Consider the following 57,671-nt stretch of genomic DNA (forward strand, 5'->3'; position numbering starts at 1 on the left):
GAAGAATTATTTAAAATTTTAAAGGATAGGGAATGCAGATACCTATTTTTTCTCCTTATTAGGAAATATGGTTGTGATGATATAGGAATGCTGCAAAAAGACTTCCCTTCCGTAAATAAAAACAATATAGGATTAAATTTCAGAAAAGCAGAAGAAAAACTTTTACTTAATAGAAAAATAAGAGATATGTATTTTGAAGCGGAAGACATTATCGAAAGGGTAAAATAATATTTTTTCGACAAAAAAAACAAAAAACAGTAGCATCTTAAAAAAAAGTATGCTAATATATTAAATATGTTTTAGAACATAATATCCCACTCTAACTTATGAGGTAATTTTTATTATACAATTCAATTAATACTTTGTCAATATGCAATTGTTATATTTTCAATATAAATTTTTATACTATTATAGAAAACGGGGGTGAACTCTGCTTAATATAGCAGGAAACTTATGAGTACAAAATATATATTTGTTACTGGAGGAGTAGTATCCTCATTAGGAAAAGGAATAACAGCGGCTTCACTAGGAAGGCTTTTAAAAAATAGAGGACTGAAGGTATCGATTCAAAAGTTTGATCCATATATAAATATAGATCCAGGAACTATGAGTCCATATCAACATGGTGAAGTTTTTGTAACAGATGACGGAGCAGAAACTGACTTAGATTTAGGTCATTATGAAAGATTTATAGATGAAAATTTGAGTAAAAACAGTAATGTTACTACAGGAAAGGTATACTGGTCTGTAATAACAAAAGAAAGAAAAGGAGATTACTTAGGTGGCACCGTTCAAGTAATTCCTCACATTACTAATGAAATCAAATCAAGAGTTTACAGAGTAGCCAAAGAAAGAGATGTTGATATAGTTATAACTGAAATAGGTGGGACAATTGGTGATATAGAATCCCTGCCATTTTTAGAATCTATAAGACAGATAAAGTATGAAGTTGGTAGAGAGAATGTATGCTTTATACATGTAACTCTTGTGCCTTATCTAGGAAAATCAGGAGAGCTTAAAACAAAGCCTACTCAACATTCAGTAAAAGAGCTAAGAGGTATAGGAATTCAACCAGATATAATAGTATGCCGTTCCGAGAAATCTATTCCAGATGATTTAAAAGAGAAAATAGGATTATTTTGTAATGTAGATGGAAATTCTGTAATTCAAAACTTGGATGCAGAAAACCTATATGAAGTTCCATTGATGCTTCATAAAGAAGGATTGGACACTCTGGTTTGCGAAAAGTTAAGTTTACCATGCAAAGAAATAGATAATACTGAATGGTCTAACATGGTAAATAACATAAAAAGCTTATCAAGAAGTGTAACTATTGCACTTGTAGGGAAATACGTTGAATTACATGATGCATATATATCAGTAGTAGAATCGTTAAATCATGGTGGTTATGCAAATGATGCCAACATAAATATAAAATGGATAAACGCTGTAGACATTACTAAAGAAAACGCAGCTGAATATCTGAAGGATGTAGATGGAATTTTAGTTCCAGGTGGATTTGGAGATAGAGGGGTAGAAGGAAAAATTGAAGCTATAAAGTGGGCGAGACAAAACAAGGTTCCTTTTCTTGGAATATGTCTAGGAATGCAGTGTGTAGTAATAGAATTTGCAAGAAATGTATTAGGATATTCCGATGCTCATAGCTCAGAAATACTACCAGACACAGAACATCCAGTAATTGACTTAATGCCTGATCAAAAAGATGTAGATGAAAAAGGCGGTACTATGAGATTAGGTTTATATCCATGTAAGCTCAGAAAAGATACAAATGCCTTTGCAGCTTATGGTGAAGAGATTATATATGAAAGACATAGACATAGATATGAGTTCAATAATGAATATAGAAAAGCATTAACTGAATCTGGACTTATTTTATCAGGAACTAGTCCAGATTCTAGGTTAGTAGAAATAGTTGAGTTAAAAGACCATCCATGGTTTGTGGCAGTTCAATTTCATCCTGAGTTAAAATCAAGACCAAATAGACCACATCCGTTATTTAGAGATTTTATAAAAGCATCCTTAAATAAGGAAGATTAGGATTTTAGTTATTCTGGTATATATGAATTATTATAATAATTCATATATACCAGAATTTATTTTGTCGAAAAAAATAATTTTATAATGTATTAAATGAAGAGATTTATGAAGGATTTTAATAATATTTATAGAATTATAAATATATTAAGTTTAATTCTATAGGAGGGGTGAATAATATGTTGTTTAATACTGATATAAGTATTGCTCTTAAAAATTTTCAAGGATTCTACGACCTAGAGACATTTTCTATCTTCGAAACAAATAAAATTAGTGAAAATTTCACCTCTTTAGAAATAAAAAACTGTAATAAGATAATTTCCTTTAAAGTTAGATGTCCTCATTGTGGAAAATATCATAATTATAAATACAGTATAAATGAATTTATAAAAAAAGAACTAATAGTTGGAGGATGTGAAATTCTAGGATTACCTTTGTTTTATATCGGAGATTATAATAAGGTGAATAAAAGGATCAGTAAATACAATAGTATAAATAGGCAATTGTATGCTATGATATAATTTCTAAGGACAAAAGAATGCTTTTGTCCTTTTATTTTGCGATTAATTAATAAAAATAATGATATTTGATAAAATAGAAATATATTGATATAATCTTGAAATAATACTTAAAGAAAAAAATATTATAAAAATGTGGATTAAAATATGAAAAAGGGTTATAATTTATTTTACAGTATAGCCTTTCAAATAAAAAATTCTTGCTTAGGGTGAAGTTTTTCATCAGTAGTCTAATAATTTCATTTTAAAGCATAGAAGTCTGTTAAGCATACCTAAGTGTTTGGTATCGTTACGGATAATAAATGGAAAAAATCTTTTGATTATTCCCAAGAGGTTAAATATAATTATGAAAACTAAATAATGCGAGGTGTTATTTTTTGATAAACAAAGATATGGATAACTTGACCGTTGCTGAGTTAAAAGAAATAGCTAAGAACTTAGGTTTAAAAAATATATCTAAATATAAAAAGACTCAGCTAATTGAAGAGATAAAAAAAGTTTCTCCAGTTTCAATAGAAAAAGATGGAGTCATACTTAGGGAAAAAATAAGTCCTAAGAGTGAAGCTGTACATAGTGAAAAAGAAGAAACTGTTGAAAATGTAAGGGTTGAAGAAAAGAAATCCGAAGAAGAAAAAGTTCAAAATGAAAAAAATGAGGATGGAAAAGTATCTGAAGAGGAAAAAGAGAAAAGCTTAAAGAAATGATAAATGATTCGGATACAGCTATAGGAGTGCTTGAAATAATAGAGAGCAATAACTATGGATTCTTAAGAGGAAAAAATTACTTAACAGGACCAGAAGATATATATGTATCTCCATCTCAAATAAGAAGGTTTAATTTAAAAACAGGAGATGAAGTAAGAGGTAAAGTAAGAACACCAAAAGAAGGTGAAAAATTTAAAGCACTTCTCTATGTAGAAAGAGTAAATGGAGAAAATCCAGAAAGAGCAATAGGTAGAAAACCATTTGAGAAGCTTACCCCTATATATCCAGAACAAAGATTAAGGCTCGAAACTATACAGTCAGATTTATCTACCAGACTTATGGATATAATATCACCTATAGGTAAAGGTCAAAGAGGGATTATAGTCGCACCTCCTAAAGCCGGTAAAACTACTCTTCTAAAAAAAATAGCTCAAAGTATATCTCAAAATCACCCAGAAACAAAACTTATAGTTGTTTTAATAGATGAAAGACCAGAAGAAGTTACAGATATGCAGAGATCAATCAAAGGTGAGGTAATATACTCAACTTTTGATGAAGAACCTGAACACCACACTAAGGTTGCTTACATGGTGCTTGAAAGAGCAAAAAGAATGGTAGAGCAGGGACAGGATGTAGTTATACTTTTAGATAGTATTACTAGACTTTCTAGAGCGTATAATCTAACTATTACCCCGACAGGAAGAACTCTTTCAGGAGGACTTGATCCAGGAGCACTAATAATGCCGAAGAAATTTTTGGAGCTGCGAGAAATATAGAAGAAGGAGGAAGCCTTACTATACTTGCTACAGCTCTTGTGGAAACTGGAAGCAGAATGGATGATATGATATTTGAGGAGTTTAAGGGTACTGGAAACATGGAAGTGCACTTAGACAGAAGACTTCAAGAAAGAAGAATATTCCCTGCTATAGATGTTTATAAGTCAGGTACTAGAAGAGATGATCTGTTATTTAAGAACCAAGTAGAAAAAGAAGCGGCATTTAATATAAGAAGAGTATTGTATGATGAAAATAATACTCAGAATATTACTGAACAGCTAATAAGTATGCTATCGAAGACTAAAAATAACGATGAATTTGTTAATTTCGTTATTAAAAAAGACATTAGGAAAAATGGAGAAAAATAACAAAACCTGTCCTTTGATATCAAAGGACAGGTTTTATAATAAGCTTTAGAATGAATAAAAAAATATTTAAACTTATTTATTATTCTGATTTTAAGTTGAACTTCTTCATGAACTTATCTACTCTACCACCAACGTCAATTAGCTTCTGTTTTCCTGTGTAGAATGGATGGCATTTAGAGCATATTTCCACTTTTAGTTCTTTTTCTGTAGAACCTGTTGTAAAAGTGTTTCCACATGCACACTTAACTACCGCATCATGATGGTATTCTGGATGTATGCCTTGTTTCATGTTTTTCACCTCTTTCGAATTTAAGGATATACTTCAATTTTAACTACTGTATTATAACATAACGGTCAAGTTAAAGTCAATAAATAAGGTTAATAAAAACAAGCCTTTAATATATGTACAAGGTTTGATAAAATGTATTTGTTCAGTTGATTTATAATTCAGATAGTGAGGTAGTAAGAATGAGTAAGTTATATTTTAGATATGGAGCTATGAACTGTGGAAAGTCAACAAACTTATTACAGGTTGCACACAATTATGAAGAGAGAGAAATGAAGGTTGTTGTTGTAAAGCCTAGAACAGATACAAAAGGTGGGAACAAAATACTTTCAAGATTGGGAGTAACAAGGGAAGTTGATATGCTTATAGATCAAAGCCAAAATATTTATGAAGAAACAAAAAAATGGATAGAAAAAAATGGACAGATAGATTGTATACTAGCGGATGAATCTCAATTTTTTAAAGCAGAACAAATAGATCAGTTATTTAAAATAGCTGTAGTTATGGATATACCAACAATTTGCTATGGACTTAGAACTGATTTTCAAATGAATGGATTCGAGGGCAGTCAAAGATTACTATTGTTAGCACACAGTTTAGAAGAATTGAAAACTATTTGCAAGTGTGGTAAAAAGGCATTGTTAAATGGAAGAAAGGTAAACGGAGAGTTTATCTTTGAAGGAAAACAGATTGCTATAGATAAAGAAGATAATATTGAATATGAATCACTTTGCCCAAAGTGTTACTTTGAGTTTAGAGAAACATATAAAATAAGAAAAAATAGAGAAAATAATGAGGTGGATTAATGGGGAGAGATACTTCAGTTGGGGGTCAAGCTGTAATTGAAGGTGTAATGATGAGAGGGGCCAGCGGAGTTGCCACTGCTGTTAGAAAGGCTGATGGCGAGATTGTTGTAGATAGGAAGGAAAGTATACCATATTCTAAAAGAAACAAACTTTTAGGTCTTCCTATTATTAGAGGTTTTGTTTCTCTAATAGAGTCACTAGTTATAGGTATTAATACGTTAAACTATTCCGCATCGTTTTTTGAAGATGAGGATGGTGAACCTTCAAAATTTGATAAATGGTTTGAAAAAGTGTTTAAAGATAAAAGTGAGGATGTATTAATGGTAATTGCCGTTATCATATCTTTAGGAATAGCTACAATGTTGTTTTTTATATTCCCTACATTTGCTGCAAATGTATTTAAGAGAATAGGAATTCACAATACTGTAGGATTAAATATAATAGAGGGAATTATTAGAGTGGCAATATTTTTACTATACATTTTACTTATAGGAAAGATGGAGGATATAAATAGAGTTTTCCAATATCATGGAGCAGAGCATAAAACTATATTTTGTTATGAAAATGAAGTAGAACTTACTGCAGAAAATGCACAGAAGTTTGAGAGGTTTCATCCTCGATGTGGTACAAATTTTTTGTTTTTGGTTATGATAGTAAGTATAATACTATTTTCTTTAACTGGCTGGAGCTCTTTATGGCAGAGAATATTATATAGAATATTGCTTTTACCTATAGTATCTGGATTGACTTATGAACTCATAAAATGGATGGGAAAAAGTAATAGTGCTGTATCGAAAATTACTGCTTATCCTGGATTAATGCTTCAGAAGCTTACCACAAGAGAGCCAGATTATGATCAAATTAAGGTTGCAATAACAGCTCTTAAATATGCAGAGGGAATTGAAGAAAATAAGTCAGAGGATACTAGTAATACCTTATATTAGAATGGAGCAGTTTTAATGAAAAATTATAAATCAAAAATTGGAGAGCTTTTAAAAGAAGGATATCAAATTTTAAAAGAAGAAGGAATTGAGAGCTACGCTTTAGATTGTGATCTTTTATTAGGAAAGGTAGTGGAAAAGGATAGACTTTTCTTACTACTCAACAGAGATTACGAATTAAATCATAAGGAAATAGAGGAATTTTACAGATTGCTAACACTTAGAAAAAATAAAATGCCTGTAAAGTATATGCTTGGTGAGTGCGAATTTATGGGATTATCTTTTTATATAAGAGAAGGCGTACTGATTCCTAGACCAGATACAGAGACTCTAATAGAGTGCGCAATGGAGGGAATTAAAAAAAATAAATTTAAGGATATTTGCGATGTATGCTGTGGAAGTGGAATAATAGGGATTACAATTGCAAAGCTATTAAAGGATGTAAATGTTAAATCTTCTGATATTTCACATACTGCCTATGAGGTAACTAGCGAAAACATTAAAAGGCTGGGCGTAGGTGAAAGGGTGCAAGTTATAAAAAGCGACTTGCTAGGAAAGTTTATAGAAGGTAAAGAAAGATTCGATATGGTAATCTCAAACCCTCCATATATTAGAAAGAATGTCATAGGAACATTAATGGAGGATGTTAAAAATTTCGAACCTTATGAAGCGTTATGCGGAGGAGAAGATGGGCTAGATTTTTATAGAGAAATAACCTCTCAAAGCTTAAAGGTGTTAAAGAATGGAGGAGCGTTATTATTTGAAATAGGATATGACCAAAAAGATTCTGTAAGCGATATATTAAGGACTAACGGATTTACTGAAGTGGAGTGCATAAAAGATCTTGCTGGCAAAGATAGAGTTATAAAAGGAAAAATCGAAATTTGTTGCTAGTGTTAAAAGAATTGTGATATAATTATTTATTGTGAAAATATTTATACGGAGTGAGAAAAAGTATGTTAGAAAGACTTAACTTTATAGAAAATAAATACGAAGAACTATCTATAAAAATAAGTGATCCAACAGTTATGGCGGATCAAAAAGAATGGCGAAAATTATGTAAAGAGCATGCAGATTTAGAGACAGTTGTTATGAAATATAGAGAATATAAAAAAGCTCAAGAGGATATAGAGTCTGCTAAAGAAATGTTGCAAGAGGAATCAGACAAAGAGCTAAGGGAGATGGCTCAGGAAGAGATAAGAGAGCTTACAGGTGTTATAGAAGAAAAACACCAAGAGTTAAAAGTATTACTTCTACCTAAAGATCCTAATGATGATAAAGATGTATTTGTTGAAATAAGAGCAGGTGCTGGTGGAGAAGAAGCAGCTTTATTTGCAGCGAATTTAACAAGGATGTATACAAGATATGCTGAGCGTAAAGGCTGGAAGGTTGAAACAATAAGCATTAATGCAACTGACATAGGTGGATTTAAAGAAATTGTATTTATGCTAAAGGGAGCTGGAGCCTATAGCAGATTAAAATACGAAAGTGGAGCGCATAGAGTTCAAAGAGTTCCAGACACTGAATCAAGTGGAAGAATCCACACGTCTACTGCTACTGTTGCGGTATTACCAGAAGTTGACGACGTTGAAATTGAAATTAATGCAAATGATATAAGAATAGACGTGTTTAGAGCATCAGGACATGGAGGACAGTGTGTTAATACTACAGACTCTGCAGTAAGAATAACTCACTTGCCAAGTGGAATAGTAGTATCTTGTCAAGATGAAAAATCACAGCTTAAAAACAAGGAAAAAGCTATGAAAGTTCTTAAATCCAGACTATTTGAAAAAGCGGAAGCAGAAAGATCGGCGAGTATAGCTGAAGATAGAAAGAGTCAGGTAGGAACAGGAGACAGAAGTGAAAGAATAAGGACATATAACTATCCTCAGGGAAGAGTTACAGATCATAGAATAGGATTAACTCTATACAAATTAGATGCATATCTTGATGGAGATATAGACGAAGTTCTAGATGCTTTAATAACTGCTGAACAGGCGGAAAAAATGAAAGCCATTGGAAGTAACGACTAATTATTTAATTCAAGAAAAGAGGGTAAGGAATGAATATAGATAAAGCTATTAGAAAGCAAAAAAAATCTTATAAAAGATTTCTGCTATCTATGAGCTTTAATCTTTTTTGTTTTACCTATTGCTTTGTTTTTATCTAAAAAGCTAAGTCTATTTTACATATCATATTTAGTAATTATAGAAGTGCTTATATTTATAGCTGTAATTATAAGGATTGACAAGGAGACATTGAGATTTGCTTGTGTTGGGAGTAAATTAAAAATATCACTTGGAATAAGAAAGAAAGCTATAAATATAAATTGTGAAAAAGTTTCATTAGTTCATGTTGAGAAAATTCCATCTGATGAAGATGATATAAGTGAATTTAAAATAATTCTTCTAGCAACATCAAAGTTTAGAAGTGAAAGAATGATTCCCGTGAACTTAAATTTTTTAAAAAATCATTCATATGTAGCTTATCAATATAATAGGCTAAAAATTCTATACCCAGAGGAGAGCTATTACTATACTATAATAAAAAGGGGTAAACTTAATAAGTATCCTCTACTGGATATTATATATAAAAACTGTGTCTATTCACATTTTACAGAAGAGTGCATTGAAAAAATAAAATTTTATCGAGAAAATTCTCAATATTACAGGAATAAATAACTCTAAAAATCCATTCCTAAAGTTTTGGAATATATACATTACTATATAAATACATATGATATAGAAGTAATTTAAAATAAAGGTGATGTTTTGAGTGAAAATATGATTCGTATTGTATTAATTGGTAGTGTAGTATCTTTAATAGGTACAATGACTGGAGCCTTACTAGGAGTGATAGTAAAAAGACCTTCTAATAGGTTTCTAGGAGGAATAATTGGTTTTGCAGGAGGGCTGATGTTAGCAGTAGTAGTATTTGACCTGATTCCGGAGGCTCTTACAAAATGGAATTTCGTTGGCACTTTAGTTTTTTGTATCTTAGGAATTATAATTATAGCCATAATAGATAACAAGATAAATATAGGTAGTATGGACAAGCATGTAAAGGTTGCTTTTATGGCAGCACTAGGACTTATGATTCACAATTTTCCAGAAGGAATAATAATGGGGTGTGGTTTTGCTGCTGGAGGTACTTTAGGAATAAAAATGAGCATAATAATAGCAATTCACGATATTCCTGAAGGCATAGCAGTATCAGCGCCACTAATTGCTTCTAGAGTTAGAATATCTAGGATATTATTCTATACTTTTATAACAGCTTTTCCTACCGCCATTGGCACATGGATTGGAGCGTACATAGCAAATATATCGGTAAATGTTCTTGGTGCATGTCTGGCCTTTGCATCTGGAATAATGTTATATGTGGTCTGTGGTGAAATGATACCTGAGTCATCAAAACTTTGGGATGGAGTAACAAGTACTATTGGGGTTCTAAGCGGAATTATGATAGGACTTTTTATGGTAAGAGTGTTATAGTGTTAATTTTAGACTGTGGAGAGTTTTATTTGATCTACAGTCTTTTTATGTTTTTAGGATTAGTAGGTAAACTTGAAATATTGTTTATATTAAACTATAATTAACAATTAAAATATAGTATTCACTTATACAAATATAGTATATTGTATTTAACACTTTCGTAATTAACATGTTGTATATTTGATTAATTTAGTATATTGTATATTAGAAAATAATTTATTAATTTAAAAGTACTAGTAAAATGTGTTCTATAGGTTAAAATAAGTTATTAGAATAAAACGTTGCTATAAGCATTGTAACATTGAGATATAGGAGGAATAATGTAATGGGACAATTTGTAATAGAAGAAGCTAAAAGATGCCTTCAGTGTAAGAAACCTATGTGTAAAGAAGGATGTCCAGTCAATACTCCAGTTAATGAAGTTATAAAGTTATTTTTAGAGGGAAATATTAATGAAGCAGGAGAAAAGCTTTTTAACAATAATCCGCTTTCTGTAGTGTGCTCGCTTGTTTGTCCTCATGAGAAACAATGTGAAGGCCATTGTGTAATGGGAAAAAAGAATAGTCCTGTTAAAATAAGTTCAATAGAAAATTATATATCGGATTATTATTTAAACTCTATAACTCCAGAGGTAGTAAAAGATACTAATAAAAAAGTAGCCATAATAGGATCTGGACCGGCTGGAATTACTATAGCAATTATTCTAGCCTCTAAGGGCTATGATATAACCATATTTGAAGCGCATGATAAAATAGGTGGAGTTTTACGATATGGTATTCCAGAGTTTAGATTACCTAAAGATATTTTGGAAAAGTTAAAAGATAAATTAATAAACATGGGAATAAAAATAAGACCTAACACTTTAATTGGGTCAGTTATAACAATTGATGATCTCTTTAGAGATGGCTATAAAGCTATATTTATAGGAACAGGAGTATGGAAGTCAAGTGCTCTTGGACTAAAAGGAGAGAGCTTAGGACATGTTCATTATGCAATAGATTATTTAAAAAATCCTAATGTATATGACTTAGGGAAAAGGGTATGTATAATAGGAGCTGGCAATGTGGCAATGGACGTTGCCAGAACTGCATTAAGAAATGGATCAAGAGAAGTTTATGTAATGTGTAGAAGGGGACCTGAAAATATTCAAGCTGAGAGGGCTGAAGTTGAATATGCAAAAATTGATGGAGTTAAATTTGAATTTTATAAATCCCCTGTAGAGATAGTTGAAGAAGGCATTAAATATGTGAATAATAAAGTAGTAAAAGATGAAGAAGGTAAGGAAAAGGTAGTTCCGATAGAGGGAACAGAAGAGATATTTAAAGCTGATTCTGTTATCATAGCTGTAGGTCAAGGACCTAGAGCAAATATAGTATCGAGTACAAAGGGAATAGAGCTAAAGGATAAAGGCTTAGTTGCCACCGATGAATTTGGAAGAACTACAAGAGAGGGTGTTTTTGCATCTGGAGATGTAGTAACAGGAGCTAAAACAGTAGTTAAGGCTGTAGAATTGTCAAAAATGGTGGCACAAGCAATTGATGAGTATGTTACTGAAAAATATAAGTAAAAGGTTTATAAAGTTGTTTAATATAATTTAGCAATAAGGTGGTATAAAACAAAATGGATACAAAAATAATTATGCTTGATGAGAGTAATCTTGACAAAAACATCATACAAGAGGCTGGAAAGGTCTTAAGAGAAGGGGGATTAGTAGTGTTTCCTACAGAAACTGTCTATGGACTTGGCGCTAACGCGTTAGATCCGGAGGCAGTGAAAAAAATATTTGAAGCTAAAGGGAGGCCGCAGGACAACCCTCTAATAGTTCATATAGCAGATACTGAAGAGATAAGGCCTTTAGTTTCAGAAATCCCAGAAATGGCTAAAAGGTTTATGGAAAAATTTTGGCCAGGTCCTATGACAATAATATTACCTAAATCTTCAATTATACCAGACGAGACAAGTGCAGCATTACCATGCGTAGGAATTAGGATGCCTTCTAATAACGTTGCTAGAGAACTTATAAGGGCAGCTGGAGTTCCAATTGCCGCACCTTCTGCTAATATTTCAGGAAGACCTAGTCCTACAGATGTGCAAAGGTGTATAGAAGATTTAAGAGGAAAGGTAGACTACATTATTGGTGGGAATATGTGTGATATTGGTCTTGAATCTACAGTAATTGATTGCACTACTGAACCAACCTGTGTTTTAAGACCAGGAGGAATAACTTTAGAGATGCTAAGAGAAGTGGATAAAGATACATATATAGATCCAGCAATAATGAAGAAACCAGAAAAAGATTTTAGACCTAAAGCTCCAGGAATGAAATATAGGCACTATGCTCCTAAGGCTCCTGTAAAAATTGTTCAAGGAGATTTGAAAAAAACTATTGAAAAAATCAATGAAATAGTGCAAAATTATATAGATGAAAATAAAGTTGTTGGAATAATGGCTACAGACGAAACAGCAGAGTACTATGAAAAAGGTATAGTAATATCTCTAGGAAGTAGAGATAACATGATAAGTGTGTCACAAAGTTTATTTGAAACACTTAGAATGTTTGATGATAAAGAAGTTGATATAATTATTGCTGAAGCCTTTGAAGAAAATGGTGTAGGTGTGGCTGTTATGAATAGACTTAAAAAATCTGCTGGATTTGATATCATTAAAGTGTAATTCTATGTTTTAGGAGGTTAGTTATGAAAAATATACTATTTGTTTGTACAGGAAATACTTGTAGAAGTTGTATGGCAGAAGCTATTTTTAATAAGAAGTGTGATATAGACAATCTTACAGCTATTTCTGCTGGTATAGCTGTATTAAGCAATAGTAAAACCTCAAAAAACTCTACAATTGTTACGAAGGAGAATACTGGAATAAATTTAAGTGATAGAAACTCAGTTCAGCTTACTAAGAACATGTTAGAAAATTCAGAACTTGTTTTAACTATGACAACATATATAAGAGATATTTTAGGTGCTAAATTTCCGGAATTTAAGCATAAAATCTATACATTAAATGAGTATATTTCTATGGAGAATGATATAGTTGACCCATTTGGTGGTGACGTAGAAATCTATAGAAATACCTATAGGCAATTAGAAAACAGTATTGTATTGCTATTGAACAAATTGAAAGAAGATATAGGCATTGTATAATGCTATTATCTTCTTTTGTAGTCTGATAATTTATAATTTATTAAAATAAATTATTTAATTATAGTAACACTATATCTTGGAGGTGTTTTAACATGAAGATTGCATTAGGAAGCGATCATGCGGGATTACCGCTAAAGAATGAAATAATAAAACATTTAGAGGCAAAAGGAATAGAAATTAAGGATTTTGGTACATACACTGAACAATCCTGTGACTATCCTGAGTTTGCATTAAAAGTCGCTGAAGAAGTAGCGGGGAAAAAATATGAACTTGGAATATTAGTTTGTGGCACTGGCATAGGGATAAGCATAGCTGCCAATAAAGTTCCAGGAGTGAGAGTTGCACTATGTGGTGATACTTTTAGCGCTCATGCTTGTAGAGAGCACAATGATGCTAATATACTTGCATTAGGTCAGAGGGTTGTGGGACCAGGACTTGCGCTTGACATAGTAGACACATTCATAAAAACTGAATTTGAAGGTGGTAGACACCAAAGAAGAATAGATGGAATTTCTGAAATTGAAAAAAAGTATAGTAAATAATATCTAATAATTTTTTAAAATTAAGTATAAGTCAGAAATTTAGAGTAAAAATTATTCTTAATTTCTGTGTATTATATAGGAGGAATAAAATAAATGAGTAAAGTAACACAAATAGCACATCCATTAATATTACATAAGCTATCTCTAATAAGAGATAAAAATACAGGTTCAAAGGATTTTAGGGAACTTGTTGAAGAAGTAGCTATGCTTATGGCATATGAAGTAACTCGTGATTTACAGCTTGAAGTAGTAGAAATAGAAACTCCAGTATGTAAGGCAAAGTGTAAAATGCTTGCAGGAAAGAAAGTAGCTATAGTTCCAATACTTAGAGCAGGCCTTGGTATGGTTGGAGGCATGACAAAACTTATACCAGCAGCAAAAGTTGGACATATAGGACTATATAGAGACGAAGAAACATTAAAGCCAGTAGAGTATTTCTGTAAGCTCCCACAAGATATAGAAGAGAGAGATGTAATCGTTACGGATCCTATGCTTGCAACAGGTGGCTCAGCAGTAGATGCTATTACTCTTTTAAAACAAAAGGGTGCTAAAAATATAAGATTAATGTGTCTTATAGCTGCTCCAGAAGGAATAAAAGCCGTTATGGACGCTCACCCAGATATAGATATATATATTGCATCTATAGATGAAAAATTAAATGAAAAAGGATATATTGTGCCTGGTCTTGGAGATGCAGGAGACAGATTATACGGAACTAAATAATCTATATAATAAAAAGCAGTGAATTATGTCACTGCTTTTTATTATATAGATTATCAAGTCATAAAGTTAACTGGATAATATTAAGTTTTACATATATAATGTTTAATGAGTGCTTTTAATTACATCATTTTTATTATAGAATAAAAGAAGATTAATAACAGCAACTATCGGAGGAAGTTATGAATAGAATTGATAAAAATAACTATTATTTAGATATATGTGAGACTGTATTAGAAAGAGGAACATGCTTGAGGCGTAACTTTGCAGCTATAATAGTGAAAAATGATGAGATTATGTCAACAGGATATTCAGGAGCACCTAGAGGAAGAAAAAACTGCTGTGATTTAGGGTACTGTAGAAGAGAGGAATTAAATGTACCAAGAGGTACACGTTATGAGTTGTGTAGATCCGTTCATGCAGAGCAAAATGCTATTATATCTGCTAGAAGACAAGATATGATAGGCTCAACTATGTATCTAGTTGGCAGAGAATGTAGTTCTGGAGAATATGTACATAATGCTTCTCCTTGTTCACTGTGTAAGAGATTTATAATTAATTCAGGAATTGAAAAAGTTATAATACGTGATACTAAGAAAGTTTATAGAGAAATAAATGTAGATGAATGGATTGAAAATGATGATTCTCTAGAAGGTGATGGATGTTATTAAGTAGCGGCAATAACACTGTGTTTGTTCGGTCTAGCTGAGCGGTGCTTAATATAAATAAGGAAGGTTAACTTATGAATAAATTATATGTTTTAGCATTGGTTTCAATAATAATTTCTGCTATTTTTACACCAATTATAAAAAAAATTGCAGTAAAAATAAAAGTTATAGATATTCCAAAAGACGACAGAAGAATACATAAAAAACCTATACCGCTTCTAGGTGGTTTAGCAATATATATTTCTTTTGTGTTAACTTTGGTGTTAAAAACAGGAGCATTGTCTAAATCGGAAATAGGAATACTAATAGGTGCCACGATTATAGCATTAGGTGGGTTTTTAGATGATAAATTTGAAATAAGACCATGGCAAAAGCTTTTATTTCAAATAGCGGCAGCCTTAGCGCTAACTTCTTATGGCGTTAGAATAGTTTTGATAACAAATCCAATAAGTAGCGCAGAACTTTATATTAATATAGGAATACTATCAATTCCACTTACTATAGTTTGGGTGGTAGGTATTACTAATGCTTTAAATTTAATAGATGGCTTGGATGGCTTAGCAGCAGGAGTTGCTTTTATTTCTACAGTCACCATTTTTATTATAACTTTCTTAAATGGAAAAGTTGAAGCACAAGTATTAGAAGCGCAAGTATTAACTGTAATATTAGCAGGGTCTATATTGGGCTTCTTACCTTATAATTTCAATCCGGCCTCTATATTTTTGGGGGATACAGGAGCGCAATTATTGGGCTTTTTATTAGCGGCGATATCCATAGAAGGTGCCATAAAGTCTGCAACAGCCTTTGCAATTGCTGTGCCTATTCTTGCGCTAGGAATACCAATATACGATACACTTTTTGCTATGATTAGAAGAAAGATAAATGGGAAGCCTATAATGCAGGCAGATAAAGGACATCTTCATCATAGATTATTAGACATGGGACTTAATCAAAGGCAGGCAGTTATAATTATGTATCTAATAAGCGCTGTACTAGGTAGCTTTGCTATAATAGCAATGCAAATAAGTAGTCAAAGGTCCTATTTCCTCCTTGCTCTTGTCATGGTGGTTCTAGTAATAGTAGCTTGGAAATTTGGTTTTTTTGAACATAGAGAATAACTTGTATCTAGGCAGCAGTAATAAAGAACAGTTGCCTTGAGGCTAAAACGGAGGTATATTTATGGAAAAAGTTAAGGTTATTACGATATTTGGAACAAGGCCTGAAGCAATAAAAATGGCGCCTTTGGTCAAGGAAATGGAGAAAAATCCAAATATAGAAAATAAGGTTTGTGTAACAGCACAACACAGGCAGATGTTGGATCAGGTATTAGATTTATTTAATATTACTCCTGACTTTGACTTGAACATTATGCAAAGTAAGCAAACTCTTACAGGTATAACTACAAGAGTACTAGAGGGACTTGAGGATATATTTGAAAAGGAGAACCCTAATTTAGTTCTTGTACATGGAGACACTACAACAACTTTTGCCGGTGCTTTAGCAGCATTTTACCAAAAAATAAAAGTTGGACATGTGGAAGCAGGGCTTAGAACTTTTGATAAGTATTTTCCATTTCCTGAAGAGATGAATAGAAAACTTACAGGTTCAATGGCAGATTTGCATTTTGCACCAACAGCAGGTTCAAAAAGCAATCTTTTAAGAGAAGGAATTGACGAAAAAGATATATTTGTTACTGGAAATACAGTTATTGATGCTATGGAATTTACAGTAGATGATAGTTATGTATTTAATAATGACGAACTTAATGACATAGAATACGATAAAAAGAAAGTAATAATGGTTACAGCACATAGAAGAGAAAATTGGGGAGATGGAATCGAAAATATATGTAATGCTTTAAAAAGAATTGTTGAAGAGAACAGTGATGTAGAGATAGTATATTTAGTTCATCTAAATCCAGTAGTTAAAGATGTCGTTTATAGAATTCTAGGCGGAATACCAAGGGTACACCTATTACCACCATTAGATACAAAGGAAACTCATAACCTAATGAATAAATGTTTTATGGTTATGACAGACTCTGGTGGACTTCAGGAAGAGGCGCCGCATTTAGGAAAGCCAGTGCTGGTTTTAAGAGATGTTACTGAAAGGCCAGAGGCTGTAAAGGCAGGTACTGTTAAGCTTGTTGGAACGGATATCACAACCATACTAAATACAGCTAATGAACTAATAAGAAATTCAGCTGAATATGATAAAATGAGTAGAGCTATAAATCCTTATGGTGATGGTAAGGCTTCAGAAAGAATTGTGCATGCAATATTAGACTATTTTGGTATTCAAAAAATGAAATATGAGGAATTTAGCTAGAAAGTAATTTCTAGCTATTCTTTTTTTAAAATTGCAATTTTGTGACACATTATTGCAATTTTATGACATTTCAATTCTGGTTTTATGGTATATTAATCCAAATAAATAGGGTATTGTTGTAGTTTTGTCATATATTATTGCAATTTTATAATATATTATAAAGAAAAAAATATATTAAGTATAAAAATTCTAATTGAAACATAATTAAAAAGGAGTTATTATATTAAATAAGTATAAAATTTTCTCTTAAATGACCTATAAATTTACAATGTAAATAATAAATAACACAAAAAAATGTAAAAAGAGTAGCCTAATTAAAGAAAAAGCGACTTTATTTATTAAAATTTATGAAAAAATATCATTTATAATGCATGTATATACAAATAATATGTCAAAAAAATTATATTATTTAGACAATTGCAATATTAAATAAATAAAGAATTTAAAGCTCTTGGGCTTAATGTTGAGAATTTTCGATATTTTTTGAAAAATGCATTGATAATCGTAGATATTTGTTAATTGAAGTAAATTAAATAAAATTAAAGTAATGAAGATAAAATGGAATTATATTGTTAAAAAATCGACTATTAAGGCTAAATATTAAGATTATAGAGAGAATGCAGGATTTTATTTATATTTCCTGAGATTATATAATAGATTATCATGTAAATATTCTGGAGGAATTGAAAGTGCAAAATGACCTTCAATATATGTTCAGAAAAGTTATACTTTTTGACATAATATTAACCTTAATTTTGGGCGGTACAACCTATTATTTTTTTAAGGATTATGTATTTATAGTTCTTTTGGGCTTAGGCTTAGCTGTCATAAGTTTTGTTTTAAATGGAATAATAACTGAGTACATACTTTTAAAAAAGACTGGTAAGTATAAAGCAGTTGCGATTATATCTTATATAATAAAAATAGTTACGATTTCTGGTATAGCAGTAGTATTATTCAAACAAAATAAACTTAATGTGATTGCCTATATGTTGGGATATAGTTCTCATTTTATATCCTTAACATTATATGGAATAGATTTAAAAAATCAATAATTTATTAATAATTTTTTATGAAAGGGAGTGATTATTTGGAAAAGTTCGAACCTTTGTTTTATCTGAATTTATTAGGATATAAATTCGGTGTCACTGAAAGTTTATTATTTCAGTGGATATTAATAGTCATAATTAGTATAATAGCTATAATTTCCACTAGGAACTTAAATAAAGTTCCAAATAGAAAACAAAGTGTTGTAGAAATTGTCGTGGAAACATTTAATTCACTTGTCAGAGAAAACATGGGTGAAGGATATTCAGCTTTTGTTCCATACATAGGAACCCTAGCAATTTTTCTTTTATCTATGAATTTACTAGGTTTGTTTGGACTCAAGCCTCCTACACTTGATTTTAGTGTAGTTGCAGGTTTAGCACTAATATCATTTGTAGTTGTTCAAGTGAATGCCATCAAAAAAATAGGTTTAGGGCATTATTTCGGAGGTTACTTCAAACCATTCGCAGCATTGCTTCCATTAAACCTTGTAGAAAGATTTATGCTTCCTATATCACTTACACTGAGACTTTTTGGTAACATGACAGCAGCATTTGTTGTTATGGAAATGGTTTATGGAGCATTAGGACACCTAGGATGGGTAGCACAACTTGGTATACCAGTACCTCTTCATGCATATTTTGATGTGTTTGATGGTACAATTCAAATGGTTATATTCATGATGTTAACAATGGTTAACATAAAGATTATAGCAGATCACTAATTTATAGTTATCAATTAATTTAATATAACATAATTTAAACAATTTTTAAGGAGGAAGAAAAATGGGTAATATTGATCCAAAAGCATTTATATCAGGAATGGCAGCTATAGGTGCAGGATTAGCTGCAATAGGTTGTTTAGGTGGAGGAATTGGAACAGGTAATGCTGCTGGAAAGGCAGTTGAAGGTGTTTCAAGACAACCAGAAGCAAGTGGAAAAATAATTAGTACAATGGTTATAGGTGCTGCATTCTCAGAAGCAACATCTATCTATGCGTTACTAGTTGCACTATTATTAATATTTAAATCATAATAATGAATAGTGCTCAGGGCACTATTTAAATCTATGCCTGAAGGGAGGCTTTTATAATAGTATGGAGATACATATTCCTCAACTTATTGCTACTATAATAAATTTTGCAATACTATTTTTTATCCTAAGGCATTTTCTATTTAACAAAGTTAATGACACTATCAATAGCAGACAAAATGAGATAGTTACTAAGATAAACAAAACTGAAGAAGACATGAAAAAAGCCGAAGAATTAAAAATAGAAAATGAAACTAACTTAAAACAAGCTAGAGAACAGGGTAAGACTATAGTAGAAGAATATAAAATAAAAGCCGAAAAAGTTTCCTCAGAATTACTAAATGAAGCTCGTGAAGAAGCTGAAACTATAATTGAGAGAGCAAGAACGGAAGCAGGTAGAGAAAAAGAAAAAGCTGCTGACGAGATAAAGGGTCAGGTTGTAGACTTAGCTGTTTTAATATCTTCAAAAGCTTTAGAACAATCTATTGATGAAGAACAACACAGGAGACTTATAAAGGATTTTATAGCTAAGGTAGGTATCTAACTATGCATGAATATTTAGATAGGAGATACGCTCTTGCGCTTTACAAAGTTGCAGAGGAAAAAGGAAAAGTAGAGCAGTATTTAGAAGAATTAAAAAATATTGTAGTTCTTATGAATAATGATGAAGACTTCATGAAGCTCATCAGACATCCTCAGGTTAGTACTTCGAGCAAAAAGAAACTATTTACTGATATATTTAAAAGTAAAATAGATGAAGATTTACTATCTTTTTTACTTGTATTAATAGATAAAGGCAGAATCTTAGAGCTTGAAGGCAAACTTAGGGAAATGGAGAAAATAAATCTTGAGAGAAATAATACTGTTATAGCTAAGGTTAAAACAGTTGTTTCATTACAAGATGATGAGAAGAATAGTCTAATCGAAAAACTTGAAAAAAAATTCGATAAGAAGATTTTACTGGAAGAAGAGTTAGATCCAAATATACTTGGAGGCGTCTATGTTCAAGTTAACAATGAAGTAATAGATGGAACAGTAAAATCCAAGATTGATGAAATGAAAAAATTAATGCTTAAGAGAGAATAGAGGTGAGCCTATGAACATAAAACCTGAAGAAATAACTTCAATTATTAAACAAGAAATTCAAAAATATGAAAAGAAAATCGAGACAGTTGATTCAGGTACAATAATTCAAGTAGGTGATGGTATAGCCAGAGTTTATGGTCTTAGTGAATGTATGGCAGGAGAACTTTTAGAGTTCCCAAATGATGTTTATGGTATGGCTCTAAACCTTGAACAGGACAACGTTGGTTGCGTTCTTTTGGGTTCTGAAAAAGGTATAAAAGAAGGAGATATAGTTAAGAGAACTGGAAAAGTTGTTGAAGTACCAGTTGGAGATGCCATTATTGGTAGGGTTGTAAACGCATTAGGACAGCCTATAGATGGTAAAGGACCAATAAAGACAACAGCAACAAGACCAGTTGAACTTATAGCTCCTGGAGTTATAACAAGACAGTCTGTTAAACAGCCATTACAAACAGGTTTAAAAGCTATAGACTCAATGATACCAATTGGAAAAGGTCAAAGAGAACTTATAATAGGAGACAGACAGACAGGTAAAACTGCAATAGCTACAGATACAATAATAAACCAAAAAGGTAAAGACGTTATATGTATATATGTTGCTATAGGACAAAAACAGTCAACTGTTGCGCATATAGTTAATAACCTTACAGAAATGGGCGCTATGGACTATACAATAGTTGTATCAGCTACAGCATCAGAATCAGCTCCATTGCAATATCTTTCACCATATGCTGGTTGTACAATGGGTGAACATTTCATGGGCCAAGGAAAAGATGTACTTATAGTATATGATGATTTGTCTAAGCACGCTGTTGCTTATAGAACAATGTCATTATTGCTTCGTAGACCACCAGGAAGAGAAGCATATCCTGGAGACGTATTCTATGTACACTCAAGACTTCTTGAAAGGGCAGCAAAGCTTTCAGATAAGCTTGGTGGAGGATCGCTTACAGCGCTTCCTATAATAGAAACTCTTGCAGGAGACGTTACAGCATATATACCAACTAACGTTATTTCTATAACAGATGGACAGATATTCCTTGAGTCTGAGTTATTCTACGCAGGACAAAGACCAGCTGTTAATGCTGGTATATCCGTATCCAGAGTTGGTGGTAACGCTCAAATAAAAGCTATGAAACAGGTTGCAGGATCATTAAGACTTGACCTTGCACAATATAGAGAACTTGCTGCTTTTGCTCAGTTTGGTTCAGACCTTGATAAAGAATCAAAGAGAAGACTTGAAAAAGGTAAAAGGCTTACAGAAATATTAAAACAACCACAATACAAGCCTGTACCGGTAGAAAAGCAAATAATGATTCTTTACGCAGGTGTTAAAGAACACTTAATGGATGTTCCTGTTGATAAAATCGGTGAATTTGAAAAAGGCTTCATAGAATATATGGATACACACTATAAAGAAATAGGTCAGGAAATAGTAGATAAGAAAGTTCTATCTGATGACTTAAGCAAAAGACTTAGTGATGCTATAGAAGAATATAAAAAAATATTTTTAGCAGAGGTATAATTTTTCCTTTGCGGGAGGTGAAGTATGGCAGGGGCAGGACTTGTTGCAATTAAGAGAAGAATTAAATCAATAACCAGTACCCAAAAAATAACAAAAGCCATGGGACTTATTGCCACCTCTAAACTCAGAAAGGTTAGAAATAAACTTGAGTTAAATGATAAATACTCTCAATCCTTCAGTGCCGTTATCAGTCAATTCGTAAATGGTGCTGAGGAAAACAGTATTTATATACATGGTAATAAAGGTAGAAAAAAGCTTTACATTACACTAAATTCAGACACAGGACTTTGTGGCGGATTTAATGCCAATGTTGTAAATAAAGCAGCAGAAATAATAGCAAAAGATAAAGAAAACTCTTTATTACTTTCAGTAGGTCAAAAGGGAAGAATGTACTTTAATAGATTGAACTTTAAAACTACCGCAGAGTATGTTGATATACCGGATGTTCCTACACTACAAGAGGCAAGTGCTATTACATATAAAGTGTTAGATATGTATCGCAGTTCTGAAGTTGGAGAGGTTTATGTAATATATACAAAGTTTCATTCTACTGTAAAACAGGTGGTTACTGTAGAGAAAATACTTCCTTTAGAAAGTAAAGATTCAGAAGTAAAAAAACGTTTTGTTAAGTTTGAACCATCTATTGATGAAATGATAGATGAAGTAATAGTTATGCAATTAAAACAACAAATATTAAACTTTATGCTTCATTCAAAGGCAAGTGAGCAAGGTTCAAGAATGACTGCAATGGATGGAGCAACAAAGAATGCTAATGAGTTATTAGATGCACTTAACCTTAAATACAATAGAGAAAGACAAAGTGCTATAACTCAAGAAATATCCGAAATAGTCGGAGGAGCAGAGGCTCAAAAGTAAGGAGGGACACTACTAATGCCAAACGTAGGCAAAGTTGTTCAGGTTATAGGACCTGTAGTAGATATAAAGTTTAGCACAGAAAACCTTCCTAACATATATAACTCCATAGAGATAAATGTAGGCGATAAAAAACTTATAGCAGAAGTAGCTCAGCATGTTGGAGACGATATCGTTAGAACAATATCTATGGAAGCAACAGATGGTTTAAAAAGAGATATGGATGCTGTTGATACAGGATCACCTATATCTGTACCAGTTGGAGAACCAGTTTTAGGAAGACTTTTCAACTTATTAGGACAGCCAATTGATGAAGCTGGAGAAGTTGTTGCGGATAAATTTTATCCTATTCACAGACCAGCACCAAGCTTTGAAGATCAATCTGTAGAACCAGAAATGTTTGAAACTGGTATTAAGGTTATAGATCTTCTTGCACCATACCAAAGAGGTGGAAAAATAGGACTATTTGGTGGTGCAGGAGTTGGTAAAACAGTTCTTATTCAGGAATTAATAAATAACATAGCAAAACAACACGGTGGTCTATCAGTATTCACAGGTGTTGGAGAAAGAACAAGAGAAGGTAATGACCTTTATTATGAAATGAAGGAATCTGGAGTTATCGACAAAACTGCATTGGTATTTGGTCAGATGAATGAGCCGCCAGGAGCTAGAATGAGAGTTGCTCTAACAGGTCTTACTATGGCTGAATATTTCAGAGATCAAGGTCAGGATGTGCTTCTATTTATAGATAACATATTCAGATTTACACAAGCTGGTTCAGAGGTTTCAGCGCTACTTGGAAGAATACCAAGTGCCGTTGGATATCAGCCAACGCTTGCAACTGAAATGGGTGCTCTTCAAGAAAGAATAACTTCAACAAAGCAAGGTTCTATTACATCCGTTCAGGCTGTATATGTACCTGCCGATGACTTAACTGACCCAGCACCAGCAACTACATTCTCTCACCTTGATGCTACAACAGTTCTTTCAAGAGCTATATCAGAGCTTGGAATATATCCTGCAGTTGACCCACTAGAGTCAACTTCAAGAATTCTTGATCCAAGAATAGTTGGAGATGAACATTATGCTGTAGCTTCGGATGTTAAGCATATACTTCAAAGATATAGAGAATTACAAGATATAATAGCAATCCTTGGTGTAGATGAACTTTCAGAAACAGATAGATTAGTAGTTATAAGAGCTAGAAGAATTCAAAGATTCTTATCACAACCATTTACTGTTGCTGAACAGTTTACAGGAATGAAGGGTGCATATGTTCCTATAAAAGAAACTGTAAGAGGATTTAGAGAAATACTTGATGGTAAATACGATAATTTACCAGAAGCAGCATTCTTATTTGCAGGAACTACAGAAGAAGTAGCAGAAAAAGCAAAGGCTATGATGGAAAGTTAATATTTAATTATAAAGTTAGACAGTATATACTGTCTAACTTTATGTATATCTGTAGTAGGGGAGGAACTGCCCGAATTGAAGCCTGTGGAGAACAATACAGTTTTGGTTTATGTGCAAGTTCTTAGAAACAGGAAGCTCCGATTTTGGAGTTGTTCACATTACTTGTGAGAAGGAGATTAATATGGCAGATGCTTTAAAGTTAAATATCCTTACTCCTGAAAAGGAATTTTATACTGGCGAAGTTATAGAAATAATAACAGACAGCACTCAAGGTCGCGTAGGAATACTTGCTGATCACATGCCTTTAGTAACAACATTGAGACCAGGTGTTACAGAAATTACTGAAAAAGGTGGAAAGCAAATTAAAGTATTTACTTCAACTGGAATTATGGAAGTAAAAGATAATGAAGTTAGAATTCTATGTGATGTATGCGAATGGCCTGAGGAAATTGACTTTAGAAGAGCTGAAGAAGCTAGAAAAAGAGCAGAAGAAAGATTAAAAAATAAAAACCACGATAATCTCGATATAAGAAGAGCTGAGTTAGCTTTATCAAGAGCTCTTGCTAGATTAAAGTTACACTAGGATAACTACTTAAACAACACGAAACTAATGTTTCGTGTTGTTTTTTTGCCTTAAAGTATTTTTAATTTTGCACATTTTTTAATAGAATTCTATATATTGATAATATATTAAAATAAGACAAACTTTAGGTATGGTTTTAATGATTTTGTAGACCATAGATAAATTTACTTTGTTTTATGTAAAAATTGTTAATAATTAAATGTAATTGAATAACCCTCTAGTTAGTTGTACATAATTTAGGTATAACACAAAAGGGGGGTGCGCTCTATAGGTCTTATCCTAAGAGTAAATATGATGAGAAAGAAGATTATTTTAATAATCATACTTATAATAGTAGGAGTTATATTTTCTTCTGTTGATTTTCCAATGGCAAGCAAAAATACTGATCTATTTGAAGAGGCTTTAATAAAGGTCAACGGCCAAACTGTAGAGTATGGTATAACTTCAAATTTTACAACAGAGGAAAATGGTGAGGAAATCTCAAATTATATATTGCGGAGCCTAAACTTCTATGACGGATGGAATAAAAGCATATTGAAAAACGGAAAGGTTTACTGTGTAGAATTTGAAAAAAATGATGTAAGTGGGTACATAGAAACTACTGCATATGAAAATCATAATTTTGTAACAGTAAATATTATAAAAAAAGATAGTAAAAATGATTTAGAGGATTTAAAAAATAAAATTTACAACTGTCTTAAGGATAAGCAAATTCATGCCAAATATTTTCAGTATTTAAAAGCAAAAATTCCTAGTGATAACATAGCAGATGCAAATAAAGAAATATTAATGCTTTTAAAAAAATATAGGGCATCTAACATCAATACTATTGAATTAGGAAATGGATATAGTACAACAGCATATACAAGAAATTATGATTCTACACAAAGTGATGGCAAACCAATAGATTTTAATTATGCTGTCTGTAAATACTCTTCAGGTAGCTATATAATTATTGGAACACCGGAAATAATTGTAACATATTAGCAATTGTAGAATGGAGGATAGTTATGGATAAGATAATAGTTAGGGGAGGAAAAAGGCTAGAGGGTGAGGTAAACATAAGTACTGCTAAGAATTCTGTATTACCAATTATAGCAGCTAGTATACTAAGTGGTGATAAGTGTATAATAGAATCAGCTCCAATGCTTGAGGATGTTTTTGTTATTAGTGATGTGCTTAGAACTATTTCAACAGAAATAGATATAGACAGTAAAACAAATAGAATCTTAATCAATTCATCGAATATTAAAGATTGCGAAGCTTCTAGTGAGCTGGTGAAGAAAATGAGGGCATCTTTTTTGATTATGGGAGCTATGATTTCGAGGTTTGGTAAATTTAGATTATCACTTCCAGGAGGTTGTAATATAGGAACTAGGCCTATAGATTTGCACTTAAAAGGATTCAGTGCATTAGGTGCAGAAGTGAGTGTTGGGCATGGTTATGTTGAAGCTCAGGCTAGAAAACTTATAGGAAATAAAATTTACTTGGACTTTCCTTCAGTAGGGGCCACTGAGAACATTATGATGGCAGCAGTAATGGCAGAAGGTGAAACTACTATAGAAAACGCCGCTGAGGAGCCAGAAATTGAGGACTTAGCAAAGTTTTTGAACAGTATGGGAGCAAATATTATTGGAGCAGGATCAGGTACTATCCATATTATTGGAGTAAAAAATTTAAAAGGAACAACACATAAACCAATATACGATAGAATAGAAGCCGGAACATTTATGACTGCGGCTGCAATAACTAGGAGCAAAATTAAAATAAATGGGATAGATGAGGGACATTTAAAACCTGTAATTGCTAAGTTAACAGAAGCAGGGGTTAATATTAAAATAGAGGAGAATAGTATGGTAGTAGATGGAGATAGGGACTTGAAGCCGATCGATATTAAGACCATGCCTTATCCGGGATTTCCAACGGATATGCAGTCACAACTTTCAGGGCTTTTATGTACAGTACATGGAACTAGCATTATAACAGAAACAATTTTTGAAAATAGATTTATGCATGCGTCAGAAATGAAAAGAATGGGAGCTAATATTAAAATTGATGGTAGAAGCGCCGTTATAGAAGGCGTTGACAGATTAACTGGCGCAGAAGTTAGAGCGACAGATTTAAGAGCGGGCGCAGCACTAGTACTTTGTGGATTAGCAGCAGAAGGAGAAACAGAAGTTACAGATATATATCATGTAGATAGAGGGTATGTTAACATAGAGAAAAAACTACAGGGATTAGGTGCTGACATTGAGAGGGCAAAGATGTAAATCCCCACGGTATTAATATATGAGATAGAAGAGAAGATTAGAACAAACATCTTCTCTTTTTTATTACCGATATTTAACATGCTGGAATATAGTAATAATTTTCAAATGTAAGTAATAAAAATATAATGTTATATTTTACAAAAGTAAGGAGATACATATATGAGAAAAGGGATGAGTATTCCAATACATTTGAAAAGGTTTTTTTTGTTAATATTAATAAGTATAAGTTTTATCATAATTCTCTCATTAGCATTAGTAGGATTCGGAGATGGAAGTAGCAATGCAATGAGATCTATTATACCTAGATTTTCAATGAAATCTAATGACATAGCATTTAATGAGAATAATGTGGGGGCACCAAAGATAAAGGTATATATAACTAAAGAAAATAGAGTAGTAGAAATGTATCTTGAAGAATATATTAGAGGCGTTGTTGCTGCAGAAGTGCCTGTTGAATTCGGAATTGAGGCGTTAAAGGCACAAGCTGTAGCTGCTAGAACCTTTGCACTAGCGCATATGGAAGAGTATGGAGGCAAAAAATATAAAAGCAACACAGGTGCTAATGTATGCGATACAGTGCAGTGTCAAGTATTTATAAATAAAGATGATAGATTAAAAACATGGCCTGCAAGTAAGGGCGAAGAATATTGGAATAAGATAACTGAAGCTGTAAAGGATACTTCAGGAGAGATCTTGGCGTACGATGGAAAGATTATAGACGAGCCTCTTTTCTTTGCAGTAAGCGGAGGCAGAACAGAAAATGCATTAGATGTTTTTAAGGATAACAAGCCTTATTTAAAAAGTGTAGAGAGTCCAGGGGAAGAAAAAGCACCAAAGTTTAAAAGTGCAATAAAAATGTCTTATTTAGAATTTATAAAAAAAATTAACGACCAGTATTCTAACTCCGGTATAAGTTTACTGAATGTTAGAAATCAAATAGAGATAAAAAGCAGGAATGAAAGTGGTTCTGTAAATGAAATCAAAATAGGTAAAACAACAATATCAGGAGTGAAGTTTAGAACCATTATGGGATTAAATTCTACTAACTTTAAAATTAACTTTAATACCAGCAATATAGAGATAAGTTGCATTGGATATGGTCACGGAGTGGGAATGAGTCAGTGGGGAGCTAATGCAATGGCAAAGCAGGGTAAAGAATATAAAGAAATACTAAAACACTATTATAGCGGTGTAGAAATTACAAAAATAAAATAGCATATAAATTTATACTAAAAATAACCTATTAGTCTTAATTTTTAAAATTGAATAAGTAATATTATTAAAAAGCAGATTAGAGTTAATAAGGATTCTAATCTGCTTTAGGCATCTGAAAGAAAATAGACTAGCAGATTGACTAGTTATTTTTTTGAAGATGCCTTATTTCTTTTAATTTGAAAATATTGTGTAAAAATATAAAAAATAATAGAAAAAATTATGAAAAATATGTATTTTTTTCTAATGTCTGGACAAACTACAAAAAGGAGGTGTTCGTATGGATAAAAAATTTTTCAACAAAACATTAAACTTTTTAAAGAAGGAGGGCTTTTATGTAATACTATTTGTTTGCTTGTGTATTGTCGCTACAGTAGCTGCTTTAACAGCTAGGAATAATAAACATATAGATAATACACCAGCGCAGCAAAGTAGTTCAACGCAACAAAAACAAAGCAAGGAAACAGCTAAGGCAGGAAATGAGCCTTCTTTAAATTACGATAATGCTCTACAGGTAAAGAAAGATACTAAACCAGAAATAGTTGTACCTAAAAATGATACTAAATCACAAGGGGTTTCCAATTCAGTGAATGTGGCATTCCAAAAACCAGTAGAAGGAAGTTTAGCGAGAGCTTATTCTGAAGATCCTGTATTCTGGGATTCTACAGGAAGTTACAGACCTAACCTTGGATATGATATAAAAGCAGAATTAGGAAAATCAGTTCTTGCTGTTGCTGATGGAAAAGTAGAGCAAGTAAACAGTGCAACACAAGATGGAGTGGAAGTTATCATAAACCATCAAAATGGTATAAAAACTGTCTATTCAAACTTAGATCCAAAAGTAAAGGTTACTAAAGGACAGACGGTAACAAAGGGTACAGCTATAGGTGTAGTTGGTAAGAGTACACTAAGAGCAGCTTATGAAAAATATGGTGATCACTTACATTTCGCCGTTTTAAAAGGAAAAGATTTTGTTGATCCAAGTAAATATTTAAAGTATTAACATTCTAGCCATTTTCCGAGAAGTTTATCGGAAAATGGCCCATACAATGAATTTAAAAATGTAAATTAGCATATCTATAAATATAGAAGGGTTAAGGAGGTACCATCTTTGAAAGATTACATTGAAGAAAGAGTTTTAGAAGTTGCAAGGTATATTATAGGGTCAAAAGCTACAATAAGAAAAACAGCTAAAGTCTTTGGAGTAAGTAAAAGTACAATACACAAAGACATGACAGAAAGGTTACCTAAAATAAATCCTCAAATTGCTGAAGAGGCTAAAATTATATTAGACTATAATAAGGCCGAAAGACATATAAGAGGCGGAAAAGCAACTAAAATGAAATATAAAGCTATTGAAGGTTAAAAACATTCCGATTATAATTAATATGAAGATATAATAAAATAGACAAATTTATCATTAAAATGATAAAATTTCCGGGGAAGAGTAGGAGTGAATTAAGGAATGTTTTTCAGTATAGGAACCGATATGGGAATTGATTTAGGTACGGCTACGGTGCTCGTTTATATTAAAGGAAGGGGAGTAATATTAAAAGAACCTTCAGTAGTTGCTATAGATAAAAGCAAAAATAAAGTTTTAGCAGTAGGCGAGGAAGCGTGGCAAATGATAGGTAGAACGCCAGGTAATATCGTGGCGATTCGTCCATTGAGGGATGGGGTTATATCAGATTATGATATAACTGAAAAAATGTTAAAATATTTTATAACTAAAGCTTGTGGGAAAAAAAGAATGTCAGCACCAAGAGTAGTAGTTTGTGTTCCTTGTGAAGCTACAGAAGTAGAAAAAAGAGCTGTAATTGATGCAGCTAAAAATGCAGGTGCTAAAAAGGTGTTTTTAATAGAAGAGCCTTTGGCAGCTGCAATTGGGGCAGGCCTTGATATAACTAAGGCAAGTGGAAATATGGTTATAGATATAGGTGGAGGCACAACTGACGTAGCGGTTATTTCTTTAGGTGGAATCGTTGTAAGGGCTTCAATTAAGGTTGCAGGAGACAAGTTCGATGAGGCTATAATGAGATACATAAGAAAAGAACACAAGCTTATGATTGGAGAAAGAACTGCAGAAGATTTAAAGATAAATATAGGATCTGCATTTGAAAGAGAAGAAAAAGTTACTATGGATATAAGAGGAAGAGACTTAATTACTGGACTTCCTAAAAACATAGCCGTATCCTCAGATGAAATGAGGGAAGCATTAAGAGAAACTGTAAATGCAATAGCAGAGGCAACTCACTCAGTGCTAGAGAAAACTCCTCCAGAATTAGCAGCAGATATAGCTGATAAAGGAATAGTTATGACTGGTGGAGGAGCATTATTAAATGGTCTCAGTAGCCTAATACAGGAAGTAACTAAGGTTCCAGTATATATTGCGGAAGAGGCTATTTCTTGTGTGGCTCTAGGAACAGGTAAAGTATTGGAGTACTTAGATAAAATGGAAGTTACCTTTACTGGTGATGACATAACATTAATAGATTAGCGAAGAAAATTATTCTAAATAGATATAAATATAATAGTATAAAATGAAAAGCAAAATCTCTAGATTTTGCTTTTCATTTTATACTATTATTTCATTGTTATATAGATAATAAGCGTGAATTAATGAGTCTCTTACAACCTTTGCCATACTGAAAATCAAACTTAGCCTTATGCTAGTGCTATTAAATATTTCATCATTATCATTAGAATCAACTATACCTATTATGGAGGTTTCACCTACATTAGGTAGCGACTTACCGACCCCTTTTCCAGGATGAACGGGGTAATCCCTTGCTTGAATCTCTCCTATGCTATCAGAATCTCCTAAGCAGGCATCAATACCTATTATACGGTTATTAGGATGAAGTTGTTTAATTTCGTCTAGTCTTTTATCAATATTTAAAGCATGTATTGGCTCCGAGACTGTGCCATACACAGGTAAGGGGAAGTTAGAATCTTTAAGCAATGTACCAACTAAAGGACCAAGGCAGTCTCCTATACATCTATCGGTGCCAATACATACTATAATTGTATTCTTATCAATATAATCTTTCAAAAAGTAAGCAATATCATAGTATGATAGCGGATTTTTATAGTTAGCTTTCACTCTTTTCAATAGCTACACCTCCTTAGTAATTTATATGAAATTATTTTAAGAAATATTAAGAAAAAGGAATAAAAAAAGAAAAAAAAGAGATACTAATATAGGTGCAAGGAGGGTGTATATATTTATGAAGAAAACAATATTATCTTTTATAGCGATTTTGTGTACAGCTATTTGTGTTTTAATAATGGTATTTGCAGATAAAATAGGTACAAAGGAAGAGATATATAAGGATAAAATAGAAGTAATAAATGATAGCAATACTTCAAAGCAAAATGTCAACATCAAACAAAATTCAAATATAAAAAAAGAAGCAAGCAAAGATGAGAATAAAGGTAAAAATGAAGTCAATCAAGCAAATTCTCCTGCAGCAACAGACGCGTATAAAATCTTCAAAATGAATGAGATAAGTGAAAAAATGCAGCAGGATAAAAAAATATTTTTGAAGAAAGTGGTAAAGTTTTAGAGCCTAAAAAAGTTGTAGATAAAGAAAGCTCTAAAAAGACTAGTTCAGAAGATGCTGTCAGTGAAAATGTAAAAAAAGATTCTGCTAACTACTCTAGTGATAGTACCCCAGTATTTAAAGTTTCTAAGTCAAAAATAAAGGATAAACTTACATTGTCAGATAAGGAAAAACTATTATCTATAGCAGCAAAGTTGTCCGCTGTAGATTATGAAAAAATCAATAAATATCTTCAAAATGGTAGTGATGAAGATATAAAAAATACTATAAAATTACTTAAAAGTAGATTATCTGATAAAGACTATGAAAAGGTCAGAGTGGTAGCAGAAAAATTCATTAATATGGATGTTGTAGAGCGGTAGGAGGTGGGGGGGTAAAAAGGCGCATTTAGTTATATATAATCATATAGATGGTATTTGAATTTGAATTATAGAGTAATGTAGAGAAAAGTGTAAAAAAACAGAGAATTATACATTTAAATTAATATAAACGTCTATAATAGCATTTGAAAATAACATGATAACAATGTATACTAATCCATGTTGAAGCGGTTAAAAACTTCAAAGCAAGGTATGCTGGTTTAGCTCAGCAGGTAGAGCAACTGACTTGTAATCAGTAGGTCGCGAGTTCGATTCTTGCAACCAGCACCAAATATGGAGGAATTCCCGAGTGGCCAAAGGGGGCAGACTGTAAATCTGTTGTCAGTGACTTCGATGGTTCGAATCCATCTTCCTCCACCATAATGTGGGCGCATAGCTCAGCTGGGAGAGCATCTGCCTTACAAGCAGAGGGTCACAGGTTCGAGCCCTGTTGTGCCCACCATAAAAATAAATATACGCTGGTTTAGCTCAGCAGGTAGAGCAACTGACTTGTAATCAGTAGGTCGCGAGTTCGATTCTTGCAACCAGCACCAAATGCGGAGGAATTCCCGAGTGGCCAAAGGGGGCAGACTGTAAATCTGTTGTCAGTGACTTCGATGGTTCGAATCCATCTTCCTCCACCATAAATAAAACACTCGTGGTAGTGTTTTATTTTTATATATTTTTATGATAAAATATAAGTAGTAATAGGATATTTCAACAACATTTATAACATAACATTATTTAAATAATAAAAACACTTCAAATGTCATAAAATATATAAGCTTTATTATAGATTTTATATTGACAGCATGTTTTAACTATGTTAATATCATAAACGAATACAATTAAATACATAAACTCTTATCAAGAGAGGTGGAGGGAAAGGGCCCGATGAAACCCGGCAACCGGCTTATAGCTAAGGTGCCAATTCCTGCAGTATGAGTCTGCGAGATAAGAGAGTAGTTAAGTAATTTAACCTCTTCTTATTGAAGAGGTTTTATTTTTTTATAAAACGGAGGGATAAGATTATGAGAAGACTTTTTACGTCCGAATCAGTTACAGAAGGACATCCAGATAAGATATGTGATCAAATTTCTGATGCTATTCTTGATTCAATACTAGAACAGGATCCAAATGGTAGAGTAGCTTGCGAAACAGCGGTTACAACAGGTATGGTTATGGTTATGGGAGAAATATCAACTAATTGTTATGTAGATATTCCTAAACTAGTTAGAAAAACTATAGAAGAGATAGGCTATACAAGAGCTAAATTTGGCTTTGACTGTGATACATGTGCAGTAATGACTTCTATAGATGAACAATCATCAGATATAGCTATGGGAGTAGATGAGGCTCTTGAATCTAAGATGGGCCAAATGGATAAGATGGAGGCAATAGGTGCAGGAGACCAAGGAATGATGTTTGGTTTTGCAACAAATGAAACAGCTGAGTATATGCCTATGCCAATAAGCTTATCTCATAAACTTTCAAGAAGATTAGCTGAAGTTAGAAAAAATGGAACATTAGGTTATTTAAGACCAGATGGAAAAACACAGGTTACTGTTGAGTATGAAGATGATAAGCCTGTTAGAGTAGATGCAATTGTAATTTCAACTCAACATGATCCAGAAACAACACGTGAGCAAATAGAAAAAGATATGATTGAACATGTAATAAAGCCAGTTATACCAGCTAACTTACTAGATGAAGCTACTAAATACTTTATAAATCCAACAGGAAGATTCGTTGTTGGAGGACCACAAGGAGACTCAGGATTAACAGGTAGAAAGATCATTGTTGATACTTATGGTGGATATGGAAGACACGGTGGTGGTGCTTTCTCAGGAAAGGATCCAACTAAGGTTGATAGATCTGCTGCATATGCTGCTAGATGGGTTGCTAAAAACCTTGTTGCTGCAGGAGTTGCTGACAAATTAGAGATACAACTTGCTTACGCTATAGGTGTTGCAAAACCTGTATCTATAACAGTTGATACATTTGGAACAGGAAAGATAGCAGAAGATAAGATTGTTGAAATAGTTAATAAGGTATTCGACTTAAGGCCTGCTGCTATTATAAGAGATTTAGATTTGAAAAAACCAATGTACAGACAGGTAGCTGCTTATGGACATTTTGGAAGAACTGATGTAAATGTTCCATGGGAAGGTTTAAATAAAGTTGATGAAATTAAAAGTTTTATGTAATAAATAATTATTAAAGATAAAAAGTTCTTATGTTTGCAGCATAAGAGCTTTTTTTTATAAAAATTAATATCATGTGCTATAATTATAATAAAAAGCAAATTAGGAGAGGTTTTATGCAAGAAATACAGGGGATTGTAGAAGATATAATTTTTCAAAATGAAGAAAATGGGTATGTAGTTGCAAAGGTTAAAGAAGGAAATGAAAGAATAACGATAGTAGGCTGTATACCCTACATAACTGAAGGTCAAAATTTGAAAATTATAGGTGAGTGGGTTTTACATCCTCAATTTGGTCAACAATTTAAAGTACAGTTATGTGAAGAAATAATGCCAAGCTCAATTGTAGGCATAGAAAGATATTTATCATCAGGAATAATAGCTGGAATAGGACCTGTAACGGCTAAAAAGATTGTAGAGAAGTTTGGAGAAGAAACTTTAAATATATTAGATAATAATATAGAAAGACTTAAAGAAATAGAGGGAATTGGAGAGAAGAAAATAGCATTGATTAATGAATCCTATTCCAAACATCATGAAGTAAGAAATATAATGGTTTTTCTGCAGACTTATGGCGTTACTCCTAATCAATGTGTAAAAATACATAAGAGATTTGGTGGAGACTCTATAAAGTTTGTAAAAGAAAATCCATATATTTTAACGGAAGAAATATCGGGTATAGGATTTAAAACAGCTGACAAAATAGCAAGAAGTTTAGGGGTAGAAGCAAACTCTCCTTTCAGAATACAAAGTGGGATAAGATACTTGGTAAGTCAATTTTGTAGCTTAGGAAACACATATATGCCTATGGAGAAGTTAATCAAAGAAGGGATGGACACACTTGGTGTCTCAAAAGACGAGCTTGAGGAAAATATATATGAGAGTTCTGTAAATGGGAAAATAAAGTTAGAAAAGATGAAAGACGAAATATGTGTGTTTTCGTTACCTTACTATTATTGCGAACTTGGTGTTACTAAAAAAATACTTACTTTAGCTCTAAGTAAGTATGATGATATAGGAGTAGAAATAGATAAGGAAATAGAAGAGTTTGAAAGGGATAAGGATATAGAATTTGCGACTTCGCAAAAAGAAGCTATTCGTGGAGCTATAAAGAATGGAATAGAGATAATAACAGGAGGACCAGGTACAGGTAAGACCACTATAATCAACTGTATAACTGAAATATTTGAAAAAGCAAGCTTAAAGGTGTTTATGGGTGCGCCTACAGGAAGAGCAGCAAAAAGAATGACTGAGGCTACAGGAAGGGAAGCTAAGACTATACATAGGCTTTTAGAAATGGGAGTAAGTGAAGGCGATGATGATTTGCTTTTCACAAGAGGTGAGGATGCCCCGCTAGAATGTGATGTTATAATTATTGATGAGGCGTCTATGATAGATATAACACTTATGCATAATCTACTAAAAGCTGTATCTCTCGGAACTAGACTCATAATTGTAGGAGATGTTGATCAGCTTCCTTCTGTCGGACCAGGAAATGTACTTAGAGATCTAATAGAAAGCAAATGTATAAAGGTTGTAAGACTTAAAGATATATTTAGGCAATCCCAAGAAAGTATGATAGTTGTAAACGCTCATAAAATTAATGCAGGAGAAACACCTGCTATTAATAAAAAAGATAAGGACTTCTATTTTATAAAATGCGAAGAACCAAACAAAATTTGTGATACTGTAATAGAGCTTATAGATAAAAGATTGCCTAATTTTAATAAGCTTTGGAATAAAATGCATCATATTCAAATATTATCACCTATGAGAAAGGGTGTACTAGGAATATCTAACTTAAATAAAAAACTTCAGGATATTTTAAACAAAAAAGATGTAAATAAAAAAGAAAAGGAATTTAAAGATGTAGTATTTAGAGTTGGAGACAAGATAATGCAGACTAAGAATAATTACTCACTAAAATGGGTTAGAATTGCAGGAGAAGGTGAGAATGAAGGTTTAGGAATATTTAATGGTGATGTTGGTTATATAGATGATATAGATGAAGAAAAAGATACAATAACAGTAGTATTCGATGATGAAAGAAAAGTTATATACGATAGTATATATTTAGATGAGATTGATTTAGCTTATGCTATAACAATACATAAAAGTCAAGGAAGTGAATTTCCGGTAGTTATCATACCCATGTTTATGGGGCCGCCTTTATTGATGAACAGAAATTTACTTTATACTGCTATTACAAGAGCTAAACAACTGGTTGTTTTAGCAGGAGACATGAAAGCTATGCAATTTATGATAAATAATAATAAAAGTTTTGAAAGATATTCACTATTAAAATTTAGAATAATGGATATAATGGAGAGTGAAGTAAATGTTCTTGTTAAAGAGGAAGAATCTAGATGATGAAAAAGAGAAAATTGGAGATTTGATATTGAACTGGAGTAGAGGGTATGAACGCTTCTTAAATGTAATATCACTTCCTTACAATTCATCAGAGATATTTCTTAAAACAATACAGGACTATGCTAGAAGAGGGAAAAGTGTAATTTATATTACAAATGAGGAATCAGGAAGTATTAATATATTAGAATTAATAAAAAGACATACAGATTTTAGGGATTATGCCTATATAAGAAAATCAAAAACAAAGTTAAGTTCAAGATTAAAGGTATGTAATTTTATAAATGCTTCAACTATAGATGAAAAATTTGATTTGATTATTTATGATGATATAAGAAGCTTCCCAACTTACAATAAGTATGAAATACTGGATTTGGTATCTAGAATATCTAAAGAGGATACTAAACTTATAACTTATTCAATAGAGAGTGTATTAAAAAATGAAAGAGAAATAATTTTGCCTGTAAAAGATAATAGAAGCCCAATGGTGGAGCCAAGGACGATATTAACAAGAATAAACATAAATAAGGATATACCATTTGTAGTATATGAATATTTAAAATGGTTTTTAGATTGCGATAAAAGAGTTGTCATATGTGTACCTGATGAAGAAAAATTAGAGAATGTATATTTTTATATAAATAATTATTGTCGGAATCTGAATAGAAATATAATATGTTTTGCAAAAGACAAATTAAATAAAAAATTAATTGCAAACCTATCAAAAATGAAAAAGACGGTACTTATTACAAATGATTTTGAACAAACCTTTTGCAATATAAACGATTCAAATGTTATGGTATACTTCGCTAATGACCCTGAGTTTAATTATAAAAAATTGATATATTTTTGTGGAAGCGTAGGACGAGGAGAGAAAGATTCGAAAGGAGAAGTTATATTTTTAGCTAATGAAGAAACAGAAGACATGGAGAGAGCAAAAGATATAACAAGAAATTTCAATAAAGAGGCATGGGAAATGGGATTATTAAGATTTTAAAGTTTATGTGGGATTGTGTACTTCAAGTAGTATATGACGATGATGAGAAATGTATTTTATGTGAGAAGGAGTTGTACAACTGCAATTACATATGTGCAGACTGTGGAAAAAGAATAAAATTCTGCAATGATCCTTTTGATATAAAATTTAATAATATAAAAATTACAAGTTATAGTGTATCATACTACTCAGGGACAATGATGGAATTGGTTCTAAAGCTTAAATACAAAAGTAATTTTAGAGCAGGAGAAACTATAGCTAACTATATGATAGATTTAGTTAAAAGAAAAAACCTAAAATTTGATTTCATAGTATATATTCCTATGACTAAAAGTGCTATGAAAAAGAGAGGATATAATCAAAGTAGATATCTAGCTAGAATAGTAAGTGATAACTTAAATATACCCATGATTGACTGTTTGAAAAAGATTCATCAAACAGAAGATCAAATAGGACTAAATCATGATGAAAGATGGGAAAATATGCAGGAATGTTTTAAGTTTATTGATAAAATTAATATAAAGAATAAAAGAATTTTAATAATTGATGATGTCATAACAACTGGAGCTACAGCGTTCTATTGTGCTTATGAACTTATAAAAAATGGAGCGGAAGAAATTACTGTATTGACTGGAGCTAAAAGTAAGGTATAATTATTATATTGAGTTAGGTTTGTGGTTGAAAGTCGATGCCAGTCGCAGGCGAAACGATCCACGTAAGTTGAATAAAAATGTTTAACGAGCATGGTGCGGCTTAGAAGTAAGTCCTGCCGCTAAAAGCGAGAGGGTAAGTAGTGAGAGGTTAATTCTGGGTAGCAAAAGCTCCAGCAGGCGAGTGTGGGGTCAAAGACCAGGTCAACTGACTTAATAATAAAGTTCTTAATCTTAATAGATTAAGAACTTTAATTTTTTTTGACTTTTGAATATAATATTAGTGTAAAGAAAAAGCAAAGGATAAATAATGTTAATTAATAATATTAATATTTTGTGTAATATTATGTGAATTCACAATAATCCTATTGTAATTTTCCTCAAACAGTATTAAAATAGAGTTAACAAAAGTTTAATCTATATCCATAAAAATATATTTTTGGTATAGATTTTAAACAGTAGAGTTATTCATAAAGATAAGGAAGGGGCTGGAAATATGAGGATAACAGTAAGTGGAAAAAATATTGAGGTGACTGAGGCTTTAAGAAATACAGTGGAAAAAAAGATGTCAAAACTAGAGAAGTATTTCAACCCTGATGTAGAAGCACACGCTACATTAAGCGTGGAAAAAAATAGACAAATCATGGAGGTGACTATCTCTGTTGGAGGAATATTATTCAGAGCAGAGGAAGCACACGATGATATGTATGCATCTATAGATATAGTTGTAGATAAATTGGAAGGGCAAATAAGAAAACAGAAGACAAAACTTCAGAGAAGAAATCATATGGAGTCACTAAGATTTCAATATATACCTGATTTTAATCCAGAGGAACCATCAGAAGAAAGCAAAATAGTAAAGACTAAAAGATTTGCAATTAAGCCTATGTCAGCAGAAGAAGCAGTACTTCAAATGGAGCTTTTAGGACATAACTTTTTCGTATATAAGAATGATGATGATGATGGAGAAGTGAATGTAGTTTATAAAAGAAAAGATGGGAATTATGGTTTAATAGAACCTGAATTTTAGAAAAGAGGAAGCTAAATGCTTCCTCTTTTAAAGTTAAGATCTATTTGAATGTGCCTATAGGGTACTAGAACGGAAGTTAAATCTCTAGTTAGTTTTCCAATAAGATGTTTAAAATGCAGGATATTGTAAATAATTAACTTTGTAAAAATTTTATAATAATTGTAAAATATTATTTGTAACATAGTTAAATTTTAAAAGTTGTAACAAATTTTAAAACTATGATAAAGTATTATCCATAGAAGTTGAATAGCTTTTAATTAGATGATATAATCTATAAAGTGCATTGTTACAAAATTAATATGGTGAGGATGAAAAAATATGGGTATTTTTCAAAAGATATTTGGAACATATAGTGAAAAAGAAGTAAAGAGAATAATTCCTATTGTAAATAAAATAGATTCATTTGACTCTCAAATGCAAAGTTTAAGCGACTCAGAACTTAGAGCTAAGACAGATGAATTTAAAGAAAGATTGGAAAAAGGAGAGACATTAAATTCAATTTTACCTGAAGCTTTCGCAGTAGTTAGAGAAGCTGCATGGAGAACAATAGGATTAAAGCATTATAGAGAACAATTAATCGGAGGAATAGTTCTTCATCAAGGTAGAATATCAGAAATGAAAACTGGAGAAGGTAAAACGCTTGTAGCAACTGCTCCAGCATATTTGAATGCGTTGACAGGCAAAGGAGTTCATATAGTAACTGTTAATGACTACCTTGCAAAAAGAGATAGAGAGACAACGGGACCGGTATATGAGTTCTTAGGACTTAAAGTTGGTGTAATTCTTCATGAATTAGATCAATCACAAAGACAAGAGGCTTATAGATGTGATATAACATATGGAACTAACAGTGAATATGGATTTGATTATTTAAGAGACAACATGGTTATATATAAAGAGGAAAGAGTTCAAAGAGGACTAAACTTTGCAATTGTAGACGAAGTTGACTCTATATTAATAGATGAAGCTAGAACTCCTCTTATAATTTCTGGTGAAGGTGAAAAATCTACTGAGTTTTATAAAATAGCAGATTATTTTGCCAAAACTTTATCTGAAGAAAAGGACTTCACAAAAGATGAAAAAGCAAATGCTGTAATCCTTACAGATGAAGGTATTAAGAAGGCAGAAGATTTCTTTAAGCTAACAAACTACGCTGATCCTGAGAATATGGAAATACAACACCACGTAGTTCAGGCGCTAAAGGCTAACTATATGATGAAGAGAGATAAGGATTATATGGTTAGGGATGGCGAAGTTATGATAGTAGACGAATTTACTGGAAGAATGATGGAAGGTAGAAGGTACAGTGATGGTTTACACCAAGCTATAGAAGCTAAAGAAGGCGTTAAAGTAGAGAGAGAATCAAAAACTCTTGCTACTATAACATATCAGAACTACTTTAGAATGTTCAATAAGCTATCAGGTATGACAGGTACAGCACTAACAGAAGAAAACGAATTTAGAGAAATATATGGATTAGACGTAATTGTTGTTCCAACTCACAAACCGATAGCAAGAGAAGATATGCCAGATGTAGTATATAAAACTGCTAAAGGTAAGTTTAAAGCTATAGCTGAAGACATAGTTGAAACTTATAAGAAAGGGCAGCCAGTTCTAGTTGGTACTGTAAGTATAGAGAAATCAGAATTACTTTCTGATATGCTAAAAAGAAAAGGAGTTCCACATCAGGTTCTTAATGCTAAGTATCATGAACAAGAAGCGGAGATAATAACTGGTGCAGGTGAAAAGGGTACAGTTACAATAGCAACTAACATGGCTGGTCGTGGTACCGATATTAAGCTTGGAGACGGTGTTGTAGAGCTTGGCGGACTAAAAATCATAGGTACTGAAAGGCATGAATCAAGGAGAATTGACAACCAATTAAGAGGTCGTTCTGGACGTCAAGGAGACCCTGGACTATCAAGATTCTATGTATCATTAGAGGATGATCTAATGAGAATATTTGGTTCAGATAAACTAAAGGATATAGTTGAAAAGCTTGGACTTGGTGATGATGAAGCTATAGAAAGCAAAATGGTAAGTGGTGCTATAGAAAATGCTCAAAAGAAAGTTGAAGGGAATAACTTTGATATAAGAAAAACATTACTTCAATATGATGATGTTATAAATAAACAAAGAGAAATTATGTACAGACAAAGATCAGAAGTTCTAGAAGGTGAAGACTTAAAGGATCAAATCTATCAAATGCTTGAAGATATAGCTTCTTCCGCAGTTGAATCACATATCTCTGGTGTAGAAGAAGAATTTGAAAATGACTTAGCTAAACTGATAGATTTTATGGAAGAGCTATATGTGCCAAAGGATTCAGTTACAGTTGAAGAATTGTCAAACTTACTAAATGATGAGATTAAAGATAAGTTTGTAGAAATAGGCCAAGGAATTTATTCACAAAAAGAAGAAGAATTCACATCAGAGCAAATGAGAGAAATAGAAAGAGTTGTTCTTTTAAGAGTAGTTGATACAAAGTGGATGGATCACATAGATGACATGGATCACCTTAAGAGAGGAATAGGTTTAAGAGCATATAAGCAACAAGACCCTGCTCAAGCCTACCAATTTGAAGGTAGCGAAATGTTTGAAGAAATGATATACAACATTAAGCTTGAGACTATAAAATATTTATTCCATGTTCAAATTCAAAAAACTCCTGAAAGAGAAAGAGTTGTAAAAGAAACTCATACAAATCAGGTTGATGATGATTCAGTGAAGAAACAACCTGTAAAAAAGGAAAAAACTACAGGAAGAAATGATCCGTGTCCATGTGGCAGCGGGAAAAAATACAAAAACTGTTGTGGAAGATTTGAATAATATTTTAATGTCGTTTTGCTTAAGCAAAACGACATTTGTTTACTAAAATTTAATATCAGGCATCTTAAAAAAGTAATTAGTGAGTATAATATTTTATTCCAGATGCCTTAGTCTAATTGTTTATTCTTTATATTAAGAGGAGAGTGATTAAATGCTACTTCAACTAGAAGAAGCCTTAAATGAAATAGGTGGCTTAAAAGGAGCCATTAATGAAATAAGGGGTTCACTTTGACATAGAAAATAGCAAAAATAAAATAGAAGAACTTCAGAAAAAAATGCAGGAACCTGATTTTTGGAGTGATGTAAACAAAGCTCAGGAAGTAACTGGAGAAGAAAAATTCTTAAAAAATAGATTGGATAGATATAAGGAATTAGAAGAAAGAGTAGAAGATATTGAGGTTCTTACTACACTGGCAATAGAAGAAGCGGATCTAACGACCTCAAAAGAAATATTAAAGGAAGTAAAGGCATTACAGGATGATGTAGATAGATTTAGGATAGAAATATTGCTGTCAGGAGAATATGATAAGAACAATGCCATAATATCTCTTCATGTAGGTGTTGGAGGAACTGATGCCCAAGACTGGACAGAGATGCTTTTAAGAATGTATACAAGATGGGCTGAAGGAAAAGGATTTAAGATAGAAACTATAGATTTGATTCCTGCAGATGATGCTGGTATTAAAAGTGCCGATTTAAGGATAGTTGGAGAATTTGCTTATGGATATTTAAAAGCAGAAAAGGGAATTCATAGACTAGTTAGAATATCGCCTTTTAATGCCAATGGTAAGCGACAAACTTCTTTTGCTTCTGTGGAGGTTTTGCCTGAGCTTACAGCAAATCAAGATATAGAAATAAGACCAGAAGACATTAAAGTAGACACTTATAGAGCAGGGGGCGCTGGAGGGCAGCATGTAAATAAGACTGAATCCGCGATTAGAATAACTCATATACCAACAGGAATAGTAGTTCAGTGTCAAAATCAAAGGAGTCAGCATCATAACAAGGATGAGGCCATGAAAATGCTAAAGTCTAAGCTTGTAGAACTAAAGGAAAGAGCTCATAAGGAGAAAATTGAAGATTTAACTGGGGAGCTAAAAGATATTGGGTGGGGAAGCCAAATAAGGTCCTACGTTTTTCAACCATACACTTTAGTTAAAGACCACAGAACAGGCGTTGAAAATGGAAATATAAATGCTGTTATGAATGGAGAAATAGACGAATTTATAAATGAATATTTAAAACAAAATACAAACTAAAAGAAGCAATATAAAAATATGCGACATAACACCTTGTAAAAACTGTGTCGCATATTTTTTATATTACGAATTGAGCAATCGCTATATAATCTATATATTGTTTTTGCGTGTAGGTTTAAATAAAATCGCTAAGCTTAAAATAGTACATGTTAAAGAAACCCAAAATATTTGTTTATAATATAAAATAAATAAATTGTTGTTAAAGCCATAGTTGATCACTTCTTCTGATGCTACTTTAAAGCATCTGTCTATGGAATCTGTGTTTATGAAATTAGCCTTGTCATTAGGGGTATGAATTTTAGATGAATCTGCATCGGATAAAGTTATAGCATCGATATTTTGCTTTCGAAAGTATTCATGGTCACTAGCATCTTCAAATAGATAATTAAAACTGATTTTATCCTTCTTACAAATTAGTGAAGTTTCTTTTATAAGAGGACTGTCCTTTGTATCCTTCTTTCCTCCCATTATGTGAAGCGGTATGGAATTATTTCCACCTATCATATCAAAATTAAATATTTTAGCACCTTTAAGGTTGTCCTTATATTTATCTGCAAAAGCTTTCGAGCCCAGACATCCAAATTCTTCAGCATTGAAACCGACAAATAATATATTTCTATCAGGTTTTCCTAAAGAACTTATATATTTACTCATTTCCATTACAAAAGCGATTCCTGAAGCATTATCTAAGGCACCGCTGTAAACTTTCCCAGAAAGATCCGAGCCTACATGGTCAAAGTGTGCAGAAAGAACAATTGGAGGAGAATGTGGGTCTTTACCTTCTATATATGCAGTAATATTATTTAAAGATGTTTTTTTAGCTTCAAAAGGTATAGAACAATTTATGCTATAATTTTTGCTTAAGTAGTTTTTTAATTCATTAAAAGTGTCTTTAGTAATCATAATATACATGCTATAAGGTGCAGAGCTTATAAAAGAACTTCTAAAGTTAAGCGTGTTATCTTGAGGTACATAAAATAAAAAATAATCATTATCCTTTTTAACTTGAATATGGCCGTCAAGAACTTCAACTTTATCATACTTGCTAAAGTTTAAATTATTTTTTCTGAAGTTCAGTAAATCTTCTTTAAAATCTATTCCATAGTTAAATTCTTTAATCAAAAATCCATTTTCATCAGTAATGTTTAAGTAAGGTTTTTCGGAAATTTTATGAGGATAAATTGCGTCAAAACTTTGAAGATAATTACCATTATAGGGCTTCAATCCAGCATCTTTGAAAGAATCCTTTATATATATAATTGATGCTGCATTTTCAATACTTCCAGCGAGTCTGCCTTTAAAGTTATCAGAAGATAGATATTCTATATTCTTTTTAACTGAATTGTGGCTAAATACATGTACTTTAGAATAAATATGAAAGCTAAGGCCTAGAAAAATAAAAGATATTATTAGGAAAAAATAAGTCATGTGTTTTTTCATAGTAACAACCTCTCAAGAAAAATATATCTTTAAAATATATATTAATTTGCAAAATACTATATAACTGTTATAATAATTTTTAGCCAATAATTTCAAAAATTGCTTTAAAATTTAATGGGCGTGGAGGTAAATATGAATAATATAGTTGAAAGATTGATACAAGAGTTAAATTTAAATAGAAAACATGTAGAAACTGTCATTGACCTTTTAGATAGTGGGAATACGGTTCCTTTTATAGCTAGATATAGAAAAGAAATGACTGGAGAGATGAGTGATATAACTCTCAGAACCCTTTCAGAAAGACTTACATACTTAAGAAACCTAGAGGGAAGAAAAGAAGATGTTATAAGACTTATCGATGAACAAGGGAAGCTTACAGATGAATTAAAGACAACTATAATGAGATGCGACACTTTAACAGAAGTAGAAGATATATATAGACCATATAAGCCTAAAAAAAGAACCAGATCCATTATTGCAGAAGAAAAAGGATTAAAACCTTTAGCTGAAGTTATTTGGAGTGGTGAGTTTAAGGATGATATAAAGCAATATGCAGCTGAATTTATAAATGAAGAAAAAGAAATGAAGACAGCAGAGGAAGCTTTGCAAGGAGCGATGGATATTATTAGCGAAATAATATCAGATGAGGCTGAGTATAGAAAATGGATTAGAAACTTTATTCAAAACGAGGGCTTAATAGAAACAAATGGCGAGAGCAAGGAATCAACCCCTTATGAGATGTATTATGATTATAAAGAAGCTGTAAAAGGCATACCACCGCATAGAATTCTCGCAATTAATAGAGGTGAAAAAGAAAAGATACTTTCAGTAAAAATAACTGCGAATATGGATAAAATTATAGAGTACTTAAAACAAAGGTGTTTAAAAGATAATAAAAATACTGATACATATATAGAAGATAGTATTAAAGATTCCTTAAAAAGATTAATATATCCATCGATAGAAAGAGAAATAAGATCAGATCTTACAGATAAAGGTGAAGAAGGAGCTATAAAAATATTTAAAGCAAACCTAAAAGCACTATTAATGCAGGCTCCAATCAAGGGTAAAATAGTATTAGGTTTTGACCCTGGTTTTAGAACTGGATGTAAAATAGCTGTACTTGACGATACAGGAAAGCTATTAGATACTGCAACAGTTTATGCGACTTCATCTCAAAATAGTGTTGAAGAAGCTGTGAAAATTTTAAAGGAATCAATTTATAAACATGATGTAGGTGTTATATCTTTGGGAAATGGAACAGCGAGCAGAGAATCAGAAGAGGTTATAGTAAGAATTATAAAAGAAGTTAAGGCAGAAAAGAATAGAGATATTTATTATGTTGTAGTATCAGAAGCTGGAGCTTCTGTGTATTCAGCATCGGAATTGGCTGCAAAAGAGTATCCAGATATCAATGTTTCATTAAGAGGAGCTATATCTATTGGAAGAAGACTTCAGGACCCATTAGCAGAGCTTGTAAAAATAGATCCTAAGTCTATAGGGGTCGGGCAGTATCAACATGATGTTGCTCCTAAAAAGTTAGATGAATCGTTAAGCGGTGTAGTAGAAGACTGCGTAAATAGTGTAGGTGTAGATTTGAATATAGCAACGCCATCTCTTTTATCATATATATCAGGAATAAACGCAACTATTGCTCAAAATATTGTTCTATATAGAGAAGAGAATGGAAAGTTTAAAAGTAGAAAAGAACTTTTAAAGGTAAAAAGATTAGGAGCAAAAGCATTTGAACAATGTGCTGGATTCTTGAGAGTAATGGAAAGTAAAGAACCTTTAGATAATACTTCTGTACACCCAGAATCTTATGACGTAGCAAAAGGACTATTAACGACTTTAGAATATACTTTAGATGATTTGAAAAACAACAGGCTTATAGATATAGAAGAAAGGGTTAAGGAATCAGGGATAGAGAAACTAGCAGAAAAGTTATCAGTTGGTGTTCCTACTCTTAATGACATAATAAAAGAAATAAAAAAGCCAGGAAGAGATCCAAGAGAAGAATTACCTAAGCCTATATTGAAGACTGGAATTATAGATATAACTCAATTAAAGCCGGGTATGTCATTAATGGGAACTGTGAGAAATGTTGCAGACTTTGGAGCATTTGTTGATATTGGAGTTCATCAAGATGGATTGGTGCATATAAGTCAATTGGCAGATAGATTTATAAAACATCCGCTTGATGTAGTGCAGGTTGGAGATATTGTTGAGGTAAAAGTTCTTGAGGTTGATGAAAAAAGAAAAAGAATAGCTTTAACAATGAAAAAATAATATATTTACTTAGTTTAGATATTGAATTTTTAGAAAACTTGTACTATAATTGAAACGTAAACTTAATAAAGTAATAATCTTCAGGGCGGGGCGAAATTCCCCACCGGCGGTATAGCCCGCGAGCCTTAATTGGCATGATTCGGTTAGATTCCGAAGCCGACAGTAAAGTCTGGATGAAAGAAGGTAAAGTATAATGTAAATTCGCCCTGACTTATAGTCAGGGTTTTTTATTATACTAACACCTCTAAATATGAATGTATGCAGAAGATTATGAAACAATTATATTAGGAGGATGTATATATGAAAGATCAAAAACTAAACAGATTAGTAAAAATATCTATGTTGAGTGTTATAGCATTTATACTTATGTTTATTGAAGTTGCTACCCCATTTTTTCCACCTTTTTTAAAGTTTGATATAAGTGACTTGCCAGCACTAATTGGGGCTTTTGCGCTTGGACCTATAGCTGGAGTAGCAATAGAGTTACTTAAAAATATACTTCATGGTATATTTGTTGGAGGAAGTGCTTTTGTAGGAGAGTTAGCAAATTTCCTTGTTGGTGCAGTAATGGTATATGTATCAGGATATATATATAATAAAAGAAAAAGCAGAGGGACAGCAGTTACTTCACTAATTGCAGGTGCTTTAGCTATGACTGTGGCAGCTAGTGTTCTTAATTACTATATATTCCTACCTTTATATGAAACAGTACTACACTTCCCTATAAATGCCATTGTTGCAATGGGAAACAAAGTTAATAGCAGTATAAAAGACCTTAATTCCTTTGTGATATGGGCAATTGCGCCTTTTAATCTGATTAAAGGTATGTTGGTATCAGTATTAACTATGTTAGTGTACAAAAGCGTATCACCAATACTTCATAAAGAAGGTCAAGAAGAAAGTGATCTTGTTAAAAATAACTAGCAGAAATAATCCGGGTTTTTCCGGATTATTTTTATATATATAGATATTCATTTATATAGAAAAACTGGCTAGAAAGTTAACTTATATAGAGGAATATGTTCCCAAAGCTGAAGCTTGGAAACATATCCCGGCATATAAGTTAACTTTCGGCCAAGTAGCCCTACATAAACTTATAGTTCTGTGCGATAATGTATATATAGGCCAGAATAAAAGGAGTGATTTAAATGGCTGGTATATGGAATATAAATAGTGTTTATGATGTTAATACTAGGATGGTTTCTAGAAAGTTATCTTTTGAAGTTGGCCAAAACTTTTCAGCTAGAATTGTAAATTTAGATAAATTAACTGGAGAGATGCTCTTAAAACTTCTTGATGGGTGGCAATTTTCAGCGAAGCTTCAAGACCCTATGGAAAAGCTACCAGAAGGGCTTATAAGATTTGTAGTTGAAGGCTTTGAAGATGGAAAACTTCAGCTTAAAATATTAAATTCAGATACTAAACAAAAATCATCAGAAAAAGATTCTATTAGTGCGTTTTTAAAAGAGAAAAGCATAAAATTAAGTGATTCAGATTACGATATTTTAAATAAAATGGTAAAGCATAATATAACTCTTACGAAAGAAAATATTTCAGATGTAAAAACTATTTTAGACTTTATGAATAAGATGAAATCTGATGATACAGAGGAAAGTGCTTTCATTGAAAGATATATACAAAGCAAAAATATAAATTTAGAAAGTGAAGAAGGTATTAAAATAAAAAATACTTTAAAGTCATTTTTTAATGAATTAAAAAGCTTAGAATCAGATGATTTATTTACATTTTTTGAAAACAATATAGATTTAACGGAAGAAAACATTAAGAGTTTTAATAATGTCTTTAAGGAGAATTTGACCATATTTAAAGATGTTAAGCAGGTTGAGGGTCAGCTTAAAGGTAGTATTGATACCGATAGTGAATTTGCAGGTACAGATAGCAACTTAGAAAGCATTACACAAAATAATAAAGAGCTATCTAATAATGAAGGTAAAGAAAAGATAGATTTAGGTAGCACATCAGAAGAGCTAGTAAAGTTAAATAAATCAGGTAAAAACAATTTGGCAGTAGAAACAACAGCTTTAAAAGAGTTAAACAATGAGAATGAGGAGCTATCCAACAATACAAATTTAAAGGAACTAAATAATGAAAACGAGGAGTTATCTAATAATACAAAAGTTTCAAAAGAAGTAACTAAGGTTTTATCGGAAAAAGATATAGAAATTACTCAGGAATTAAAGTTAGATGATAGCGTAAAAGATAAAAGCGCATTACCAGTTAAACACCATACTATAGAAGATATATCAAAAGTAATTAAGGAGCAAATAAATGCCAAAACTGAAGAATTAAAAAATACTATAAAAACATTTATAGAGCAAAAAAATGAACTTGATCCTAAGGTATATAATAATGTGATGCAGGCACTAGATAAAAACATTAATGATTTCAAAATATTTAATTCTGTATCAAATCAGTATTATTACCTAGACTTGCCTATAAATATAGAAAAGCATGAATATGAGTGCAAACTCATGATAAAAGATGAAAGAAAAAAGGGAAAGAAAATTGACTCTACCAATGTAAAAATAGCGGCATCTGTAAATACTATTAACATGGGAGTTATAGATGCTTATATAAAAGTTAACAACAACAACATGGATTTAAGTATAAAGTGTGAAGAAAAGTGGATTAAAGTTTTAGATAATGAAAAAGAAAAGATAATGATCAAGCTGCATGAAATGGGTTATAATGTTTATGCTAATGTAAGTGAGAGAGAAAAAGAGATGAATATAACAAGTTGCTCAGAGTTCTTCGGGGACAGTAATCTAAGTGCTATAGATACAAAGGTATAAGGCGCATTAATTTTGTAAGGTTCTAAGTAATTTACAATATAATAAGAACAACTTATAATTAATAGATGCCCCATTTATATTAAGAGGTGTTATAATGAATAAAAGGAAAAAGGCAGCGGCATTAAAATATGAACAGGGATATACGGCACCAGTGGTGACTGCGGCAGGTATGGGATATGTAGCTGACAAGATAATAGAAAGAGCAGAAGAAAATAATGTTCCTATAGTTTATGATGAAGAACTTTCAAGTCTTTTAAGTAATGTAGATGTAGGAGACGCTATACCATTTGAATTATATAATGCGGTAGCCAAGGTAATAGCCTATGTAATGGATGTAGATAAAAATTTAAGCAAATAAGAGGTGGTAAGGTGGCTTTATATGCAATATCTGATTTGCATTTAGATTTAAACGGTGACAAGCCAATGGACGTGTTTGGGCAAAACTGGTTTCAACATGATAAAAAAATAAAGGATAACTGGTTAAAAAAAGTTAAGGATGAAGATACAGTACTTATAGCTGGGGATATATCCTGGTCTATGAAAATAGAAGATGGCATGAATGATTTACAGTGGATTCATAATCTTCCAGGAAGAAAAATAATGGTTAAGGGCAATCATGATTATTGGTGGGTGAGCATCACTAAGCTAAATAATCTTTATGAAGATATGAAATTCATCCAGAACAACTTCTTTGTATACGAGGATTATGCTATATGCGGAACTAGAGGTTGGATTTGTCCGGGAGGAGAAAACTTCAAGGCCCATGATGAAAAGATATATACAAGAGAGCTTTCTAGATTAAGATTGTCATTAGATGCGGCAGTAAAAGAAGGATTCAAAAAATTTATTGTAATGATTCACTATCCTCCTATGAATGAGAAACTTGTAGAATCAGGTTTTGTAGAAATATTTAAAGAATATAGCGTTGAAAATGTAGTTTATGGACATTTACATGGACCTTCGCTAACAAAAGCTTTAAATGGCGAAAAAGACGGCATAGAATATATACTTACTTCAGGTGATTATCTAGATTTCAATCCCATAAAAATTTTATAAGTTTTTATGGGATAATTTATTGACATATATATTTATATATCGTAATATATAAATATAGTGATGAACAAATATATTAAATATAATAGTGAAAAATATTTACTGAAAATTATTCTAAAAAATTAAGAGGTATGAGATGGATAATAATTTTGAAAAATTTAATGAAAGTGCTGAATTTCTTAAAGTGTTAGCACATCCAGTTAGATTGTGTATAGTTAGAGGTTTGTTGGAAAAGGGAAGATGCAATGTAAGTCATATGCAAAATTGTTTGGATATGCCTCAATCTACTATATCACAACATCTGCAAAAATTAAGGACTGCTGGAATAATTGAAGGTGAAAGAAATGGCTTAGAGATAAACTACAGAGTTTGTGATGAGAGAGTAGAGAAAATAATTGATATATTCTTTAATGAAGATAAATAGATAAAGTTTTTCTATTAAAAAGGAGGTACAGGAAAATGTCAAAAAAAGTTTTAATTGTTGGCGGAGTTGCAGGTGGAGCATCTGCTGCGGCTAGACTTAGAAGACTTGATGAGGATGCAGAAATAGTGATGTTTGAAAAAGGAGAGTATATATCTTTTGCTAATTGTGGATTGCCGTATTATATAGGTGAAACTATTAAGGAAAGAGAAAAGCTGTTAGTACAAACTCCTGAGGCTATGAATGAGAGATTTAAAATAGATGTAAGGGTTAATAGCGAAGTAATTGATGTAGATACAAAAAACAAAAAAGTGAAGGTTAACAGCAAAGACAAAGGTGAATATGAAGAAAGCTATGATTACCTAATTTTATCACCAGGTGCAATGCCTATCAAGCCGCCAATAGAAGGTATAAATAATGATAAGATATTTACACTAAGAAACGTGCCTGATACAGACAAAATAAAAGCTTATGTAGATAATAGAAATATCAAAAATGCAGTAGTTATAGGTGGAGGTTTTATAGGAGTTGAAATGGCTGAAAACCTTAAAGAAAGAGGATTAAATGTTGCACTAGTTGAAGCAGCACCTCATATACTAGCGCCGTTTGACTCGGATATGGTAACATTTGCGGAAAAGGAACTCGAAGACAATGGAGTCGGAGTTGTTTTAAATGATGGTGTGAAAGCATTTAAGGAAGAGGAGAAGGGCATTAATGTTATTTTGAATAGCGGAAAATGTCTATATGCGGATATAGTTATACTTGCCATAGGTGTTAAGCCGGATGTGGCCTTTTTAAGGAACTCAGGAATAGAGTTTGGACTAAAAGGACACATAATAGTAAACAATAAAATGGAGACAAATATAGAAGACGTATATGCGGTTGGTGACGCTATAGAAGTAGTTGATTTTGTAAATGGAAGTAAGACGGCTATAGCCCTTGCTGGACCTGCTAATAAACAAGGAAGAATTGCAGCAGACAACATATGTGGATTAGATTCAAAATACAAAGGAACTATGGGAACAGCTATCATAAAGGTATTTGACTTAACTGGTGCAAGTACGGGAAATAATGAAAGAACATTGAAGTCAAAAGGTATATCATATAGAGTTATCTATGTACACCCTAATTCAAGCGCAGGATACTATCCTGGTGGAGCTCCGATGTCAATAAAACTTATTTTCAATAATGAAGGGAAAATACTTGGAGCTCAAGCTTTTGGCTATGTTGGAGTAGATAAGAGAATGGATGATATAGCAGTTACAATGAGGCTTGGTGGAACAGTTTATGATTTGGCAGAATTAGAGCTTGCTTATGCACCACCTTACTCTTCAGCAAAGGATCCTGTTAACATGGCTGGATTTGTTGCTGAAAATGTTCTAACTGGAAGACATGAAGTAATACTTCCAGAAGATATAGATAATAGAGATAAGGAAAAAACTCAGCTTATAGATGTAAGAACTGAAATAGAATATAAAAATGGTAATATAGAAGGTTCATTAAATATACCAGTAGATGACTTGAGAAATAGAGTGAGTGAACTAGATAAAGATAAGGAAATATTACTCCATTGTCAGGTAGGTCTTAGAGGATATATTGCTGCAAGAATTTTAATGGCACGTGGATTTAAAGTGAAGAACCTAACTGGGGGTTATAAGACATATACTATGAGTAAGTTTAGACCTAAAGATGTAGTAATGAACAAAGGCAGTGAAGGTGGTTCTATGGATTTAAGAGGAAAAGAAGCTAGTGTCAGCTTAGAAAGTACTGCTAATGAGTATAAAGAGGCGGAGATTGAATATAAGAAGGGAAGCTTTGATAAGACACTGGATGCTTGTGGACTATGCTGCCCAGGTCCTCTAATGCAGGTTAACGCAAGTGTTCAAGACATGAAAGAAGGAGAGGTATTAAAGGTTACAGCATCAGATCCAGGATTTTTCGAAGATATAAAGTCTTGGTGTAAAAGAACTGATAACGAGCTACTAGAGAGAGAAAAAGATAAGGGAAACATCATAGCTTTTATAAAAAAGGGTAAAAAAAAACAAATGATGCTAGATAACAGTAGTTGTAATACCGGTGCAATTGCTCAAAAGGATAATAAAACGTTAGTAGTGTTCAGTGGAGACTTAGATAAAGCAATAGCATCCTTTATAATAGCTAATGGTGCAGCTTCCATGGGTAAAAAAGTTACAATGTTTTTTACCTTCTGGGGACTAAACATACTAAGGAAGCATGATAAAGTTAGTGTTCCAAAAGCCTTTATGGATAAGATGTTTGGATTTATGATGCCAAGAGGGAGCAAAAGATTAAAATTATCTAATATGAATATGCTTGGAATGGGGCCTAAAATGATCAGAATGGTAATGAAAAATAAAAGTGTTACATCACTTGAAGAGCTAATACAAGCTGCTATAGATAGTGGAATAGAAATAGTGGCCTGTCAGATGTCTATGGATGTTATGGGACTTAAAAAGGAAGAGCTAATTGATGGTATAAAAATAGGTGGTGTAGGTTACTACCTAGGAGAAGCAGAGGACTCCAATGTAAATTTATTTATATAAGCTTAAAGAAGGCCCTAATGGGTCTTCTTTATTTAAAAAATTTAGAGAAAAATCCTTTTTTATCTTTTTTATTTTCATCGTCGAAAGAAATCCCTTCTGTTAAATCTTCGTTACTTTCAGATTTCTTTTTAAGACTTTCTTCTATTAAGTCTTTCTGGTCTCGAGTTTTATCTTTAAGCCTTTGAGGAGCACCAGGTGCAGTTATAATCTTACTAAACCATACTAAGGCTTCCTCAGGCTTCTCAACTCTTCTATTAAGTTCACCAATTAAATACATAATAGTGAATTTGTTCATTTCGTATATAGGAAAATCTTCATTGTAATAAGCATCACTAAATCCATCTAGGGCTTGTTTTAAAAACGTCATCTCATTGTCAGCATCTTCCTTGAGACGGTACATCCATGCAAGTTTTAAGCAGTTCATGGCCTTTTTACTTGATTTCGCTTCCGTTACAACATAGTTTAAAAGAGGAAAGTTTATATCTTTCTATAGCTATATCTATGTCATATACGTCAGGGTAGTTCTTTCCGCGCCACCTAGAAGTAATTTTTTGTTTTACTGAATCTATTTGGAAACTTCTAATTTTATGAAAATCATTTTTCAGAGCAGAATACCCACAGCTATTGCATACCCATACATCATAGAAATAGGGATTTATAACACCGTATCTAATAAAGCTGTCAGAGTCTTTTTTTAAGATTCTGGATGCTGAAGTTTTAACAACTCGAGCTTTAAAATTAATCTCGCATACTGGACACGTAACATGCGTATCATACAGTAATGATCGTTGTTTCTCTTCCTCACTTTGTCCTATTTTTTCTTCAGCTTGTTTCATTTTATCATCATCTTTTTTATACAAATTTACATTATCAATATCTTCGAATCCTAAATTTTCTAAACCAGAAAATATATCCTTTGACATTAAAACATCACCTTCAATATTAATAGTTTCTTGAATAATCCTATTATATCAAAAATTATAATAAAATTATATTATTTATTTATAAATAATATACTATAATAAAAGTGTAGTATAATATAAATGACAGCATATACTAATATGTAGGGGTGAATGGTTATGGCAATAGGAGAATGGAAAACATTTCTGATACCTTATGAACAAGCAGTTGAAGAATTGAAAATAAAATTTAGAAGCATAAGAAAAGAATATAGAAGAAAAAATGAATATTCACCTATTGAGTTTGTTACAGGTAGGGTGAAGGAAATATCTAGTATATTAGAAAAAGCTAATAAGTTTAATATACCTTTAGATAGGATTAGTTACGAAATGGAAGATATTGCTGGACTAAGAATAATGTGCCAGTTTGTTGACGATGTTGAAAAAGTAGTTGAGATAGTTAGAGGAAGAAAGGATATGAAGATTCTTTATGAGAAGGACTATGTCACTAATGTTAAGGGCAGCGGATATAGAAGTTATCATATGGTTATCAAGTATCCAGTAAATATGGCAGATGGTGAAAAGGAGATATTAGCTGAATTTCAAATAAGAACTTTAGCAATGAACTTTTGGGCTACTATAGAACATTCACTAAATTATAAATATAAACATGAAATACCTGATAATATAAAATTGAAACTAAAATCCGCAGCGGATGCAGCCTTTCAATTAGACCAGCAGATGCTTGGGATTAAGGATGAAATTAAGGATGCTCAAAAATTATTTGAAGTGAAATCCAGTTTAGTGTTGGACATAATGAATAATATATTGACTTTATCTTCGATGGGAAAGCTTGCAGAATCAACAAGGCTTCAAATACAGTTGAATAAGCTCATTGAAGAGGGTGAGGTAAATGAACTTGCTAGCCTATTAAAATCCACAGAGAAGATATTAGAAATGTATAGATAAAGGGGCCATAAGGCCCCAAATTTTATTTTACAACAATATTTACAAGTCTACCTTTAACTACTATAACTTTTTTAACTTCTTTTCCTTCTATAGAAGCTTTTATATCGTCGTTATCAAGTGCAGCTTCTTTTATTTGATCTTCAGTTAATCCTGTAGCTATATTCACTTTAGCCTTTATTTTTCCATTGACTTGAATTGCTATTTCAACCTCGTCTTTTATTAAAGCCTTAGAGTCAAATGTAGGCCACTTTTCATCAAATATTGAGTAAGACATTCCGGAAAGTTCCCATTGTTCCTCTGCAAAGTGAGGTGCAAATGGTGCTATAAGTTTTATAAAGTCAAGTATAGTCTCCTTTAAGAAAGAAGAATTTTTAATATCCTCTCCAGTATATTTTGAAAGAGCATTTATAAATTCCATCAACCTTGCTATAGAAGTATTAAATTGGAACTTAGCAGTGTCCTCACTTACAGCTTTAATAGCATGATGTCTCATATAGTTAAGCTCTTTTTCTGCTTTATCTAAAGTAGTTTTACTGTTTTTAGGATTATTTATTTCCTCTCTACAGGAGTCTAAGATTCTTTCTATTCTATCTACGAATCTGCCAATGGATTTAACACCATCATCACTCCATGCGCCACCTTCAGTATAGTCAAATCCAAACATTAGATACATTCTAAATACATCAGATCCAAACTCTTTTATATAATCGTCAGGAGATATGGTATTTCCTTTGGATTTACTCATCTTTAGACCATCAGGACCAAGAATTAATCCTTGATGTCTTAATGATAAGAATGGCTCATCAAAGTTTAAATAACCCATATCTCTTAATGCTTTAGTGAAGAATCTTGCATATAAAAGATGCATACATGCGTGTTCTGGTCCACCTACATACATATCTACAGGAAGCATCTTATTTATTGTCTCGCTATCAAAAGCTTTATCACTATTTTTGTTATCAGGATACCTCAAGTAATACCATGATGAACATACAAAGGTATCTAAGGTATCCATATCTCTTTTTGCAGGTGCACCACATACAGGACAAGTTGTGTTTATAAAATCTTCAGATTTTGATAATGGAGATTTTCCATCTGGTGAAAATTCCACATCGTATGGAAGCATTACAGGTAGATCCTTTTCAGGCACAGGAACAGTTCCACATTTATCGCAATGAATTATTGGAATAGGAGCTCCCCAATATCTCTGTCTTGAAACTAACCAATCTCTTAATCTATAGTTTACCTTTCCTTTTCCAAGGTCCATGGATTCAAGCTTTTTAACAACGGCAGCCTTAGCTTCGTCACCAGAAAGCCCGTCAAACTCACCACTGTTCATCATCTTTCCATATTCAACATAAGGAAGAGAATCTCCGCCTTCAATTACTCTTTCTATTGGAAGATTGTATTTTGTTGCAAATGCAAAGTCTCTTTCATCATGAGCAGGAACAGCCATAACACAACCAGTACCATAAGTGTTTAGTACATAATCACCTATCCAAATAGGCACTTTTCTTCCGTTTATAGGATTTATAGCATATGCTCCGCTGAATACACCAGTTTTTTCT

52 protein-coding genes, 5 tRNA genes, 3 pseudogenes and 2 riboswitches (2 of these 62 only partly in view) are annotated in these 57,671 nt (G+C 32.1%); of the genes and pseudogenes, 55 read left to right on the plus strand and 5 right to left on the minus strand.

All coding sequences use genetic code 11. The features are described 5' to 3' along the window. From RCG18_RS08095 to rho, 4 genes and pseudogenes are all read left to right on the plus strand, one after another. A protein-coding gene (locus RCG18_RS08095) for a ribose-5-phosphate isomerase (RefSeq protein WP_308040799.1) crosses the window boundary here: on the plus strand, positions 1 to 228 show its 3' portion. It extends 81 nt beyond the left edge of the window; only the last 228 of its 309 coding nucleotides appear in the window; the start codon falls outside the window, past its left edge; the stop codon is at positions 226 to 228. Positions 229 to 453: 225 nt separating this feature from the next. Next, positions 454 to 2,058 (plus strand): CTP synthase, encoded by a 1,605-nt coding sequence (locus tag RCG18_RS08100; RefSeq protein ID WP_308040800.1) that lies wholly within the window; start codon positions 454 to 456, stop codon positions 2,056 to 2,058. A 176-nt stretch (positions 2,059 to 2,234) separates the two neighbouring features. Next, the gene (locus RCG18_RS08105) at positions 2,235 to 2,576 is read left to right on the plus strand and encodes a hypothetical protein (RefSeq protein ID WP_308040801.1); all 342 of its coding nucleotides are present in this window, start codon (positions 2,235 to 2,237) and stop codon (positions 2,574 to 2,576) included. Positions 2,577 to 2,950: 374 nt separating this feature from the next. Continuing rightward, positions 2,951 to 4,421: pseudogene (rho, locus tag RCG18_RS08110) on the plus strand (transcription termination factor Rho). A gap of 79 nt (positions 4,422 to 4,500) precedes the next feature. On the opposite strand, the gene rpmE reads toward rho, so the two are convergent. Continuing rightward, positions 4,501 to 4,710, minus strand: coding sequence for a 50S ribosomal protein L31 (gene rpmE, locus RCG18_RS08115; RefSeq protein WP_308040802.1), 210 nt, complete (start codon positions 4,708 to 4,710; stop codon positions 4,501 to 4,503). Positions 4,711 to 4,889: 179 nt separating this feature from the next. Between rpmE and RCG18_RS08120 the strand changes: the two genes are divergently transcribed. The 29 genes and pseudogenes from RCG18_RS08120 to RCG18_RS08260 all read left to right on the plus strand — a co-directional run bounded on the left by RCG18_RS08120 (position 4,890) and on the right by RCG18_RS08260 (position 30,898). Next, positions 4,890 to 5,513, plus strand: a complete 624-nt coding sequence (locus RCG18_RS08120; RefSeq protein ID WP_308040803.1) for a thymidine kinase — start codon at positions 4,890 to 4,892, stop codon at positions 5,511 to 5,513. Then, positions 5,513 to 6,457: a DUF1385 domain-containing protein gene (locus RCG18_RS08125; protein WP_308040804.1), complete on the plus strand. Its 945-nt coding sequence runs from the start codon at positions 5,513 to 5,515 to the stop codon at positions 6,455 to 6,457. The genes RCG18_RS08120 and RCG18_RS08125 overlap by 1 nt, the downstream gene beginning before the upstream one ends. A gap of 15 nt (positions 6,458 to 6,472) precedes the next feature. Beyond that, a complete protein-coding gene (prmC, locus tag RCG18_RS08130) occupies positions 6,473 to 7,348 on the plus strand; it encodes a peptide chain release factor N(5)-glutamine methyltransferase (protein ID WP_308040805.1) in 876 nt (291 codons plus the stop codon). 62 nt (positions 7,349 to 7,410) lie between these two features. Next, positions 7,411 to 8,487 (plus strand): peptide chain release factor 1, encoded by a 1,077-nt coding sequence (prfA, locus tag RCG18_RS08135; RefSeq protein ID WP_308040806.1) that lies wholly within the window; start codon positions 7,411 to 7,413, stop codon positions 8,485 to 8,487. A 29-nt stretch (positions 8,488 to 8,516) separates the two neighbouring features. Continuing rightward, positions 8,517 to 9,135: pseudogene (locus RCG18_RS08140) on the plus strand (hypothetical protein). A gap of 102 nt (positions 9,136 to 9,237) precedes the next feature. Next, positions 9,238 to 9,948, plus strand: coding sequence for a ZIP family metal transporter (locus RCG18_RS08145; protein WP_308040807.1), 711 nt, complete (start codon positions 9,238 to 9,240; stop codon positions 9,946 to 9,948). Between the two features lie 325 nt (positions 9,949 to 10,273). Further along, positions 10,274 to 11,515: an NAD(P)-dependent oxidoreductase gene (locus RCG18_RS08150; protein ID WP_308040808.1), complete on the plus strand. Its 1,242-nt coding sequence runs from the start codon at positions 10,274 to 10,276 to the stop codon at positions 11,513 to 11,515. A gap of 53 nt (positions 11,516 to 11,568) precedes the next feature. Then, positions 11,569 to 12,621, plus strand: coding sequence for an L-threonylcarbamoyladenylate synthase (locus RCG18_RS08155; protein ID WP_308040811.1), 1,053 nt, complete (start codon positions 11,569 to 11,571; stop codon positions 12,619 to 12,621). Positions 12,622 to 12,644: 23 nt separating this feature from the next. Beyond that, positions 12,645 to 13,103 carry a low molecular weight protein arginine phosphatase gene (locus tag RCG18_RS08160; protein WP_308040813.1) on the plus strand — a complete coding sequence of 153 codons (459 nt, stop codon included), beginning with the start codon at positions 12,645 to 12,647 and terminating at the stop codon, positions 13,101 to 13,103. A gap of 92 nt (positions 13,104 to 13,195) precedes the next feature. Then, positions 13,196 to 13,645 carry a ribose 5-phosphate isomerase B gene (gene rpiB / locus RCG18_RS08165; RefSeq protein ID WP_308040814.1) on the plus strand — a complete coding sequence of 150 codons (450 nt, stop codon included), beginning with the start codon at positions 13,196 to 13,198 and terminating at the stop codon, positions 13,643 to 13,645. 93 nt (positions 13,646 to 13,738) lie between these two features. Continuing rightward, positions 13,739 to 14,368: a uracil phosphoribosyltransferase gene (gene upp / locus RCG18_RS08170; RefSeq protein ID WP_308040815.1), complete on the plus strand. Its 630-nt coding sequence runs from the start codon at positions 13,739 to 13,741 to the stop codon at positions 14,366 to 14,368. A 179-nt stretch (positions 14,369 to 14,547) separates the two neighbouring features. Continuing rightward, positions 14,548 to 15,036 carry a cytidine deaminase gene (locus RCG18_RS08175; RefSeq protein ID WP_308040816.1) on the plus strand — a complete coding sequence of 163 codons (489 nt, stop codon included), beginning with the start codon at positions 14,548 to 14,550 and terminating at the stop codon, positions 15,034 to 15,036. A 71-nt stretch (positions 15,037 to 15,107) separates the two neighbouring features. Continuing rightward, on the plus strand, positions 15,108 to 16,151 hold the full coding sequence (locus RCG18_RS08180) for an MraY family glycosyltransferase (protein WP_308040817.1): 1,044 nt from the start codon (positions 15,108 to 15,110) through the stop codon (positions 16,149 to 16,151). Positions 16,152 to 16,212: 61 nt separating this feature from the next. Further along, the gene (gene wecB / locus RCG18_RS08185; RefSeq protein ID WP_308040818.1) at positions 16,213 to 17,361 is read left to right on the plus strand and encodes a non-hydrolyzing UDP-N-acetylglucosamine 2-epimerase; all 1,149 of its coding nucleotides are present in this window, start codon (positions 16,213 to 16,215) and stop codon (positions 17,359 to 17,361) included. A gap of 689 nt (positions 17,362 to 18,050) precedes the next feature. Continuing rightward, positions 18,051 to 18,416 carry an ATP synthase subunit I gene (locus tag RCG18_RS08190; protein ID WP_308040819.1) on the plus strand — a complete coding sequence of 122 codons (366 nt, stop codon included), beginning with the start codon at positions 18,051 to 18,053 and terminating at the stop codon, positions 18,414 to 18,416. A 35-nt stretch (positions 18,417 to 18,451) separates the two neighbouring features. Then, the gene (locus tag RCG18_RS08195) at positions 18,452 to 19,132 is read left to right on the plus strand and encodes a F0F1 ATP synthase subunit A (RefSeq protein WP_308040820.1); all 681 of its coding nucleotides are present in this window, start codon (positions 18,452 to 18,454) and stop codon (positions 19,130 to 19,132) included. Positions 19,133 to 19,202: 70 nt separating this feature from the next. Beyond that, positions 19,203 to 19,442: an ATP synthase F0 subunit C gene (atpE, locus tag RCG18_RS08200; RefSeq protein WP_374119124.1), complete on the plus strand. Its 240-nt coding sequence runs from the start codon at positions 19,203 to 19,205 to the stop codon at positions 19,440 to 19,442. A 61-nt stretch (positions 19,443 to 19,503) separates the two neighbouring features. Beyond that, a complete protein-coding gene (locus RCG18_RS08205; RefSeq protein ID WP_308040821.1) occupies positions 19,504 to 19,983 on the plus strand; it encodes a F0F1 ATP synthase subunit B in 480 nt (159 codons plus the stop codon). A gap of 2 nt (positions 19,984 to 19,985) precedes the next feature. Beyond that, the gene (locus tag RCG18_RS08210) at positions 19,986 to 20,525 is read left to right on the plus strand and encodes a F0F1 ATP synthase subunit delta (RefSeq protein ID WP_308040822.1); all 540 of its coding nucleotides are present in this window, start codon (positions 19,986 to 19,988) and stop codon (positions 20,523 to 20,525) included. Between the two features lie 10 nt (positions 20,526 to 20,535). Beyond that, on the plus strand, positions 20,536 to 22,050 hold the full coding sequence (atpA, locus tag RCG18_RS08215; RefSeq protein WP_308040823.1) for a F0F1 ATP synthase subunit alpha: 1,515 nt from the start codon (positions 20,536 to 20,538) through the stop codon (positions 22,048 to 22,050). A gap of 24 nt (positions 22,051 to 22,074) precedes the next feature. After that, positions 22,075 to 22,926 (plus strand): ATP synthase F1 subunit gamma, encoded by an 852-nt coding sequence (gene atpG, locus RCG18_RS08220; protein WP_308040824.1) that lies wholly within the window; start codon positions 22,075 to 22,077, stop codon positions 22,924 to 22,926. A 15-nt stretch (positions 22,927 to 22,941) separates the two neighbouring features. Then, complete coding sequence (atpD, locus tag RCG18_RS08225; protein WP_308040825.1) at positions 22,942 to 24,336, plus strand: F0F1 ATP synthase subunit beta; 1,395 nt, start codon at positions 22,942 to 22,944, stop codon at positions 24,334 to 24,336. Positions 24,337 to 24,517: 181 nt separating this feature from the next. Continuing rightward, on the plus strand, positions 24,518 to 24,919 hold the full coding sequence (locus tag RCG18_RS08230) for a F0F1 ATP synthase subunit epsilon (RefSeq protein WP_308041982.1): 402 nt from the start codon (positions 24,518 to 24,520) through the stop codon (positions 24,917 to 24,919). Positions 24,920 to 25,210: 291 nt separating this feature from the next. Then, positions 25,211 to 25,906, plus strand: a complete 696-nt coding sequence (locus RCG18_RS08235) for a hypothetical protein (protein ID WP_308040827.1) — start codon at positions 25,211 to 25,213, stop codon at positions 25,904 to 25,906. Between the two features lie 23 nt (positions 25,907 to 25,929). Beyond that, positions 25,930 to 27,189 (plus strand): UDP-N-acetylglucosamine 1-carboxyvinyltransferase, encoded by a 1,260-nt coding sequence (gene murA, locus RCG18_RS08240; protein ID WP_308040828.1) that lies wholly within the window; start codon positions 25,930 to 25,932, stop codon positions 27,187 to 27,189. 159 nt (positions 27,190 to 27,348) lie between these two features. Continuing rightward, entirely contained in the window at positions 27,349 to 28,404 is a 1,056-nt protein-coding gene (gene spoIID / locus RCG18_RS08245) for a stage II sporulation protein D (protein ID WP_308040829.1), read from the plus strand. A 277-nt stretch (positions 28,405 to 28,681) separates the two neighbouring features. Then, a complete protein-coding gene (locus RCG18_RS08250) occupies positions 28,682 to 29,404 on the plus strand; it encodes a M23 family metallopeptidase (protein WP_308040830.1) in 723 nt (240 codons plus the stop codon). A 108-nt stretch (positions 29,405 to 29,512) separates the two neighbouring features. Next, a complete protein-coding gene (spoIIID, locus tag RCG18_RS08255) occupies positions 29,513 to 29,767 on the plus strand; it encodes a sporulation transcriptional regulator SpoIIID (RefSeq protein WP_211143431.1) in 255 nt (84 codons plus the stop codon). Between the two features lie 99 nt (positions 29,768 to 29,866). Next, the gene (locus tag RCG18_RS08260; RefSeq protein ID WP_308040832.1) at positions 29,867 to 30,898 is read left to right on the plus strand and encodes a rod shape-determining protein; all 1,032 of its coding nucleotides are present in this window, start codon (positions 29,867 to 29,869) and stop codon (positions 30,896 to 30,898) included. A gap of 78 nt (positions 30,899 to 30,976) precedes the next feature. On the opposite strand, the gene yyaC is transcribed toward RCG18_RS08260, so the two are convergent. Further along, complete coding sequence (gene yyaC, locus RCG18_RS08265; protein ID WP_308040833.1) at positions 30,977 to 31,513, minus strand: spore protease YyaC; 537 nt, start codon at positions 31,511 to 31,513, stop codon at positions 30,977 to 30,979. Positions 31,514 to 31,628: 115 nt separating this feature from the next. Here yyaC and RCG18_RS08270 point away from each other — a divergent pair, with 115 nt between their 5' ends. The 14 genes from RCG18_RS08270 (at position 31,629) to prfB (ending at position 43,658) form a co-directional block, all read left to right on the plus strand. Further along, positions 31,629 to 31,967: a hypothetical protein gene (locus RCG18_RS08270; RefSeq protein WP_308040834.1), complete on the plus strand. Its 339-nt coding sequence runs from the start codon at positions 31,629 to 31,631 to the stop codon at positions 31,965 to 31,967. A 152-nt stretch (positions 31,968 to 32,119) separates the two neighbouring features. Continuing rightward, on the plus strand, positions 32,120 to 32,326 hold the full coding sequence (locus RCG18_RS08275; protein ID WP_308040835.1) for a hypothetical protein: 207 nt from the start codon (positions 32,120 to 32,122) through the stop codon (positions 32,324 to 32,326). A 212-nt stretch (positions 32,327 to 32,538) separates the two neighbouring features. After that, positions 32,539 to 32,614: transfer RNA gene (locus RCG18_RS08280), tRNA-Thr, on the plus strand. Between the two features lie 5 nt (positions 32,615 to 32,619). Next, positions 32,620 to 32,704 (plus strand) — tRNA-Tyr (locus RCG18_RS08285). 6 nt (positions 32,705 to 32,710) lie between these two features. After that, a tRNA-Val gene (locus RCG18_RS08290) sits at positions 32,711 to 32,786 on the plus strand. Positions 32,787 to 32,801: 15 nt separating this feature from the next. Further along, positions 32,802 to 32,877: transfer RNA gene (locus tag RCG18_RS08295), tRNA-Thr, on the plus strand. A gap of 5 nt (positions 32,878 to 32,882) precedes the next feature. Further along, positions 32,883 to 32,967: transfer RNA gene (locus tag RCG18_RS08300), tRNA-Tyr, on the plus strand. 217 nt (positions 32,968 to 33,184) lie between these two features. Next, positions 33,185 to 33,284: riboswitch (SAM riboswitch) on the plus strand. 70 nt (positions 33,285 to 33,354) lie between these two features. Further along, positions 33,355 to 34,530 (plus strand): methionine adenosyltransferase, encoded by a 1,176-nt coding sequence (gene metK, locus RCG18_RS08305; protein ID WP_308040836.1) that lies wholly within the window; start codon positions 33,355 to 33,357, stop codon positions 34,528 to 34,530. Between the two features lie 113 nt (positions 34,531 to 34,643). Next, complete coding sequence (locus RCG18_RS08310) at positions 34,644 to 36,896, plus strand: ATP-dependent RecD-like DNA helicase (protein ID WP_308040837.1); 2,253 nt, start codon at positions 34,644 to 34,646, stop codon at positions 36,894 to 36,896. After that, the gene (locus tag RCG18_RS08315) at positions 36,865 to 37,890 is read left to right on the plus strand and encodes a hypothetical protein (RefSeq protein ID WP_308040838.1); all 1,026 of its coding nucleotides are present in this window, start codon (positions 36,865 to 36,867) and stop codon (positions 37,888 to 37,890) included. Before RCG18_RS08310 ends, RCG18_RS08315 begins: the two co-directional genes overlap by 32 nt. Before the next feature lie 5 nt (positions 37,891 to 37,895). Further along, positions 37,896 to 38,543 carry a ComF family protein gene (locus RCG18_RS08320; RefSeq protein WP_308040839.1) on the plus strand — a complete coding sequence of 216 codons (648 nt, stop codon included), beginning with the start codon at positions 37,896 to 37,898 and terminating at the stop codon, positions 38,541 to 38,543. A 493-nt stretch (positions 38,544 to 39,036) separates the two neighbouring features. Next, positions 39,037 to 39,570 carry a ribosome hibernation-promoting factor, HPF/YfiA family gene (hpf, locus tag RCG18_RS08325; protein WP_211143420.1) on the plus strand — a complete coding sequence of 178 codons (534 nt, stop codon included), beginning with the start codon at positions 39,037 to 39,039 and terminating at the stop codon, positions 39,568 to 39,570. Between the two features lie 318 nt (positions 39,571 to 39,888). Then, positions 39,889 to 42,399: a preprotein translocase subunit SecA gene (gene secA, locus RCG18_RS08330; RefSeq protein ID WP_308040840.1), complete on the plus strand. Its 2,511-nt coding sequence runs from the start codon at positions 39,889 to 39,891 to the stop codon at positions 42,397 to 42,399. A 151-nt stretch (positions 42,400 to 42,550) separates the two neighbouring features. Next, a protein-coding gene (prfB, locus tag RCG18_RS08335; protein ID WP_308040841.1) for a peptide chain release factor 2 occupies positions 42,551 to 43,658 on the plus strand; the annotation gives its coding sequence in 2 pieces (ribosomal slippage) (positions 42,551 to 42,628 and positions 42,630 to 43,658; 1,107 coding nt in all). Positions 43,659 to 43,748: 90 nt separating this feature from the next. Here the strand turns inward: prfB and RCG18_RS08340 are convergent. Further along, positions 43,749 to 45,098, minus strand: a complete 1,350-nt coding sequence (locus RCG18_RS08340) for a M28 family metallopeptidase (protein WP_308040842.1) — start codon at positions 45,096 to 45,098, stop codon at positions 43,749 to 43,751. A gap of 132 nt (positions 45,099 to 45,230) precedes the next feature. Between RCG18_RS08340 and RCG18_RS08345 the strand changes: the two genes are divergently transcribed. From RCG18_RS08345 to RCG18_RS08375, 7 genes are all read left to right on the plus strand, one after another. Further along, positions 45,231 to 47,387 (plus strand): Tex family protein, encoded by a 2,157-nt coding sequence (locus RCG18_RS08345; protein ID WP_308040843.1) that lies wholly within the window; start codon positions 45,231 to 45,233, stop codon positions 47,385 to 47,387. Between the two features lie 72 nt (positions 47,388 to 47,459). Then, positions 47,460 to 47,576, plus strand: a riboswitch (FMN riboswitch). 111 nt (positions 47,577 to 47,687) lie between these two features. Then, positions 47,688 to 48,311, plus strand: coding sequence for an ECF transporter S component (locus RCG18_RS08350; RefSeq protein WP_308040844.1), 624 nt, complete (start codon positions 47,688 to 47,690; stop codon positions 48,309 to 48,311). 224 nt (positions 48,312 to 48,535) lie between these two features. Continuing rightward, positions 48,536 to 50,200, plus strand: coding sequence for a hypothetical protein (locus RCG18_RS08355; protein WP_308040845.1), 1,665 nt, complete (start codon positions 48,536 to 48,538; stop codon positions 50,198 to 50,200). Positions 50,201 to 50,294: 94 nt separating this feature from the next. Then, positions 50,295 to 50,558 (plus strand): EscU/YscU/HrcU family type III secretion system export apparatus switch protein, encoded by a 264-nt coding sequence (locus RCG18_RS08360; protein ID WP_308040846.1) that lies wholly within the window; start codon positions 50,295 to 50,297, stop codon positions 50,556 to 50,558. Between the two features lie 11 nt (positions 50,559 to 50,569). Continuing rightward, positions 50,570 to 51,256 carry a metallophosphoesterase gene (locus RCG18_RS08365; protein ID WP_308040848.1) on the plus strand — a complete coding sequence of 229 codons (687 nt, stop codon included), beginning with the start codon at positions 50,570 to 50,572 and terminating at the stop codon, positions 51,254 to 51,256. A 133-nt stretch (positions 51,257 to 51,389) separates the two neighbouring features. Next, entirely contained in the window at positions 51,390 to 51,677 is a 288-nt protein-coding gene (locus tag RCG18_RS08370; RefSeq protein WP_308040849.1) for a metalloregulator ArsR/SmtB family transcription factor, read from the plus strand. 35 nt (positions 51,678 to 51,712) lie between these two features. Continuing rightward, positions 51,713 to 54,235: a CoA-disulfide reductase gene (locus RCG18_RS08375; protein ID WP_308040850.1), complete on the plus strand. Its 2,523-nt coding sequence runs from the start codon at positions 51,713 to 51,715 to the stop codon at positions 54,233 to 54,235. Between the two features lie 28 nt (positions 54,236 to 54,263). On the opposite strand, the pseudogene RCG18_RS08380 reads toward RCG18_RS08375, so the two are convergent. After that, positions 54,264 to 55,071, minus strand: a pseudogene (locus RCG18_RS08380) (DUF2225 domain-containing protein). Between the two features lie 243 nt (positions 55,072 to 55,314). On the opposite strand from RCG18_RS08380, the gene RCG18_RS08385 reads away from it, so the two are divergent. Then, entirely contained in the window at positions 55,315 to 56,103 is a 789-nt protein-coding gene (locus RCG18_RS08385; RefSeq protein WP_308040851.1) for a GTP pyrophosphokinase family protein, read from the plus strand. Between the two features lie 22 nt (positions 56,104 to 56,125). Here the strand turns inward: RCG18_RS08385 and leuS are convergent, their stop codons facing one another. After that, a protein-coding gene (leuS, locus tag RCG18_RS08390; RefSeq protein ID WP_308040853.1) for a leucine--tRNA ligase crosses the window boundary here: on the minus strand, positions 56,126 to 57,671 show its 3' portion. It continues 893 nt past the right edge of the window; the window shows 1,546 of its 2,439 coding nt (coding positions 894-2,439); its start codon lies beyond the right edge, outside the window; its stop codon occupies positions 56,126 to 56,128.

It is taken from the genome of Clostridium sp. OS1-26 (assembly GCF_030915445.1).
In the GTDB taxonomy this organism is placed as follows: Bacteria; Bacillota; Clostridia; order Clostridiales; family Clostridiaceae; genus Clostridium_AM.

Bases quoted from the DNA above. Each gene is read 5' to 3' on its own strand.
- RCG18_RS08100 (WP_308040800.1), top strand. From the start codon at position 454: ATGAGTACAAAATATATATTTGTTACTGGAGGAGTAGTATCCTCATTA.
- RCG18_RS08105 (WP_308040801.1), top strand. From the start codon at position 2,235: ATGTTGTTTAATACTGATATAAGTATTGCTCTTAAAAATTTTCAAGGA.
- rpmE (WP_308040802.1), bottom strand. From the start codon at position 4,710: ATGAAACAAGGCATACATCCAGAATACCATCATGATGCGGTAGTTAAG.
- RCG18_RS08120 (WP_308040803.1), top strand. From the start codon at position 4,890: ATGAGTAAGTTATATTTTAGATATGGAGCTATGAACTGTGGAAAGTCA.
- RCG18_RS08125 (WP_308040804.1), top strand. From the start codon at position 5,513: ATGGGGAGAGATACTTCAGTTGGGGGTCAAGCTGTAATTGAAGGTGTA.
- prmC (WP_308040805.1), top strand. From the start codon at position 6,473: ATGAAAAATTATAAATCAAAAATTGGAGAGCTTTTAAAAGAAGGATAT.
- prfA (WP_308040806.1), top strand. From the start codon at position 7,411: ATGTTAGAAAGACTTAACTTTATAGAAAATAAATACGAAGAACTATCT.
- RCG18_RS08145 (WP_308040807.1), top strand. From the start codon at position 9,238: ATGATTCGTATTGTATTAATTGGTAGTGTAGTATCTTTAATAGGTACA.
- RCG18_RS08150 (WP_308040808.1), top strand. From the start codon at position 10,274: ATGGGACAATTTGTAATAGAAGAAGCTAAAAGATGCCTTCAGTGTAAG.
- RCG18_RS08155 (WP_308040811.1), top strand. From the start codon at position 11,569: ATGGATACAAAAATAATTATGCTTGATGAGAGTAATCTTGACAAAAAC.
- RCG18_RS08160 (WP_308040813.1), top strand. From the start codon at position 12,645: ATGAAAAATATACTATTTGTTTGTACAGGAAATACTTGTAGAAGTTGT.
- rpiB (WP_308040814.1), top strand. From the start codon at position 13,196: ATGAAGATTGCATTAGGAAGCGATCATGCGGGATTACCGCTAAAGAAT.
- upp (WP_308040815.1), top strand. From the start codon at position 13,739: ATGAGTAAAGTAACACAAATAGCACATCCATTAATATTACATAAGCTA.
- RCG18_RS08175 (WP_308040816.1), top strand. From the start codon at position 14,548: ATGAATAGAATTGATAAAAATAACTATTATTTAGATATATGTGAGACT.
- RCG18_RS08180 (WP_308040817.1), top strand. From the start codon at position 15,108: ATGAATAAATTATATGTTTTAGCATTGGTTTCAATAATAATTTCTGCT.
- wecB (WP_308040818.1), top strand. From the start codon at position 16,213: ATGGAAAAAGTTAAGGTTATTACGATATTTGGAACAAGGCCTGAAGCA.
- RCG18_RS08205 (WP_308040821.1), top strand. From the start codon at position 19,504: ATGGAGATACATATTCCTCAACTTATTGCTACTATAATAAATTTTGCA.
- RCG18_RS08210 (WP_308040822.1), top strand. From the start codon at position 19,986: ATGCATGAATATTTAGATAGGAGATACGCTCTTGCGCTTTACAAAGTT.
- atpA (WP_308040823.1), top strand. From the start codon at position 20,536: ATGAACATAAAACCTGAAGAAATAACTTCAATTATTAAACAAGAAATT.
- atpG (WP_308040824.1), top strand. From the start codon at position 22,075: ATGGCAGGGGCAGGACTTGTTGCAATTAAGAGAAGAATTAAATCAATA.
- atpD (WP_308040825.1), top strand. From the start codon at position 22,942: ATGCCAAACGTAGGCAAAGTTGTTCAGGTTATAGGACCTGTAGTAGAT.
- RCG18_RS08230 (WP_308041982.1), top strand. From the start codon at position 24,518: ATGGCAGATGCTTTAAAGTTAAATATCCTTACTCCTGAAAAGGAATTT.
- RCG18_RS08235 (WP_308040827.1), top strand. From the start codon at position 25,211: ATGATGAGAAAGAAGATTATTTTAATAATCATACTTATAATAGTAGGA.
- murA (WP_308040828.1), top strand. From the start codon at position 25,930: ATGGATAAGATAATAGTTAGGGGAGGAAAAAGGCTAGAGGGTGAGGTA.
- spoIID (WP_308040829.1), top strand. From the start codon at position 27,349: ATGAGAAAAGGGATGAGTATTCCAATACATTTGAAAAGGTTTTTTTTG.
- RCG18_RS08250 (WP_308040830.1), top strand. From the start codon at position 28,682: ATGGATAAAAAATTTTTCAACAAAACATTAAACTTTTTAAAGAAGGAG.
- RCG18_RS08260 (WP_308040832.1), top strand. From the start codon at position 29,867: ATGTTTTTCAGTATAGGAACCGATATGGGAATTGATTTAGGTACGGCT.
- RCG18_RS08270 (WP_308040834.1), top strand. From the start codon at position 31,629: ATGAAGAAAACAATATTATCTTTTATAGCGATTTTGTGTACAGCTATT.
- metK (WP_308040836.1), top strand. From the start codon at position 33,355: ATGAGAAGACTTTTTACGTCCGAATCAGTTACAGAAGGACATCCAGAT.
- RCG18_RS08310 (WP_308040837.1), top strand. From the start codon at position 34,644: ATGCAAGAAATACAGGGGATTGTAGAAGATATAATTTTTCAAAATGAA.
- RCG18_RS08315 (WP_308040838.1), top strand. From the start codon at position 36,865: ATGTTCTTGTTAAAGAGGAAGAATCTAGATGATGAAAAAGAGAAAATT.
- RCG18_RS08320 (WP_308040839.1), top strand. From the start codon at position 37,896: ATGTGGGATTGTGTACTTCAAGTAGTATATGACGATGATGAGAAATGT.
- hpf (WP_211143420.1), top strand. From the start codon at position 39,037: ATGAGGATAACAGTAAGTGGAAAAAATATTGAGGTGACTGAGGCTTTA.
- secA (WP_308040840.1), top strand. From the start codon at position 39,889: ATGGGTATTTTTCAAAAGATATTTGGAACATATAGTGAAAAAGAAGTA.
- RCG18_RS08340 (WP_308040842.1), bottom strand. From the start codon at position 45,098: ATGAAAAAACACATGACTTATTTTTTCCTAATAATATCTTTTATTTTT.
- RCG18_RS08345 (WP_308040843.1), top strand. From the start codon at position 45,231: ATGAATAATATAGTTGAAAGATTGATACAAGAGTTAAATTTAAATAGA.
- RCG18_RS08350 (WP_308040844.1), top strand. From the start codon at position 47,688: ATGAAAGATCAAAAACTAAACAGATTAGTAAAAATATCTATGTTGAGT.
- RCG18_RS08355 (WP_308040845.1), top strand. From the start codon at position 48,536: ATGGCTGGTATATGGAATATAAATAGTGTTTATGATGTTAATACTAGG.
- RCG18_RS08360 (WP_308040846.1), top strand. From the start codon at position 50,295: ATGAATAAAAGGAAAAAGGCAGCGGCATTAAAATATGAACAGGGATAT.
- RCG18_RS08370 (WP_308040849.1), top strand. From the start codon at position 51,390: ATGGATAATAATTTTGAAAAATTTAATGAAAGTGCTGAATTTCTTAAA.
- RCG18_RS08375 (WP_308040850.1), top strand. From the start codon at position 51,713: ATGTCAAAAAAAGTTTTAATTGTTGGCGGAGTTGCAGGTGGAGCATCT.
- RCG18_RS08385 (WP_308040851.1), top strand. From the start codon at position 55,315: ATGGCAATAGGAGAATGGAAAACATTTCTGATACCTTATGAACAAGCA.